Origin of the sequence: Paenibacillus sinensis, from assembly GCF_019904155.1 — a bacterium.
Taxonomy (GTDB): Bacteria; Bacillota; Bacilli; order Paenibacillales; family Paenibacillaceae; genus Paenibacillus_AQ; species Paenibacillus_AQ sinensis.
Map to the genome: position 1 here is coordinate 371 of NZ_JAHCMB010000168.1, position 56,691 is coordinate 57,061.

Consider the following 56,691-nt stretch of genomic DNA (forward strand, 5'->3'; position numbering starts at 1 on the left):
TTATTTTCAGAAGATGGGTTATTCTTCTATTAAAACAATGGATTTTGCAGGGCTCTCCGAGGATGGGCATCATTTCAATAATTGCAGTATTGATTCTGGAGTCTCCAGATAACCCCCCAATAACAGCTCCTACACCGCCGAATAAAGCGCCTCCAATTATAGCACCACCTATTATTGAGAACTCATTTAATATAACTTCCGATTGCATTATGTCTTTATAAGAATATATCTTGTTTATTGTAGTGTTTGTAAAACTAATCTGATGTGAGTCTTCATATAAAAGCCCCCCATAATGGGGGCGGCTCTATGTCTACTCTGTTGTATATTCGCTTACTTCAAGCGGGTACATGCCATATCCATATTCTCAAACGCTTGGGATTTTAAAAGGGGCGCCAATGCAGCGGCTTTTTTTCAGTGAAGAGATGATAGCAAAACCGGAAATAAAATGGTCCTTACCTTTGGACTCTGCTAACTGCCGGTAACCACTTTGCTGTACACCTGAGTACGAGAACCTCGCAGAGTGACAGGCTCCCGTACTCAGCGTCCTTGAAGCCTAGAACGTTCTTAAGACAATAACCAAGAGAATGTAGAGTACCAGAATGACGGTAGTGGAAGTAAATCCTGCACATTCGCCCATTCGTATTCCTCCTTTGCAAACTTTCTACACTAATGTATGTGTACATCTGTGGATGGAAACTGCAAACGCCTATGGTGTTGCTCAGAAATTTATACAGAATGTCCTGTAATTATTGAGTCACTTCCGAGCGGCTCTTTTTTATTTTCTAGGAGAATGTTTCCTTAGTGTTTAATGGTAATTCAAACAAAGATGATCTGGAGAGGGAGATTAATTCATTCTGGATCTGTACATCGGGGAGATCGTTGCGTACAGTATAGCGGACAAGCAAGACACGTCCTTGGTTTTGGATACGGTGAACCAGCTTCCAGCGCGGACAAGCATGCTACTCCATAGCGACCATGGCAGCGTGTATAAGTCTCAGGCGTACCAGGCTATAGTGAAGTGAAGGGAAAGGGTATTATCATAAGTGTGTCCCGTAGGTGTTGTTCCCTGTCTCATCAGCAGGGGTCAGTCCCCCCACCGAGAGACTCCTTGCAATTTTTATATAGAAAAAATTCCGTCCCCAATCCGTTCCCAATAGCTCTTATTTTTACTGAGTTACTAAAAACGTAATTGGACACAAAAAGAAAAAACCCTTATAGAATAAGGGTTTTTTCGAGGTACATCATATAGGACGGATGGGGATCGAACCCATGACCCCTACCCTGTCAAGATAGTGCTCTCCCGCTGAGCTACCGTCCTGCAACAAAAAATATCTTATCATATATTCAGCGGGTAATGCAACAGTTTTTTTATTCTTTGTGAAATGGTGAAAATTTCGCTTCCTGATATTTTCAAAACCCTTGCAATCTGATACATTAGGGTCTGTTGAAACGATGCTTGTTCGGATGAGCAGGCACAGTTAGCGGGCAAGCTATGTAAGCTGAGAGTGAATTTTCCAACTAACCGGGAAAGCGTGATGAATCACGAAATTTTCCTTGAATTGAAGGGCTTTTTTGAACGGGAAATGTGACACATGTGGCAGTAAGGAGCCCTGCAATATGTTTGAATTAATAAATGCAGAATCCTGAATAAATATCAGTCCCGGGTGATGATTCATCCGAACTGGAATAGATGGACAAGACCTGACAGGCGGGCCAATTAACGGGAGGGAATTAAATGAGTAATCTGGAAGAAATCATGCGGCTTCATCAGGGCGGGAAATTGGAGACCACGCTGAAGCGCCCGATCGAAACGATGGAGGATTTGGCCAAGGTCTACACGCCTGGGGTGGCCAAAGTCTGTCAAGCGATTGCTTCCGATGAAGAGAAGGCTTACGAGCTCACGATTAAAAAGAACACAGTGGCGGTAATCAGCGACGGCACGGCAGTGCTGGGACTCGGGGACATCGGTCCGCGGGCAGCCATGCCAGTCATGGAGGGGAAAGCGGCGCTGTTTAAGCAGTTCGCTGATGTGGATGCCGTGCCGATCTGTCTCGATACGAAGAATACGGAAGAGATTATCGCGGTCGTCAAGGCACTGGCGCCGACGTTTGGCGGCATTAACCTCGAGGATATTTCGTCACCGCGCTGCTTCGAGATTGAACGCAGACTGCAGGAGGAGCTCGACATCCCGGTCTTCCATGATGACCAGCACGGAACGGCTATTGTGGTGCTGGCGGGCATGCTGAATGCGCTGAAGGTTGTGAACAAGGACATCCGTGATGTCAAAATCGTCGTCAACGGCTGCGGAGCGGCGGGCATTTCGGTGGCTAAAATGCTGCTGAACGCCGGCGCCGTCAATCTGATCGGCGTAGACCGGGATGGAGCGATCAACCGGCAGAATGTCTACGAGAAGCCGCATTGGGCCGAGTTCGCACAGCTCAGCAATCCTAATCAGGAAGAAGGCTCACTGTCGGATTGCATTAAGGGAGCGGATGTCTTTATCGGCGTATCGGCGCCGAATGTGCTGAAGGTGGAGGACGTGCGGAATATGGCCAAGGACGCGATCGTGTTCGCTATGGCCAATCCGACGCCGGAGATCGATCCGGAGCTTGCTGCGCCTTATGTTAAGGTTATGGCGACAGGACGCTCCGATTACCCGAACCAGATTAACAATGTGCTCTGCTTCCCGGGGATTTTCCGGGGAGCGCTGGACTGCGGAGCGCGAGAAATCAACGATGCGATGAAGCTCGCGGTTGCCGAGGCGATTGCAGCGGCTGTAGATCCGGCGGAACTGACCGAGCGTTACATTATTCCGAATCCCTTCGACAAGCGAGTGGTGGAAAATATCCGGGTTGCGGTTGCCGAAGCGGCAATCCGTACCGGGGTGGCCCGGACCAGTACATTGATTGGGGCGCATTAAGAATTAGTAGAAGTAGCTGTCATGTGAAACAACAGATACAATAAAGAACGGACCTGATCTCCGCATCCATACCGGAGATCAGGTCCGTTGTTGTGTCCGGCTGGCTTAAGCCGGACACGAGCCGCCGCCCAGCGAAGATCCGCTCATCAGGCGCTCGCCGCGACGGAGCTTCTCGCGGATCGCCATCAGGGCGGCGTCCGTGCGCTGCAGCTCCTGAAGCAGCGCGGCTTCCTCGGCATCGCCTTGCAGCACGCTGGCGATGCCGCCGCCCTTCAGGACGATGCGGCTGTGTGCGAGCAGCGCGAGAATGGGATCATGCGTTGCCATGAGCACGATCTTCTGGTTCTGCACGAGCACATCCAGCGCCTGACGGCGGTCGATGCCCGCGTTCTCGATCTCGTCGATCAGCACGATCGGGCTGTCGGACAGAACGGCCGTGTCGGCGATCATCAGGGCGCGCGACTGGCCGCCGCTGAGCGCAGTCAGCGGCGAATCCGGCATGATCGGCTCTCCGGTGAGCCGGTTTGCCTGCGCGATAACCTCATGAATCAGCTTCTCGGTGTAGGCGTCGTCCAGGTTGCCGTCTCCACGGCACTCAGCGTGCATGGTGATAAACTCGGCAACGGTGGCGTCCATAACGAAGTTCATGTTCTGCGACAGCTGGGCGATCAGCCTGCGGCCCCAGGAGAACCGCAGCTCGGGCTCAGGCGTACGGTCATTAATGAGAATCTGGCGCCCGCTCGGGGTGTCCCGCTGGGCGATGTATTCGATGTCGGCCAGCAGTCGGCTCTTGCCGGAGCCGGTAGGTCCAACAACAGCGACCAGATCGCCGGGAACGAGCCGAAGGTTCACCTCTTCGGGCTCCCCGGATTTGGAGCGTCCGCCGAGCAGGGTCACCGACGTGATGACGTCGCTCAGTAAGGTCATGCCGACTCACCTCCGGAGGCTTCGGTCTCGGGAATGGCGATGCTGCGCACATTCCCCATCTGATAATCCTTCCCGATCTTGGTCTCGCCCAGGCAATAGGAGCAGACAGCCGCCGGCATGGAGAACCGGAGCTTGCGGCCCTCCAGATCCCCGGTATCAGGAGCCTGGGCGAGAAGGACGCCGAGCCGCTCACGTCCCTGGCCGGTCAGGCCGTTCATGTGCAGCACCTCGGCTCTGGCGTTGACCTTGCGAACTTGATATTGAAAGACCTCGCGCTCGGCTTGGGAGACGATATCGCCCTTGGTAATAACGACGATATCGGCCTGCTTGAGCAGGGGGCCCATCTTTGTTGGCGTGTTCGCCCCCGCCAGATTGTCGATAACGCAGACTCCCAGCGCCTGACGGATGAAAGGCGAACAGCGGTTGCACAGCCCTGCGCTCTCGCTAATGAGCAGGTCGAGACCGAGCGATTGCCCCCAGTTGGCGCAGGCTTCGATATTCGTCACAAAATAATGGTCCGGACACAGATTGCCGGCAAGACCGAGCAGCACCGGCACATCTTTTGCCCGATAGCGCTCATCGTCCCGGGAGGCGACACAGTCGAATTTGACGACCCCCGCTTTCAATCCCTGCTCCTTCAGCCATTCAATCACGCGCAGAAGCATGGAGGTCTTGCCGCTCGACGGCGGTCCCGCCACGGTTATGAGCTTCATGATCAGCCCTCCTGCTTGTAGCCCCGCAGAAACGCGGCGTTCGACTCATCTGTCAGCTTCTGGATGTCCCGGTTCCACACCAGGTCCCATCCCATCCACAGCAGTTTGCGGTCCGGCACGGAGGTCTTCACCGAAGGATGCGGTGAGGGGAAGAAGGCGTCCTCGTAGAGCTGCGCCGTCTCGGCGCCAGTGAAGAAGTCGGCCAGACGCCGGCCGGCTTCCGTGGATTGCCGTTTGGCCAGCAGGAAGACAGGACTGGCGATTGCGCCTTCCTCGGGCCAGATGATGCTCACCTTTTCTTTTTTGCGAATGTTGTTGGCGTAGAAATACGGCATGACATACAGCGCCGTTGCGTCTGCGCTGTCGGTTCCGGCGAGCTTCGCCATCTGGCCTGGATGCAAGCCCTGCCGGACCGACCGGCCAAGCCCGGTCAGAATCTCCTGGCCGAAGCACTGGCCTAATGTCAGGAGAACCGTCTCGCAGAAGCTCCCCTTATGCCCCCGCATAGTTACCTGCTTCCGGTACTCCGGATTCAGCAGATCGCTCCAGGAGCGGGGCTCCGGCAGTCCGCCGAGACGGGCTTTGTCAGCCACGATGACGAGCGGGTTGACGCACAGCAGAGTAACGCGTCCAAGCGGGTCCTTCATGCCGATTTCGGCGAATCTGGCGTTAGGGGCATAATCTGCAGCGTCGGCGAAAACGTCATGGTCTAGGAACCGGGTACGGAAGCTCTGATGAAAGAAGCTGCTGATCCCGGGAGTGATGACAGCATCCGGCAGTTCCTCTTCGGACTCGAAGCCGTCCACCGTTGTATAGAAGTCACTCTGGTTCGCATTTCCCTCGAAGGCGACCTCCTGCGGGTCCAGATCGGACCACAAGCCATCATTTTGCTGGCGCACGAAGGTTTCTTCAAGCGGCACTTTCAGCGGGCACGGAAGCATGGCCAGCAAATGTCTGGGCAACTGTTCTTGAATTTCAGCCGTTCCGGAATTCATGGAATCTCCATCCTCTCGCAGCCTAATGCTGGATACACAGGCGCTTTAAAGTTACGTTTAATTATAATTAGCAGTGAATGATTTCACAATTTATACAGGACTCAAAGATTTGACAATCCTACAAACATTCCCGAAATGGGTGCCTTTTAAACCGGTGGAGGGGAATAAATCAAGGGAGGAAGAAGTTGGAGAGGGAATGATGCGCAGCTTACCAATGATTATCCATATGGAAAAAGAGGGGGCTAGAACCCCTCCGGATAGACAAATCGCTCGATGGTGTCGAAGGCAAGCTTCGGGTCTGTCCCCGAATTGTCAAAATGCAAGACTGCGGAAGCGGGAAGAGGCCAACTGACCCCCCGCTTTCCGAGAGCTGAACGAAATTCATTCCAGTGATGGAGCTTCCAGTCGTCCAGCCTGGAATTTCTCGCCGTAATTCTTTGTTTATAAAGAGCTTCATCAGAGAGGCTGACAAGGATCACCTTGACCTCTACATTCTCCAGCGACCGGCCGATCCGGGCCAGTTCTTCTGAAATCCAGCTCTCATCAGCGGCCTCTTTGGTAAAAGGCCCGACGACGAGACAGTCGACATTCAGGCTAATGTTATCAAGAGCAGCATCCATGGTAATACGGTAGCCGAGATCGCGGCACAGCTTCTTGTAGGCGTCCGAATCCCTGTCATCCGGGTCCAACCCGTTCTGCTCCATTAAAATGTCCGCTGCCGGCCGCAGCAGCACGTCCATATCGAAGAATGCAGCCTTGCGTCTTTTGGCCAATGCCTTGGCCAGCGTCGTCTTGCCCGCTCCTGCGGCGCCGAGAAAGAATACGAGTTTGCTCATCTGACGTCAACCTCCACATTCTGTTTTAAGCAAGCTGGTGAAGCATTATGTTTGAACCTATGAATTACCATTTCAAATTGGGAATAACGTGAGCAAAATCCTTCGGTGCTATGCGAAGTTCTTTAGAGTGCTAAGTCCCTTATCGCAATAAGCCTAATAAGTTTACTAAGTCCTTCAATATGCTAAATCCCACTATGTACTAAGTCCCTCATTGTGCAATATCCCTCTGTGAGCTAAATCCTTCAGGTTCTTCACCCCAAACAGCCAGTTGCTTGGCTCCATGGATTCAGACACGCCTTGAATTCACCAAGCCAATCCCAAACGGGCCGGCCACTCCTCACCCATCAGTTATCAACCGATCCAGCGCACCAGCGCAATCAGTCCTGTGATCGTCAGTACGTTGACGAGTGTGGAAATCAGCACCGTCTGAGCGGCGAAATCGGGCTCGTTGTTGTATTCTTCGGCGAGCAGGGAGGCGTTCACTCCCGTCGGCATGCCGGAGGCGATCATAAGCGCTTGCGCCGGAATTCCTTTTATACCGAGGGCCAGCACGATCAGCACCCCGATCATCGGCGCGGCCAACAGCCGAAGCACGAGGCTCAAGTATATCTCGGCCCGGTCAAGGCGGATCGGGTACTTCATAATCTGGGCACCCAGTGTAAACAGCGCAAGGGCGACCATCGACTGCTGGGCGTAAGTTAACGGCTGTAAGAGAAACGCCGGCAGCGGCACAGACCAGGCATGCAGCAGAAGCCCGAAGACGAGCGCATAAGGAACGGGCATTTTGAGAAAACCGATGATGACGACCCGGTAATTGCCCTTTAGCTTCGCGCGCTGGATCGACATGACGCCGTAAGTGAAGGTCAGCAGGGCCTGGAGCGTCATAATCAGCGATTGCAGGGAAGCGGCCAGCGGGTTGCCATGAAAAGCGAGGCTGTTGACGGGCATGCCGTAATTCCCCGAGTTGTCCAGCATCACGCTGTTGGTGAAGGCGGCCCTCATGCCGGGTTTGTATTTCAACACCCGGGTGAGCACGAATGACAGCGCGTACAGAATACCGATGTAGATTGCATAGAAGCCGACGACTGTTCCAAGCAGAGAGTATGACATCTCCGATTGGTACATGCTCATAAACACGGCAGCGGGCGTTATGTAATAGAAATTGATTTTGGCCAGCGTATACAGATCCAGCCGGAACAGGCGCTGAAGCAGCGAGCCGGCTCCGATGAGAACAAAGACCGGCAGGACAACCTGCAGCAGAATCTCTCCGATCATTTAATCTGCTTCCTTCCTATAAATAAGCACATGGAGTATAAAGCATGGCGTACGGTGCTGGCATGAAGCGCAGCAACTCTACTATAGCATAGTTTTTGCGCATATTTCTTCAGCATTTTCCGCGTTAGTTCCCTCACTGGTTATAAAACAGACGGCCCTGGCCCAAACTGTGGGAAAGCCTTCCAATCGCTGCGAGAGGAGAGTTATCACCTATGAGTTTCAAGCCATTGGCTGCAGCAGCTGCTGCGGCACTAATGCTTCTGCTTCCCCAAGGATGCCGACCTTCCGAAGCGGACCGGGACAGCCAAGTCTTCCTTCCAATGGACGTTGACGGTTCCGGGTTAATCGGGACCAACGACCAACTGCCCTCCATCATGCAGGATGTCTATACGAAGTCCATACCGGAAGATGTGTACGGTGGAGAACGATAAGCCGCGCCAATCCTCTCGCCTATACACGGAATGACATTTTCAGTATAATGATTCAATTCCGACTAGAGTTGATATAGAAGAGAGGGGGCAGCATTATGGCGGCGGAAATTGTTCGCGTGACGACGGATGACCAGCTTCAGCAGGGACTGGATATTCGGAAAAAGGTGTTCGTAGAAGAGCAGAAGGTGCCGGTTGAAGAAGAGATCGACCAGTATGACTGCATCGGACCGGATGCGCATCATTTGCTGGTAATGGACGGAGAGACCGCAGCCGCAACGGGACGGCTCACCTATTACCGCGAGGGGACCGCGAAGATGCAGCGGATTGCGGTGCTGAAGGAATACCGGGACAAAGGCTACGGCAGAGTTCTGCTGCTGGCGTTGGAAGAGCTGGCCCGCGAGCTGGGGCTTGAGACTTCCATTCTGGACGGGCAGTGCCAGGCGGAGAAATTCTATACCAAGCTCGGATACCGGGTCATATCGGAGCAGCCTTTTTATGATGCAGGGATTCTGCATGTCCGGATGCAAAAAGATTTGCAGTAATCTAGACGTAATCCGGGAATAGTCCGGCCTTCCTTTGGGAAATCTAGGAATTAGCCCCAAGGGCAAATTTCGATCAAAGGAGCAAGGACTCATGATCAATGGAGGACGCGAACGTTTTGTAGCTGTGCAGAAGAATGGAGACGGGGACATCACCTCGTTCCAGACCTCAACCGGCCGGACTCTGGACTATCAGCAGGCCATTCGGGAAGTGCAGGCCGGCGCGATTGCCGGGGTGAATGTGTTCAAGGGCCGGGATGGAGCTCCCCATATCCGGGGGGACGCCGACGGCGATCCGACCAACAATCTCGATCAATTGCCGCTGTTCTAAGAGCCAGCAGGCGCATCAGACGCCGTCCGGAAGCCGACTGGGCCTCCGGGCGGCTTTTTTAGCATATTCATTTCTGGAGAGGGTAGACCACATGCTGCTCGAGGAAGGGCATTCCTTCCGTCTTCCCGACATAGTCCGGCTTCTCGTCTCCGTAATGCATGAGGGAGATGAGGCGACGGACGTCTTCGGGAAGCCTCTTAAGCTCCTCCAGCGTCGTATGGACAACGCCCGGACCTTCAAGCTGGCAGTCGTGAAAAATTTGACGGCAGCCTTGACTTCGCACAAGATTCGTCAACAGCTCCGGCTCGAAGGTCATATCGGCGCTATAAAAGATATCGTTGTTCAGAAACAGCGAATAGCTGAGCTTGCCCGGTATATGGGGAGTTTGAAGTAATTTGACCGTGAGATCCCGTGACAGCCTGTAGGGCGTGCCCGGAACGAGAGGCCGCACATCGAAGATATCCTCAAGACCGGTAACTTTGCCTTCCTGGTACATACTTCCCATCAGTGTATGCTCCCAGAGGGGATCGATCAGCATCTCTGCCAGCAGCAAGGTCATCTTGCGGCTGCTGCGCTGACGAAGCGAGTAAGCCAGCTCCTCCAGGCCTCCGATATGATCGGCGTGAATGTGGGTGACCAACACCGCGTCAACCTCAGTGAAAGAGCGGCCGAGATCGTGCATCGATAGCGGTGCAGTGAATCCGCAGTCCACAAGAAGCGTGTAATCCGGGCCTAGCAGCAGGGCGTTGTTGTTGTAGTAGTTCTTGGCAAAAGCACTGCCTGTTCCCAGCATTTGAAGCTGAAGCGTCATCTTCTTATCCCTCCAAGGTTAGCCGTTGTACCCACTGTACATAGTATCAGCATATTGTTAAGCGGCGATAAAGAATCTTTTTTCCAGCTGTACCTGTATTTCCTCCAATGTGAAGAAAAAATTCCCTCGTCTGCCGCAACTTGCTTCTGAAGACGAAGTATATATTAACAGCATGAATTAGTGTGGAGGTCAGGGGCATGATGAACAATCGATGGAGAAAGGTTGCTGTGTGTGTGATCGCCTTTTCCTTAATGGGCGGCTCAATGCTGTTTGCCGATTCCGTCTATCAAAAGGTCCGCGTATGGAGCAACGGAAAGGAGATCGCCGACGGGGGATATCTGATTGATGGAAAAACCTACGTTCCCGCCCGCGAAATGGACGCGCTGGTGGTATGGGATGACTCGGGCAAGGTGAAGATTATCAAGCCGAATGTCCATATTACGCTGTTCGACTCAAATGACCGGGTATTCGGCAATGTGAAGACAGGGAAGCTCAAGTTCAGAGCGCTTACCCAGGTGGACAGCCTCTCCGACAATGTCGCCGGCGTCAAGCTGTCCATTACAGACCCGTCCGGCAACACCAAAGATTTGGACTCCCGGGATCTCGACAGCGGACAGGATGATAACTTCTGGTATTCGACCAAAGAGATCACTTACGATTTCAAATCGTCTGGCAAATATAAAATCGGCATCTACATGAAGGCCACCAAGAACGGTGATTACTCCCTGGTTTCGGAGAAAGTCATAACCGCACTGAATTGACAAAAGCTGGCCTCACCGCAAATTGACCTGGGGTTGTCTTACGTGTTACCATACCAAATGTAGGATAATTCAACTTAAAGTGAGGTATTTCAATGAGCGAACACAAACATGAGCATGGCGAAGCATGTGGATGCGGGCACGACCATGACCATGAACATAATCATGAACATGGCGACGGCTGCGGTTGCGGACACGACCATGAACACGAAGAATTTGTTCTGACCTTGACCAACGAGCAGGGCGAGGATGTAGAGATGGTGCTCGTCGAAACATTCGACGTGAACGAGAAGCTCTATGCACTGCTGCTGGAACGCGAAAATCCGGAAGCGGACGGCATCATCCTTCGTATGGAAGAAGAAGACGAGGAAATGGTGCTCTACAATATCGAAGACGAAGCGGAGTGGAAGGCTGTCGAAGAAGCCTACAACGAGCTGCTTGCCCGTCAAGGATAACTTCCGAAGCAAAATATGGAATCAAGGATAACGCCTTCTGGCATCCTTTGACGCCGAGCGTTTACCGGAGAAAGGTCAGAAAGGGCACCGGACAATTATATACTTTCTGATCTTGAAGAAAACCCGATACCTTTGGCAGGTATCGGGTTTTTGTATGAGATGCCGGGACGAGAGCGGCTGATCAGAAGATCGGATCAGCCTCGACGATAACTTTGACATGGGTGAGGGTCTTGTCTTCCGGTCCTTTGACCGGCAGGCCGATCTCCACATGATCTCGAATATAGTCGATATTGTCCTGGGTGATGACTTCGCCCGGTAGAAGAATCGGTATTCCCGGTGGGTACACATAGATAAATTCGGCGATAATCCGGTCGGCTGATTCCTTGAAAGGAACAAGCTCGGTATCGGCGTAGAAGGCGTCCCGCGGAGTGAGCGCGAGCTGCGGAATCTCGGGAACCTGCACCTTAAGCTCGTAGATGTCGCCCTTGCCGAAATGGATGGCGGACAGCACACGCAGCGCCGAGAGCAGCTTGTCGACAGACTGCCGGGTATCTCCTGGAGTAATTAGGCAAAGAATGTTATACATGTCGCTCATTTCGACTTCAATGTTGTACTTCTCGCGCAGCCAGTTCTCCGCTTCCCATCCTGTGATGCCGAGATGGCGTACATGGATGCTGAGCTTGGTTGGATCATGGTCGTAGGTTGCTTCCGTACCGAGAATCTCGTTGCCGAAGCTGTACAAGCCGTCGATCTCGTTGACAGCTTCTCTTGCGTACTTCGCCAGCGCGATGGCGTGGGAGGCCATATCATGTCCGTGCAGGGCCAGCTGGCGTCTTGAGGTGTCCAGAGAGGCCATTAGGACATAGGATGTCGATGTCGTCGTCAGCATGCTCATCATGGTCTGAACGCGCTGAGGATTAATAAAGCCTGTGTCCGCGTTGACGTTGAGCACCGAGCTCTGGGTCATGGAACCGCCGAGCTTGTGTACGCTGGTAGCAGCCATATCGGCGCCTGCTTGCATCGCAGACATCGGCAGCTCCTCGTGGAAATGGATCAATACCCCGTGAGCTTCATCCACAAGCACCGGTACTCCGTAGCTGTGGGCAAGCTCTACAATGGAACGCAGATCGGCGCATACCCCGAAATAGGTCGGATTGATGACAAGCACGCCTTTGGCGTCCGGATGACGCTGGAGAGCGCGGCTAAGCGAACTTGTCGTGATGCCGTGGTCGATCCCCAAGTTCTCGTCCTGTACAGGAGAGACGAAGATGGGCTTGGCTCCCGAAAGAATGATGGCGGACATGATCGACTTATGGACATTGCGGGGAACGATGAGTTTATCCCCGGGCGAGACTACCGACATGATCATCGTAATGATGGCTCCGCTGGTGCCCTGGACGCTGAAATACGTATAGTCCGCTCCAAACGCTTCCGCCGCCAGGTTCTGGGCTTGAGCAATTACGCCTTTGGGCTGATGCAAGTCGTCAAGCGGTGCAATATTGATCAGATCTATGGAAAGGACATTGTCGCCGATGAATTCCCTGAATTCGGGATCGGTTCCAGCTCCTTTTTTATGACCGGGAATGTGAAATTGCACCGGGTTTCCGGCAACGTGCTTTCTTAGAGCCGTGAAGAGAGGGGTAAGCGATTGATCCATTAATACTCCCACAACCTTTCTTTAAGTGAAATCACAAACAAATGAAGTATAACAAAACCATGATCATAATACTAGGATGTGATGTAATGCCAGCCAATTCGAAGCCGCGCACCCATATCAACCTTGCGTCTCCGTTTATTATCGAGATGTGGATCATCATTTTTCTGGTCGAATTCATCAAGGGATCGCTGCTCGTCGCGCTTCTGCCCGTCTATATGGAGCATGTTCTGGATCTGTCCGTAACCGTTGTGGGCGTGGCCTTCGCGCTTCAATATCTGGGCGACAATCTGTTCCGCGGCCCGTCGGGCTGGATCATGGAGCGGATCGGCTACCGCTGGACGATGGCCGGGGCACTGCTGCTGATCGCGGTCGCCGTCTCCCTCATCATCTATGCGAAGGACGCGGTCTCGCTGTCCCTGGCCTGCCTGATCCTCGGCGTAGGAACCTCGCCGCTCTGGCCTTGCGTCATGACCGGCGTGACGGAGCTGGCTGGCTCCACGACGAGCGGCGGAAGCGGAGCGGCGATGGGCGCGGTGGAGATGGCGTCGCTGGCCGGCACCGGCATCGGCCCGATCACGGTCAACTTCCTGATGGACCACGGTCATTACAGCTATCATGCCGTATTCCTGGTGCTTCTAGTCTTCGCTGCGCTGGTGATCGCCGTTGCCCTGTTCCTGCCCAGGAAGCTCGCGCATGGCGTTCATGCGGTCAGCCGGTCCGGAGAACCGGCGGAAGGGGAGGGAGCGAAGCTGAACCCGCTGCGAAGCCTTCGGAGGACGATGCACAACGTGCGGCAATCGCTGAAGGTAAGCCGTCTGCTGTACCCGGCCTTGTTCTTGCAGGCGTTCGCTATCGGCCTGATGACTCCGGTCGTGACGCTGTTCACCCGGACGGAGCTTCATCTGTCGCCGATGCAGTTCAATCTGCTCCTGATCGCAGGCGGGGGATTCACTGTCCTGGCGCTCATTCCGGCTGGCAAGCTGGTTGACCGGATCGGCACATCCGGCTTCCTGAGCACGGGCTTTCTTCTGGCCGCCGTCTCGCTGTCGATATTTTCGCATGTGCGTATGCTGTCTCTCGTCTTTATTATGGTTGCGCTGGTCGGAGTCAGCTATGCGATGATTCTTCCGGCCTGGAACGCTTTCCTGGCGTCACAGGTGCCCAAGGAGGAGCGGGGGACGGTCTGGGGTATATTCCTTACCCTGCAGGGCTCTGGCATGGTGTTCGGTCCCATCGTGTCGGGCAAGCTATGGGATTCCGTAAGCCATAGCGCGCCGTTTGTCGCCAGCGCGGCCGTCATGCTGCTGCTCTTTGTTCTTCATCGGGTGATCGTGCTGCGGACGAAGCGGAAGGCTAGCGCGTCATCCGTGCGCGCCCTGCGGACCCGTGAGGCCGAGAAATAATCCGGCTCCGGTTGAGCGAATAGAGACGTGCGGGGGATTTGCTGAAGAAGATTCACGATAAGAAGAATCCGAAAAAAGAAACCCGCACAAAGAAGAACCCGGACATAGAAGAACCCACACTAAGAAGAGCTCGCACAAAGAAGAACCTTCAGACCCGCCATGCCGGGGGTTGAAGGTTCTTTTCTTTTCGGTTCCGACTCCTATCGGTCCCAGATCATATCAGCCCAAGATAGTATCGGACCCGGATCATACCGGCCTGGATGGCTTCATCCGCTCTTAGAAAGACATCCGGTACAGCGGCAGCAGCTTCTCGAAAGTGCTCTCCACCAGCTGCAGAAGAGCCGTTCCGTCCCCGAGTACGGGGTCATTCCGCTCGATCCGCAGGCCGCAGGTCACCTCGGCTTTCTTGACCTCCTTCAGGCGGCGGATGAGCTCGGCGAACTGGACACTGCCCATATCGCGATGCATCGTTCCGCGCGGGTCCAGATGATCCGTGGACCAGAAGTAATCGCCGGGCAGCTCCTTCCGGATATTATCCAGATTGTCTGCAAGGGCATCGGCAAATGTAATCTTGTTCGGGCTTTCGTAGATGATGGCAAAAACAGCGAACAGATGGGTGCTGAACATTCCGGTCTGAAAATGGGGCAGCGCCTTGTAGCCCCTCTTCGAAGGACCCCATGCAACCCAGGTATCGGTTGGCGGATGCACCGTACGGCGGGCATGCTTGGCCACATGCGGGAACATCTCCTCACCACATAGAGCGGACAGGAAAGGCGCGGCCTCTTCTCCCAGAGCGTTCAGCTTGGGCCGGACCGTGGCGATCAGGGCCTCCATGCGCGGCTCAAGCCCTTCAATGGTCATGGTTTCGAAATCCTGCGCGGCAAAACCTTCAAACGGCATCTCTTGTCACCTCTATACAGATTGTCCCATTTCTACCAAACAGCTTCATCTATCACTGAAAAAGCGTTTGGAATCATGGGGAAGCGGGTAAAAATAGTCAATAAACCAAGTTACCGCTACATAAGCTGAAGTATAAAATAAGTGTAGGAGGAACGCAAAATCCCTTTAGGTGCGCAGCCCGGATTCCGGTCCGGCCGGGAGCCGCGCGTCAAGTCATGATTAGGCAGACGGACCGGAGCTACCGCCGGTTAAACGATCGTCAACTTTCTAAGGGGGAGTGGGCCGTGAACAAGAACGACGAAGTGGAATACTGCAACCTGGAGCTGCGGTTTGACCGGCTGCATATTCAGAACCTGATCAAGGACTTGATTCAGGAAGGCTACTCGCTCTACTGGAGCGAGAGCGACAATCTGTTTATCATTTCGGTACGTACAGGCCGCAAGCTGGTGAAGCTGCGCTTTCAGCGGATCAAGGAAGGCTATAAGCTGGTCGGCGATTATATGATCAAGGATGCGCGGCTTGCCGAGTGGATGGAGAAGCTGATCGGCGACATGCGGGGGCATGCGGTTGTCAAACGCTTCCGCGACCGGCAGATTCTCATCGAGAACATCCTCTTCGGCGAGGTGATCCGGCTGGTGGAGATTTCCGGCTATCAGCAGAGGGTGCTGTACCAGAAGGGGCCGCTGCTCTCCGACCAGGAGCTGACCAAGATGTTCTACTCCAAGCTGGGCGAGGAGCGCATAGAAGAGCGCAAGAAGGAGCTTGATGCCGAGCTCGACCGGTTAAGCGATGCACTGGCACGTAAGGATGATATTCAGGCTGCTGTCTCCAAGGAGAAGCTGCAGGAGCTTGCTCTTGAATTATTCAGGCTGGAGTGGTAAATATAGTTGAAAGAATCAGAAATTAGGCACCTCTTGCCAAAGGGGTGTCTTCGATTTGCAGAGCAATTGCCTGTGGGGGTTCACTTCTGGCGAAAAAAAAGTTAAAATGGTTACATTGCGAGTCAAATTCTATAAACGCACGTTTGTCAATGAATTTGATCTCTTTAGGTTTCACACAAAAAACAAAGTGTGCAAAGGGTGGAGGACCAGAATGGCAAAACAACAAATCGGCGTTATCGGCCTGGCTGTTATGGGCAAAAACTTGGCTCTCAACATCGAGAGCAGAGGCTTTACCGTTTCGGTATTCAACCGTTCTCCTGAGAAGACGCATGATCTTCTGGAAGAGGCGAAAGGCAAGAATTTGTTCGGCACGTTCACCGTTGAGGAGTTTGTGAATTCGCTTGAAACTCCCCGCAAAATCCTGATCATGGTTCAGGCGGGCAAAGCAACCGACGCAACGATCGAGCAGCTGATTCCTTACCTGGATCAGGGCGACATCATCATCGACGGCGGCAACGCCTACTTCCCTGATACGGTTAGACGCAACAAGGAGCTTGAGGAAAAAGGCTTCCGCTTCATCGGCACCGGCGTATCCGGCGGCGAAGAAGGCGCTCTGAAGGGGCCTTCCATCATGCCGGGCGGACAGGAAAGCGCCTATAAGCTGGTTGAGCCGATTCTGACGGCCATTTCCGCCAAGGTTGACGGAGAACCCTGCTGTACATATATCGGACCTGACGGAGCGGGCCACTATGTGAAGATGGTCCACAACGGCATCGAGTACGGCGATATGCAGCTGATCTGCGAAGCCTACCAGCTTCTTAAGGATGTTGTCGGTCTGGATGAAAAAGAACTGCATGCAACGTTCGCGGAATGGAACAAGGGTGAGCTGGACAGCTACCTGATCGAAATTACGCGTGACATCTTCGCGCAGTACGACAAAGAAACCGGCAAGCCGATGGTGGACGTCATTCTGGACGCTGCCGGCCAGAAAGGCACCGGCAAGTGGACAAGCCAGAGCTCCCTGGATCTCGGCGTACCGCTGTCCATGATCACCGAGTCCGTATTCTCCCGCTTCCTCTCCGCATTGAAGGAAGAACGCGTGGAAGCAAGCAAGGTGCTGAACGGTCCGGCTGCTCCGGCATTTGAAGGCGACAAAGCTCAATTTGTGGAGAATGTCCGCAGAGCGCTGTTCGCCAGCAAAATTGTCTCTTACGCTCAAGGCTTCGCGCAGCTGCGCGTCGCTTCTGAAGAATACGGCTGGAACCTGAAGTACGGCAGCCTCGCCAAGATCTGGCGCGGAGGCTGCATCATCCGTTCCCAGTTCCTGCAGAAGATCACGGACGCTTACGATCAGAATCCGGATCTCAAGAACCTGATGCTCGATCCGTACTTCAAGGACGTAATGACGAACTATCAGGACGCATGGCGCAAGGTTGTCGCCGAAGCCGTTACGCGCGGCATCCCGGTTCCGGGCTTCGCAAGCGCGCTGGCTTACTACGACAGCTACCGTACCGAGCGTCTGCCTGCCAACCTGCTTCAGGCGCAGCGCGACTACTTCGGCGCCCATACCTTCAAGCGTGTGGACAAGGAAGGCGTCTTCCACCACGACTGGATCGCCGAGGCACAGGGCGAATAATACGCTCCATCCCTGCACGTTCTTACGAGGCCCGGAATGTCCCGCAGTCAAGCGGGGCTTCCGGGTTTTTTCAAAAAAATGAGGGTAACAGCATCAAACATAACGGAGCTTAACCGGGTAAAAAGCAAGGATTGTGCCGGGTTTTACCCATGTGTTATGATAGATCCAAAGAATTTTGGTGGTGATAATATGACTTCAGGGGAAGAGCGGCTTCAAGGCGATCGCGGCCTTTCGGGGAATCTGATTCTGATCGGAATGATGGCAACGGGCAAATCGGCGGTAGGCACGCTGCTGGCGGAAGAGCTGGGGTACGAGATGGTCGATCTCGATGCCGAGATTGTCCGTCATGAAGGACGGAGCATTCCCGAGATTTTTGCGGAGAGCGGAGAAGCGTATTTCCGGGCGTCCGAGAGCGAGAGGCTTCGCGAGGTGCTGGAGCGGGATCGGGTGATCGTCGCTACCGGCGGTGGCGCCGTGCTGGCTGCGGACAACGCTATGATGATGAAAGAGAAAGGCATTGTGGTAGCGCTCAGCGCGACGGCAGAGCAGATTATTGCCAGAGTTGCGGGAGACCGGAACAGACCCCTCCTGGCCGGCAATGCGGAAGAGAATGTGAGACGAATCCTGGAAGAACGCAAGGATGCCTACAGCTTCGCGCACTGCTCGGTGGATACGACGGGGCTGACGGAGGCGGAAGTGTGTCAACTGATTTTAATGCACTACCGCGTTTTAGCTTTTAAGCATGTGTGAATCTGTGCGGATCAGGCTTACTCGAGCTCATTCCATTCGATCATGCCGCCGCTCAGGTTGACGACGCCCTTATGTCCTTGAGTCTCAAGGTACTGGCAGACGCGCTGGCTGCGGGAGCCGGAACGGCAGATGAAGATCACTTCATTCTCTTCCGGTATATCGGAGGTGCGGTATGGGATTTCGCCCATGGGAATATGGAGGGCGCCGGGAATCATGCCCAAGGCGACTTCTTCATCCTCTCTGACGTCGATCAGAATCAAATCTTCACCGGCCTGGATGCGCTGCCGCAGATCCTCCGCCGAAATTTGCGGGATTTCACTCATTGTTATGACCTCTTTCCTTGACAGAATGGAAATGAGTTAATAATACCATACAAGCGGAACAACCTGTCAAACGTGGCAGAGCGAACAGCCGCTTGAGTAAGTGATATAAGTAAATGATAGAGGAGACAACAATCATGGACGTTATCGTTAGGCCAACACCGGTGCTGAACGGGGAAATCGGAGCCTTGTCCTCCAAGAACTATACGACCCGCTACCTGCTGGTAGCCGCCCTGTCTGAAGGCACCAGCACGATCTACCATCCCGCCCACAGCGAGGACAGTGACGCGATTCGCCGCTGCATCGCGGATTTGGGCGCAGAGCTTGCCGAGGACGATGAGAAGATTGTCATCAAGGGCTTCGGCCGGCGTCCGAAGGATATTAAGGAACTGAATGTGGGCAACGCGGGGGCGGTTCTGCGCTTTCTGATGGCGATCGCGACTTTCTGCCCGGACGTTACCTTCGTCAATACATATCCCGATTCGCTCGGCAAGCGTCCGCATGACGATCTCATTGACGCGCTCGGCCAGCTCGGCGTGGAGGTTCAGCATAACAATGGCCGTCTGCCGATTACAATCCGGGGCGGTCATCCGAAAGGCGGACGCATTACCGTATCGGGTTCGGTCAGTTCCCAGTATTTGAGCGCCCTGCTGTTCCTGACGCCGCTGCTGGAAGAAGACAGCGAGATCATCGTGCTGAACGACCTTAAATCGAAGGTGGTCGTGGGCCAGACGCTGGAGGTGCTGGAGCAAGCCGGGATTGCGATCCACGCTGCGGACGACTATATGTCCTTCAAGGTGCCAGGCGGACAATCCTACGAGGCCAAGACCTATACGGTGCAGGGGGATTACCCGGGCTCCGCAGCTGTCCTCGCCGCTGCGGCGGTGACGGAATCCGACGTGAAGATTCACCGGCTCGCCGAGAAGAGCCGCCAGGGAGAGCGCGCCATAATCGACGTGCTGCGTATGATGGAGGTGCCGCTCACGCACGAGAACGGCACGGTTCACGTCAAAGGCAACAAGAAGCTGAAGGCCGTTACCTTCGACGGAGACGCCGCCACCGATGCGGTACTGGCCATGGTTGCGGCAGCTGTCTTTGCAGAAGGCACATCGCGCTTCTACAATGTCGAGAATTTGCGCTATAAGGAATGCGACCGCATTACGGATTATCTGGCCGAGCTTGCGAAGGCAGGCGCGAGAGTGGAAGAGAAGCGGGACGAGATCATCGTGCATGGCCTGCCGGAAGGCGTGCCTGGAGGCGTGACGATCAATGCCCATTATGACCACCGCGTGATCATGGCGCTTACGGTAGTCGGTCTCCGCGCCGCCGAGCCGCTGCTGATCAAGGATGCGCATCATGTCGCCAAATCATATCCGCAGTACTTCGACCATTTGCGGGCGCTTGGCGCCGATGTTGAATGGGTAAAATAGTGCGCACGAGCCGATTAACGGCGGCAGAAAACTAAAGGAGTGATAACAATGGCATTCGAGAATCCGACACGTGAAGAAATCGGCGATATCCTGGCTTCGGCGGGCAACATCGCCGTTGTGGGCCTGTCCGACAAATCCGACCGCACCTCCTACATGGTCGCTTATGCCATGCAGCTGAAGGGATACCGGATTATTCCGGTCAATCCGCTGGTGGACGACGACATTCTCGGCGAGAAGTGCTACCACTCGCTGGCCGAGATTCCGGAGCCGGTGGACATCGTGGACGTGTTCCGCCGGAGCGAATTCTGCCCCGAGGTGGCGCGTGAGGCGGCTGGCATCGGCGCTAAAGTGCTGTGGCTGCAGCAGGGTGTCATCAGTCAGGAAGCGGCCGAAATCGCTCAAGAGGCCGGAATGACGGTTATTATGGACCGCTGCATCAAGGTCGAGGAAGCCATTACGATGCGGGACCGCACCCGGAACCCGAAGAATTAGCCAATCCCGAGGGAGTGGGGAGTAGGCGATGGACAGAGACGTTCTGCCGGGATGGCAGAACGTCTCTTCATGTCAGCCGGGCGGTACGGCAAGTGAGGATGCAAGGGGCATTGCAAGGGCAGACAGCTGCGGGACATGCGGAGTGAGCACTCCGGGGAGCCTGTATGCCCCTTGCCTTGGTATCTCTGCAAGAAGACGCCTTCCATTTGCTTTGACAAAACGGACGGCAGGCCGTACCATTCAATATAGTATGAAAGGAGAGATATGTCTTGAACTGGCTTGGATCACTGCAGCAGCTGGGCAGAGCCATTATGCTCCCTACCATGGTTCTCCCGGCGGCCGCCATTCTTCTCAGCCTGGGAAGCCTCCCCTGGTCCTCGTGGGGTATGGCCCCGGTCGCGGAAGTGGCGACTTATGCGGGACAGGGGATTTTTTACTACATGCCCTATCTGTTCGCAGTCGGCGTAGCATGGGGCCTGTCCAACCAGGCCGGACCCGCAGGACTTGCGGCGCTGGCCGGAATGTTCACCTATGACCGGATTGTGATGAAGCTGGGCGACGGATCTCTCCAGCCGGCAACCTTAATCGGCGTTCTGCTCGGAATTGTCGCGGGCATCGCGCATAACCGCTTTAAGCATATCAAGCTTCCCGAGGCGATCCAGTTTTTTGGAGGATCGCGTTTTGTGCTGCTGTTCATGGGTCTCTTCTCCGCGGTCTTCGCGAGCGTCATGCTCGGCATCTCGCCGCATATCCAGAGCGGCCTCGACAGCCTGCTGAACTTCGTGGATACGACCGGCGGCTTCGGCCTTTTTCTGTACGGGGTGCTGAACCGTGTGCTGACCGCCTTTGGGCTGCACCATATTTTAAATAATGTGTTCTGGTTTCAATTGGGAAGCTACAGGACGCCGGATGGCTCCATTATCCAGGGCGATTTGCCCCGGTTCTTTGCCGGAGACCCGACGGCCGGGAGCTTCATGGCCGGACTATTCCCGATCATGATGTTCGCTCTTCCTGCTATCGCTTTTGCCATTATTCATGAGGCGCGGGAGGACCTGAAGCCGCAGATCAAAAAAACGTTCATGCGCGCTGCTCTTGTCTGCTTCCTGACCGGCGTGTCGGAGCAGATCGAGTTCGCTTTTCTGTTCGCTTCGCCTTACTTGTTCGCCGTGCATACCGTGATGTCGGGTCTGGCGATGACGCTGACCTACGAGCTCGGCATTTACCACGGCTTCTCCTATTCGGCCGGCTTTATCGACTTCATCCTGAACCTGCATCTGTCCCGGCGCGCCTGGCTGCTGATTCCGATCGGCATCGTCTATGGGCTGGTCTACTACAATCTCTTCCGCTGGGCCATCCGGCGGTTCCAGATTCCGACACCGGGCCGCGAGGAGGGCTCCGAGCTCGGAGACTGGGCGGGCAATATCCCGTACCAGGCTCCCCTTATTCTTCAGGCTCTCGGCGGCAAGGAGAACATTGTGCAGGTACAGGCATGCATCACCCGCCTGCGGCTGACCGTCAGGAACGACCGCAAGGTGGACACCGGCGCGCTCAAAAGCCTGGGCTCGGCCGGCATCATCAAGCTTGGCGGCGGCAATGTGCAGGTAGTCTTCGGCACTTACTCGGAGCTGATCCGGGAAGAGATCGACAAACTCATGCTGCGCGATCTGCCGCAGGTACTGTTCAGCGCGCCCATGCAGGGGCGCATGCTGCCCATCGAAGAAGTGCCGGATCATATTTTTGCCCAGAAGCTGGTCGGTGACGGCGTTGCGTTCATTCCGGAGAAAGGCGAGCTGGTCTCGCCCGTATTCGGCAAGGTTATGCACATCTATCCGACGATGCATGCCATCGGCATCTCCACGCCCGAAGGCCTTGAAGTTCTGATGCATATCGGCATCGACACCTCGCAATTGAAGGGGCCCTTTGAGGCGGAGGTCAAGGAGGGAGACAGCGTTGAGCCCGGGCAGCTACTGATACGGTTCGATCTGGAGTATCTGCGGGAGCATGCGGCTTCGCTGGCAACTCCGATGGTCATAACGAATCCCGAGCGGGTCAAATCCTGGAGCTACGCTCCGTTCAAGTCGGTCAAAAAAGGGCAGTCGTCGGTCATGTCCGTTGTGCTGCATGAAAGCAATGTTGGGGGAGTGGAATCATGATACAAGGTATAGGCGCCTCAGCGGGTGTGGCCATCGGAAAAGCCTTCGTTCTGCCGAACTGGGAATGGAGCATGCCGGAGACGCAGGTTAATCCGGTTGATCTGGCTAAAGAATTCGAGCGTTTATATGAAGGCATCAAGACCTCCAAGGATGAGATTGAGTACATCAAGCGCGAATTCCGCGAGGTGGTGGGCCCCGAGGAATCCAGCATTTTTGACGCTCATCTTGCAATTCTGGACGATCCGGTGTTCATGAGCGAGATCCGCGGCATTATCGAACGCCAGTACAAGGCGGCGGAGGTGGCCGTTAAGGAAGCGATCGATCACTTCGTCGCGATGTTCGACCTCCTTGACGACGAATACATGAAGGAGCGGGCGGTCGATATCAAGGATGTCGGCAACCGTCTGCTGAAGCATCTGCTCGGGGCGCCAGAGGTTACGCTGCCCTCCGACACGCAGCCTTATATTCTGGTAGCCAAGGAGCTGTCTCCTTCCCAGCTTGCGCATCTGAATCCGGCCTATGTGCTCGGAATCGTCACCATGATGGGCGGCAAGACGTCGCATTCCTCCATCATGGCCCGCGCTCTCGGGATTCCGCTCATCGCCGGGCTTGAGAACAAGATTCAGACTCCGGTCCAGACAGGGGATTTCCTGATTATCGACGGAGACAACGGCTATCTCTTCATCAGTCCGGATGAGGCGACCGCCGAGCATTACCGGGTGGTTCGCGACAGACAGCGGGAGAAGCGCGAGCAGCTGGAGCTGCTGGCTTCTGTGGACGCCATGACCCGGGACGGTGTGAGAATGAGGCTGGCGGGCAATATCAGCTCCGTGAAGGAGCTTGATATGGCGCTCAAGTACGGGGCCGAGGGAGTCGGTCTCTTCCGGACGGAATTCCTGTATATGGACCGGCAGACCTTCCCCACAGAGGATGAGCAGTATGAGGTCTATAAGCTTGTGGCGGAAAAAGTGGGAGAGCATCCCGTCGTCATCCGGACACTCGATATCGGCGGCGACAAGCATCTCGATTATTTTCAGCTTCCGGAGGAGCAGAATCCGTTCCTGGGCTACCGGGCCATCCGGATCTGCCTGGACCGCAAGGATATGTTCCAGACGCAGCTGGCGGCTATTCTGCGGGCCAGCGCGCATGGCAGCATCAAAATGATGCTGCCCATGATCTCCTCGGTCGAGGAGGTTAAGGAAGCCAAGCTGGTGCTCGAGGAAGTGATGACAGACCTTGACCGCCGCGGCATTTCCTATGACCGGAACATGCAGGTTGGCATCATGATCGAGGTCCCTGCGGCGGTGATGATCGCCGATCTGCTGGCGGAGGAGGTCGACTTCTTCAGTATCGGCACGAATGATCTCGTGCAGTACGTGCTGGCGGTCGACCGGATGAACGAGCAGATCGCCCATATGTATCATCCGTATCATCCGGCTGTGCTGCGGATGATACGGATGACCGTCGAGGCCGCGCATGCGGCGGGCATCGGTGTCAGCGTCTGCGGGGAGCTCGCCGGCGATGAGCGGTCGCTCCCGATTTGGCTGGAGCTCGGCGTCAGCGACCTCAGCATGTCGCCTCAGGCGCTGCTGCGCATGAAGCACCGGACGCTCAATACCGAGGCGTCCAAGGCTAGAGAAGTTGCCCGGCTCTGCTTCACCAGCCGTGAAAGTGCGGATAACGAGCAGCGTCTCATCCATTTTCTCGAACAAGCCGTAATGGAGAAGGTATACAAGCAGGACGGAGAAGAACCAGCTTGAGGCTTCGAGTGAATAGGGGCTTGAGTATTGAGGCTTGATATTAAGCATCGGGTATCGTTCCTGTCTCCCTGTGCAGACTTGGACAGGCATTATCGTTATAATAATATCATCATATTATCTCATCTGAAGAGAAGGCCGCCCATGCTGGAGCGGTCTTTTCCGGTATTTGGGCAGATATTTCGGCAATGAAACTCAAAAAAGTAAAACCGTTTGGCCCTTAAGGAAGTCATATTAGGTAGAAGGCTTGGGAGAGCCTGTCATCCGGATATATAGAAGGGGGAGGAGGATGGGGCTGGATATGAAGCTCGAACAAAGAGATCTCTCCACAGCCGACGCCGGTACGGAGGAAGAGCGATTCTTCCGGCAGGTCGCGGAGCAGAAACGGACACTGTACGGAATAGCCTACAGCTATCTCCGGAACGAGGGAGATGCACTGGAAATGCTGCAGGAGGCTACCTGCAGAGCCTGGATCAAACGCAGCAGCCTGAAGGACAGCAGCCGGTTCGTCCCTTGGATCATCCGCATCCTGATCAACTGCTGCAACGATGAATTGAAGCGCCGGAGCCGGGTGGTGCCTTCAGGCCAGGAGACTGATGATTCGGTTTCAACCGTCATGACCAGCGACCGGAAGCTGGATATGGAGCGGGCGCTGGACGCCGTCAAGCCCAAATACCGTCAGGTGCTTGTCCTGAAATATTACCGGGATTTAACGATTGCCGAAATCGCGGAGATTCTGGAAAGGCCGGAGGGGACGGTTAAAACCTGGATGAACAAAGGGCTGAAGCAGCTAAGGGAGCAAATGAGGAGAAAGGGGGATTTTAGATGACGCCGGAACGCGAGGAAGAGCGGGCGCTTCGCGCTTATTTTGCCGAGGCAGAGAGAGATTCTGAGGAGCTGGCGGTTCAGGACCGGAAGCTGGATGAAGCCATACGAATGGGAATCGAGCGGGGAAGAAATCGCAGACTACCGTATTCTAGGTGGCGGGTAGGCGCCGCCCTGGCAGCCGCTGCTCTGCTAGTGCTGGTCCTGCTTCCGTGGCTTACCGGACTTACGAACCAGACCATGTCTGCAAGAAAGCCGCTGACGAACTGGGGCGAACTTGAGCCCTTCCGCGAGATCCTCAAGGATCAGATTACTCCCAGAACGGCATTGGATTACGGAGAGGTGCACCGGACCCTCGGCGCCGCGAGCGGGGAGAAGAACGGATACCGGTTCACGGTGGATGCCGTCATTGCGGATCGTCGGGGCATGTTCGTGCTGTATACCACTGAGAATCATAGCGACAAGAAAGCGCAAATCGCCGGTTTTATGCTTAAGGATCAAGATACAGGAAAGAGCATCTACGCGGGTTATTCAAGCTGGGGAGATATGGAGAGCGGCAAGGGAACGGCTCATCACATCATCCAGGTCACCTGGGACCAAGCGGTGCAGAAGATTCCGGCAAGCGTGACTGCGACGCTGACAATGACTGAAGACAGCCCGGAGGCACTGACTTCAAGCAGCATGAAGTACCGGACCGAGCTTATGACGAGCTTCCGGCTCGACGAATCCGGAGCTGTCCATGAAGGCAGGGACATCCCGATTAATAGCTCAATGATTATCGACGGTCAGGAAATTTTGTTGTCCAAGGCGTACATCGGCCCGACCGGCATCTATGTGGATTATGATTACAAGGACAGCAACTCCATGAAGATTTTTGGACTGATCTCGCCGACGATTCTTTCCGGTGCGGAGGGGAAGACGAGCAAGCTTACCTCTTTCATGTCATACAAGGGAGATCTTGGTATCGGAACGATGGTGTTCAGCAATGACAACGAAAATGAGCGCGGCCCGCTTACACTGACCGTAGAGGGCATCCAGGCGCTGGATAAGGGACGTCTAACGCTCGTGGTTGATACAGAGAAGAAGGAAATCCTGAAGGCGCCCGACAGCAAGCTCAAGTTCTCGGACGTCCCTGCCGCGAAGGGGCAGATGGTTCTGCGCTATTCGGAGCCGGGTATACTCAGGGGCAATGACAACAGCATCAATACCTGGTATGGTGTCAGCCTTGATATTGACTATACCGACGGCATAGGAAAGGGGCACAAGCTGGATACCTCGCATATGGAATCGTCGCAGCGGGAAGGGGCAGAAGGTCGGACAGTCGACTATTATATCAATCTGGGAGAGCCGTCCGAATACCTGCCGCAGCCCTTGACCTTTACGTTATACAGCTATCCGAACCCGATCCTGGAGCATAAGTCGCTGCGTATCCGCTAGAATTCCCTCTTAATGGACATGTCGCCGCTGAAAAAGAAAACCTCCGCCTTGCCCGCGTCCGGCTGACGCAGCAAAGCGGAGGTTTTCATCTTTTATCATTCTCCGGCAAGTGCGTCGCAGAACGCTTTGCCGTAAGGAGGAAGATCGGGCGGGCGCCGGGCCGAGATGATGTGACCGTCAGTAACGACCGGCTCATCTTTCCAGATCGCTCCCGCATTCTCCATATCGTCACGGATACCCGGCGTGGAGGTCACCGTGACGCCGTCCAGAATTTTGGCGGAAATCAGAACCCAGCCGGCGTGGCAAATCTGTCCGATTGGCTTCTTGGCTTCGTTAAATTCCCGGATCAGCTCCAGCACCTTGGGATACCGGCGGATCTTGTCCGGGGCCCAGCCTCCCGGAACGAGGATGCCGTCATAATGAGACGTTTCCAGTTCATTCCAGGAGTAATCCGAGACGGCAGGTACACCGTATTTGCCGACATAGGTTTTATTCTTCTCCAGCCCGGCCAAGTGGACCTCGGCTCCTTCTTCTCTCACCCGGTACACCGGATACCAGAGCTCCAAATCCTCAAATTCATCGTCTACCAATGCAATTACTTTTTTGCCTGCGAGTCTCAAATCAACAGCAGCTCCCTTCGTAAACTTATCCCGGTTATTTTATCAAATTTAAAATTTAAAGTCACATTAGAGGTGAAAAAGTTATACATAACTGGTAAATAAAACACAATGTGCAAATCGAAAGGATTTTTAGGGGGGACGGCGAATATATAAAACTGATTGTGAAAAAACCCTACTGAGGTGCTATCCATGACTCGAATTGTTCAACTTCAACAAACCTGCCGCTGCGGCGGCGAGATGATCATACATATGCATACCCTGATTTATAAAGCCCGTGTCAAAATCGAGAAAGTCCCTGTCTTTATGTGCCAATCCTGCTTCACCTATGAGCCTCACCCGGCGGTCAAGGCGGATCTTGCTTCACTCCTGGCTGAGCTGGGCGAAGCTCCGGGCAGATTAACCATTTCCTTTGTAGAACGCAACGAGTGGGCCTTTGTGCTGAATTCCACGTTCAATGGTTATACTGGGGAGGACCGTGATCTGGAGTCTGCGGTACGGCAGGCGGTCGCGGAGCGGATTGATCTACTTCTCGATATACTCCGCGTAGCAACGGAATTATCGGACAAACAATGGATGAACGAGATCGAGAACAGGCTGCTTGTATTGGTTCCGCACTATAAAACCGGTGTACGTTGAAATTTTTTTCTGTAACTCAATGAAAATCTTTCAGAAATGTTGGATTTTTTCGCCGTTTTTTGATACCATAAAGTAAGAGGTTACATTTCTCGCACAAGGGGATGGGAACTTAAATGGCACAACTAATCCAAGTTGGCTCCACCCTGGAACTGGAGGAAGCTCTTGCACGTTCGGAAGAGCAACCCCTGCTGATCTTCAAGCACAGCACACGCTGTCCGATCAGCGCCGGAGCTTATGAGCAGATGCAGTCTTACCTTCGCGGCGAGCCTGAAGAATCGGTAACGTATGCGCTAATCGACGTCATCGAGTCCCGGGACGTATCAGGCGAAGCGGCAGCAAAATTGGGGATTGAGCACCAGTCGCCCCAAGCGATCCTTGTCAAAAACGGTAAAGCGGTATGGAACACGTCCCATTCCCGGATAACGGAATCGGCTTTGAAAGAAGTTCTGAAAGGAAATTGAAGCGTTATCATTGCACAAAAGTACAAATTATCGTATCATGATTTTAATTCGATCGAACGATAAAATTTATCGCAATGGAGAGAGTAATTTGACTGTAACCATTTACGATGTAGCGCGTGAAGCAGGCGTATCCATGGCAACGGTATCACGGGTGGTTAACAACAACCCCAATGTGAAGCCGCAGACTCGAAAGAAGGTTTATGAGGCGATTGAGCGTTTGGGTTATCGTCCCAACGCGGTGGCAAGAGGTCTTGCCAGCAAGAAGACGACGACAGTCGGTGTGGTTATTCCCGACATTTCGAATTCGATCTTCGCCGAAATCGCCCGCGGTATCGAAGATATCGCGAATATGTATCATTATAATATTATTTTGTGTAACGCCGATAAGCGCAAGGAGAAGGAAATCCGTGTTATTAACACTCTGCTCGAGAAGCAGGTGGACGGGCTCCTCTTCATGGGCGGAACCGTTACGGAAGAGCATATTCTGGCCTTCCAGACATCGGCTGTTCCGATCGTGCTCTGCGCGACCAGTGACGAGAAGGGAACCTATCCTTCGGTTGACATCGATCACGAAGCTGCGGCATTTGATGCCGTCAACACGCTGATTCGTCACGGACATCGCGAAATCGCCATGATCAGCGGCACGTTGCAGGACCCGGCCAACGGCTTCTCCCGGTTCCAGGGCTATAAGCGGGCGCTGGAAACGGCTGGTATCGAGTATCAGGAGGATCTGGTCCGTATCGGCAACTATCGCTATGAATCCGGTGTTGAAGCCATGAAGTACTTCCTCGGCCTCAAGAAGAAGCCGACGGCTATCTTCGCGGCAACCGACGAAATGGCGATCGGCGCGATCCACAGCATTCAGGACGAAGGTCTGAAGGTGCCGGATGATTTCTCGATCATCAGCGTCGATAACATCCGTATGGCATCCATGGTTCGGCCGCTGCTGACCACGGTCGCCCAGCCGATGTATGACCTTGGCGCTGTCGCCATGCGGCTTCTGACGAAGCTGATGAAGAAGGAGACCGTGGAGAATCCGCGGGTCATTCTTCCGCATGAGACGATTCTGCGTCTCTCCGTCAGCCATGTGAATGAGTAATTAAACGAACGAATAATTGGATGAACGAATAATTCGGACCTCATCCCTGTGGGACCGGTCGGCGCTCCGCCGGCCGGAATGACTGAAGCCGACGTAAAGAGCCCCGTCCTGGGGCTTTTTGTGTTTGTGCATCTAGTCCAGGTTCTGCTATACATCTGCTATACATAGGTAACTTACGAGAAGGAGGCAGCTTATGAATCCGGTTATCGGAATTGTGGGGGCCATGGATGAAGAGATCAGACGGCTGCTGGAGGATATGGAGCACAGCGAAGCCGAGGTTTACGCGGGAATCACGTACTATAAAGGGACGATTCGAGGACATTCGGTCGTCGTTACCAAATGCGGCGTCGGCAAAGTCAATGCGGCGGTTGCCACGCAGATTTTGATTCAGCAGTGCGGAGCGGCCAAGGTCGTATTCACCGGAGTGGCGGGCGCGCTGCATCCGGATCTTGATGTCGGCGATATCGTCATATCGTCGGAATGCATGCAGCATGATATGGATGCAACGGCTCTTGGCTATGCTCCGGGCGTCATTCCCTATCAGGACATATCCGTATTTCCAGCTGACCCGGAGCTGGTCCGTATCGCCGGCAAGGTATGCATGGACCGGAAGGCCCGTTATGTGACAGGCCGAGTCCTGTCAGGCGACCGGTTCGTGGCGAATCACGAGCTTGTCGTTAAGCTCAGAGAAGAAATGAACGGTGCTTGTGCGGAGATGGAGGGAGCGGCGCTGGCTCAAGTATGCCATATGAACGGTGTTCCATTTGTCGTTATCCGCGCCATGTCCGACAAAGCGGACGGATCGGCGGATGTCAGCTACAGTGAATTCACTGAAACGGCTTCTCGGTTGTCCCATGAAATCGTCATCGGCATACTGGAGGAACTGAAGAAGTAGAGATTGTAGACTAGGAACACCCACAAAAAAGACGGCTGACTCATCGCCCGGCAGGGCGACGGTCAGCCGTCTTTGCTTATGTGATGATGTTGAACTTAATGATCCTAGTCGTCTGAGTTCCAACAGCTGTTACAGCTGGTTTGCGGCTTAATTGCCGGTTCCCGTATGCGTTCCGCCTTGAGCGGGGGTTCCAGCGCCAGCTCCAGCTCCTGCGTCGGTTCCACCGGTTCCGTCGGTTCCACTGGTTTCGCCGGTGCCGCCTGTAGTGGTGCCAGTAGGGGTAGGCGATACAATGATCGTTCCGGGATTGTCTGTGCTCTGCGGATCGACCGGAAGACCGGGAAAGACGCCTGGCAGCTGCTCTCCGCCCTCGCTAGGGTTCGGGGTCTGTACTGGCCCCTCCGAAGCGGATGGAGACGGCGAAGGCTCAGGAGTCGAATAGCTGCCGCCCACAGAGGCGGAAGATGTCTCTCTCCCCGCGACATCGACCGCTGTCACATAGAACACGGCCGATTCGCTCTCCGGCGTTCCTGGCGTGAACGATGTGCCTTCGCCGGACGTCAGCACGCCGACCTTCTGGAATGCTCCGCCGCGAAGCGACCGGTATAGCCGGTAGCCTACCACATCGGCGGATGGACTTTTGCCGAAGGAGATGACCGCTTTGCCGTTCTTGTAAATCAAGGCCACATTTTGTGGCGAAGCCGGGGCAGCGCCGTCGTCCTGACGCGGATCGATTTCGGTCGGCACGTCGGATTTGGCGTCTGCAGGCAAATAGTATTCCAGCGGCTCATGATCTCTCATCGACGGGAACGCCGCTTCCAGCTCCTTGATCAGTTGGTCGATCGGCTTCTCTCTGGCAACGACGATTTTCGAGTTCAGGAAGTCATCTGGCGTACCTTCACGCGGGATGTAGTTAACTCCGCCGTACGTAATATACTTGGCCCGGGTGATTCCGTCATCACTGTCTTTGGGTACATATTTGGCATTAAAAATATCGGTCGTGAACTTGTCTGTCAGCGAGGTCGGCTGCTTGCCGCTGTAAGCGGAAACCGTATCCTTGACAATGCCGTCCGGCTGGTCGAATTTCTTGGTTGTGAACAGCTCGGGCTCCTTCTCGACAACAGCGTTCATAACCTTCGCCCATAACGTCTGGGCCTGCTTGCGCTGAGTCTTGCCTTCAAGCGTGTTGATCTGCTCCTTGTAGCCGACCCACATGCCAAGCGTGACGTCCGGGGAATAACCCATAAACCACACATCGGCATAGTTCTGGGTCGTTCCGGTCTTGCCGACAATAGGAACGTCTTTAAAGTGCTTGTAATTGCTCTTGACCGTGCTTCCCGTTCCGTCGGATACGACGGTGCGCAGCATGTCGGTCATCAAATAGGCGGTCTGCACAGAGAAGACCTGCTGCGGACTGGCCTTGTGCTGATAGACGATTTTGCCCTGTGCGTCTACAATCTTCTCGATCATATACGCGTCGTTGAATTCGCCCTTGTTTCCGATAGCTGAATACGCATTGGTAAGATCCTCGACGGTTACGCCGTATTTCAGGCCGCCGAGAACGCCCGTCTGCGCGCTGTAATCCTCGTCCTGGATCGTCGTGATGCCGAGTTTCTTGGCGAAAGCCCATGCATCCTTGATGCCCACCTTCTCGTCGAACAGCTTGAGGGCGGGGAGGTTCAGCGAGTTGTTGAGCGCGTATCTTGCCGTTACCAGTCCCTGATAACGGTTATTCGAGTTCTTCGGAATATGGAAGCCTTTGGAGCCGTCCTTCAAAATGATCGGGGCGTCGTCCAGAATGCTTGCGGGCTGAATGATACCGGTATCCAGAGCCGGCAAATACGCGGCAATAGGCTTCATCGTGGAGCCGGGCTGGCGCACCATCTGAGTGGCATAGTTCATGCTCTCGATGTTGTAGTCACGGCCTTCGATCATCCCCAGAATCGCGCCGGTCTTATTCTCGATCATGATGCCGGCGGTCTGCTCCAGACCTTTCTTCTTGCTCTCTTTCGTAAAATTGCTGCTGTCGTCCGAGATGCTGTGCATGGCGCTGTATACTTTTTTGTCAATCGTGGTATACACACGGTATCCGCCTGTCAGCAGCTGCTGACGCGCACTCTCCAGCTGGGCGGCGCTGCTCTCGCCATCCTGTCCCTTGTTCAGCTTAAGCAGGATGCCGGCTGCCTGCCGCTCCGTCTCCATCATAAGATAGGGATAAGTGACATAAGCCTTCTTCGAATGCGGAGCAAGCGACTTCTTGATGTCAAAGGCCAATGCCTGCTGATACTGGGAAGAGTTGATTTTGTTCTCCTCCAGCATGCGGCGCAGCACCAGATGCTGCCGGTCGATTGCGCGGCCGAATGCGGCCTCGTTAAATTCCCCGTATCCGTTGAATGCGGAGTAGCTGGACGGAAGCTGGGGGAGACCCGCCAGATAAGCCGCCTGTGCGATATTCAGCTTGTTGAGATCATTAATGCCGAAGATACCTTTGGCGGCGGCCTTGATCCCATACACATTGTATCCGTTTGAACCGTTGCCAAAAGGAACTTTGTTGAGATAGGCCGTTAATATTTCGTTCTTGCTTAAAAATCGTTCCAGCCGCAGCGACAGTAAAATTTCCTTGACCTTGCGGTCGTCCGTCTTATCCAGACTCAGGAAGACGCGTCTTGCAAGCTGCTGGGTGAGGGTACTGCCTCCGGTCTGAACGGACTCGTTCAGCAATTTCTGCTTAATGGCCCGCACTGTGCCGCTGATGTCAACACCATGATGCTCATAGAACCGATTATCTTCAATGGCGAGAACGGCATCTATGACCGATTGGGGGATATCCTTGAAGGCGACGAGCCTTCGATCCTCGTCTGTTCGAAGCTGGCCGATCGGCGTGCCGTCCCGGAAGTAGGCGAAGCCGGTTACATCGTTCTGGCTGATCTCTTCCTGAATCGTCTGCTCGGACCGGACGGGCTCATCCTTCACTATGGACGCAATGAAACCGCCCACGGCGCCGCCGGCGAAGAGCGCGGCCATAAAGCCCAGGATGAACATCCATTTGATGACGGAGCCGATTCGGCGAAGCCAGGATCTGCGCGGCCGAATATCCTCCGCCACTTTCTTCATATTATCTTGAGCCATCGACATCCTCCTTTTACCGGAATTATTATAGCACAAAATGGCGGTTTTGAATGCGCGTGTAGGATAGAGGGGAAGAGGGACGAAATTTGACATATTGAACGGGCCTATGCTATAAATGAAATCAATTGGATAATTCACAAAGGCGTGGAAGGACAGAAGTAGCAGGGAATCCCGTTTCATCAGAGAGCCGGTGGAAGGTGCGAACCGGTGGCGGAGCTCTAGCGAATTACGGTCCGGAGCCGTCCGGGGGAACAATGGGGAGCGCTGCTTCTCCAACTAGTAGTCCGGCACCGGGATGAACATTCCCGTTATGGCAATGAAGTGAAAACTGTGCAGGCTGACTATACATAGTTGGGCCGATGGTTTTAATTAGGGTGGTACCGCGAGTCTCTTTCTCGTCCCTTGGGATGCGAAAGAGGCTTTTTTGCGTGAATTTGCATGTATGATGTAGATCCAGAGATGCAAGAAACAGAAGAGAAGGGGTTGCCGAAGATGAAATGGGAAGAATTGTTGCCGGAGCAGCAGCATGAAGTCGAACGCCAACTGGAGATTATCTCACGCGGTGTCGTGGAGATTGTGCCGGAAGAGGAATTGAAACGTAAAATTATGAAATCGGTCGTGACGGGGACGCCGCTGAACGTGAAGCTTGGTCTCGATCCTTCCGCTCCCGACATTCATGTGGGACATACGGTTGTCATGCACAAGCTGCGCCAGTTCCAGGAGCTGGGCCATCAGGTTCAGCTTATTATCGGGGACTTCACGGGCCGGATTGGCGATCCGACGGGCAAATCGGAGACGCGCAAGCAGCTGACTGAAGAAGATGTGAAACGCAATGCGGAGACATACAAGAAGCAGCTTCATAAAATTCTGGACCCGGAGAAGACAAAGGTCTTCTACAATTCCGAGTGGCTCGGTCCGATGAACTTTGCCGATGTGGTGGGTCTGGCTGCCAAGGTGACGGTGGCCCGCATGCTCGAACGCGACGATTTCACCAAGCGCTACCAGAACGGCCTGCCGATCAGCATTCATGAATTCTTCTACCCGCTGATGCAGGGCATGGACTCCGTGGCGCTTAAGACAGACGTGGAGCTCGGCGGTACAGACCAGAAGTTCAATCTACTGATGGGACGGACCCTTCAGAAGGAATACGGTGTCGATACGCAGGCCGCCATCATGACCCCGCTGCTTGAAGGTCTGGACGGCGTTCAGAAGATGAGCAAGAGCCTGGGCAATTACATCGGTATCGATGAGGAGCCGAACGAAATCTACGGTAAGGCGATGTCGGTTCCCGACGAGCTTATGCTGAAATACTACTCGCTGGCCACCGATATTACCAACGAAGGCTTGAAGGAGCTTGAGGAAGGCCTGGCTTCCGGTGCGGTTCACCCGCGTGACGCCAAAATGCGGCTGGCGCATACCTTCGTCAGAATGTATCATGGCCAGGAAGCTGCGGATGCCGCAGAGCAGCATTTCATTACGGTATTCCAGCAGCGGGCGCTGCCGGAGGATGTGGAAACGATCGCGATTCCGGCCGGGGAGCTGACGGACGGAGCCATCCGCCTGACCAGGCTGCTGCAGGTCATCGGATTTGCGGCTTCGGGCGGTGAAGCCAAGCGCAGCATCCAGCAGGGAGCGGTCAAGCTGAACGAGGAGAAGCTGACCGATCCCAACGCGGATATCACGCCGCAGGATGGGGATATCATCCAGGTCGGCAAGCGGAAATTCGCGAAGCTCACACTGAGCTGAGAACCTTGGCTTGATATGAGATTGATGCATACAAATCATAACGGCAGGCCTTTTATCGAGGGCCTGCCGTTCTTGTCATTTGGAGCTGTAAGTATAATAGAGAGGACTGCACCATGTGATCCCCGTTTAACGAACAAGAAGCCTCCGGAATGAACCGGAGGCTTCTGTATAAGCAATGGTAACGTAAGATTAACGGTTGTAGAATTCGACGATTTGCTTCTCGTCGATGTCCTGGGAGAGCTCGGCGCGTTCCGGCAGACGGATGAACTTGCCTTCCACTGCGGAATCGGAGTATTCCAGGTATGCCGGCAGATGTGTACGGTTAGCCAAAGCTTCCTTGATGGAAGTCAGGGCACGGCTTCTTTCGCGAAGGCCGATTACATCGCCTGTGCTTACACGATAGGAAGCGATGTCGACTTTCTTGCCGTTAACGGTAACATGTCCGTGGGAAACCAATTGACGAGCGCCAGCGCGGGAGTTAGCGAATCCCAGACGGTATACAAGGTTGTCCAGACGGCTTTCAAGCAGGAACATGAAGTTCTCGCCCGCGATACCTTGCATGCCATGCGCTTTGTGGAACAGAGTGCGGAACTGTTTCTCGCCCAAACCGTACATATGACGAAGCTTCTGCTTCTCGAGCAGCTGCATGCCATAGTTGCTAACCTTTCTGCGTTGGTTAGCGCCGTGTTGTCCAGGAGGGAAAGGGCGCTTCAGGTCTTTGCCTGTTCCGCTCAGGGAGATGCCCAGACGGCGGCTGAGTTTGAATTTAGGTCCGGTGTAACGTGCCATGTTATAGTAGACTCCTTTTTAATTGTAATTTCAGCAGGGCTCTATTTGCGCCGCTGTTCGTTAGAAGCGGTTCGCCTTATGGCTCCGCACTGCAAGGGAAAGTTCAGCCGCTGCCCCTTGCAGACGAAAAGCGTGAGGGTGACACAATGTTACGCCCAATTGGAAGACTTGTTACAGTCTTGTTCAACAATAAATTTTATATGAAATAGCCTATCCAAGTCAAGCCTGCTTTCAGAACTTTATGATTTATTTAACTTTTAGTTCTTTTGACCTAAAAAATATCTGTTTACAGCCGAAAAAATGATGCAATGGAAACGGAAAGAGAGTAAAATAGTGTTAATTGCTGGAGCAGCGGATTACATTCAGGATGAAAAGGAGACCCGTCTTTATGTCAGAGCAGGAAGCTAACGGCACTAAAGATAGCCATGCGCTGATACGCAATATCAAGATGCCGGGCAGGAACTCCAAGGATCCTGCGGCATGGCTCAAACAACTGGATATCAACAGGCATGACTTTCCTTATATCTCCGCCATGATTACGGACAGTTTTCACGAATGGACGGAGAAAGGAGCGGGTCTTGCTTTTGCGGGAGCCTGGGACTGGTGTGTCTTTAACTTTGAAGGCAAATGGCTCGCGGGAAAGAAAGAAACTGACGAGCTGAAATCTCCGCTGTGGGAGCAGGTCGTCAACGTCAGTCTGACATCTTCGAGGGACTGCATGCTCCAGATCGAAGAGAACGGCAGAGAGACAGCTTATTTGGCTGTGCCGCTGAAGACCCGTTCAGACGGGGAAGTATACGCGCTGTTAGGCTGCAAAATGCCGGCGGGCGACATGCTTAAGGGAGGACGCTATGCGGCCGAGGCCATGGCCCTTCACTACATCACCTGCTTCTACAGGCAGATGGAGCATCTCTTCGTTGAGGACCTGACCGCGGTCCATCACCATGCCGAGCGGGAGAGCGGACGGCGTTCCCTGCTCTTCCAGATCGTGCAGCGCATGCACGACAATATCGATGTGGATGCCGTTCTCACCGAGGTAATCGAGAGCATCGCAGCTATGTATCCCGGTGCCAAACTTACGCTGTATATGTCGCAGGATCACCACAGTTCCCTTCCACAGGTGATGCCAGTGCCGCAGAAATGGGACAGGGAAGATGTCCGGGAGAAGGCGTTCAAGGACGGTTCCGTAGCGATGAAGACTCATGATGACCAGCCTCTCGTCGAAATCGGTTTGCCGCTTGGCGGCAAGCAAGGTGTATACGGAGTGTTTCATCTTGTCATGCATAACCCGGAAGATCCGGACACGGACCTGTCCTTTCTGTCCATGGTGGCCGGGACGGCGGGCACGGCGTTCGAGAACGCGAAGCTGTACGATAGATCCAATCAGCTGATCCGGGAGCTGAGAATGAGCAACGAGCTGACCCAGCGTCTGAACCAGAGCCTGCAGCTCGGCGAGACGTTCGAAGCCGCCTTTGAAGAGCTTCTGGGGATGTTCGAAGCGGATTACTGCTGCATACTCCACTACAACGAGGAGAAGCAGGGACTTGAAGCAGTGGCCTGCAATCATCCGTCGCTGATCGGCGAGATCATCGAAGTGGGACGCGGGGTAGGCGGAAGAGTGTTCTCCTCCGGCGAACCCGTCATTATGTCCGATTATCCGGATCAGGGCGGAATCCGGTCGAAGCTGATGGATTTCACCGAGTCGCAATCCCTTATTGCAACGCCGATTAGCGTCGGCGGCGAAGCACGGGGCGTTATCATGCTGACCCACCGGGAGCCGCGTTTTTTCTCGTACGATCATTTCAAGCTGCTGCAGTCGCTGGCCGGACACATCGGCCTTGCCGTTGGCAATGCCCTTCTTCACGCCGAAGTCCACAGGCTGGCTAACCGGGATTCCCTGACAGGACTGTACGCCAGACATTTTCTGGACCAGTCCATCAAGGAGAAGCAGACCGGCGATTATTGCGGTACGCTTGTCGTCGTGGACATTGACTACTTCAAGCAGGTCAATGATACATATGGTCATCAGAAGGGCGATCTCATTCTGCGGCAGGTCAGCGACATCGTCCGGCTATCCATCCGTCAGGGCGATCTGGCGGCGAGATGGGGCGGAGAGGAGCTGGCGATCTATCTGCCGCAGCTCTCGTCGGAGCAGGCGTTCCATGTAGCGGAACGGATTCGGGTTCGGGTCCAGAAGGAGACAGATCCGGAAGTAACCGTGTCCTGCGGAATCGCGGAATGGAATTGGAACGACCAGCACCTCGCCAGCGTCGACTCCCTGTTCTACAGAGCGGATATGGCGCTCTATGAGGCCAAGAACAACGGCCGCAACCAGGTGGTTGTGGACAAGGGAACCGAGGAGAAGGCCGGGAAGCAGGGGTAAAGCCGTTAATGCTTCGCATAGACGGGGATGTAGGCTGAGCTAGCCCGAAATTCATTCGGTTATAACAATGATCAAGCCCTTCGCCGGGATCGCGGCGGAGGGCTATTTTGACTGCAAACATTACGCCGTATAAGGCTCTCAAAACGCTCTTGGTATAAGCCTGCGGAACGGGGACACGATATCAAGTATGATAAGCGAGGAAGAAAGAGGCGCTGATGACGATGGGATATGCACTCGCAAGAAAAGGGTTGACGGGACTGATAGCCCTGGGCTGCTTCATGACTGCGGGCTGCACGGGAGCGGGTGAAAGACCGGCTCCAGAGCAGCTGGGACTTGCACTGTCCGGGATAACTGGGACTGATGGGGTGAATTTTGAAGGAGAGGCCGCCCTTACGGTTAACGGGGCTCAAAAGAAGGATGCTACACTCTATTATGGAGGGGAGCTGAAAGACCATAATTCGCTCTCGCTGTACACGCTGCCTTCAGGCGCTGTCCGGTCGCCGAAACCGGAGACGTTAAGCGCCGGAGAAGCCGCCACTGCTTTTTACAGCAAAATGGTCAAAGAGAAAGGGGGCTGGATTGGAGCAGAGAGCATGGAATCGCAGGAGCCGCTCCCGCTTCCCGGCATGAATCCCCTCTCTCAGCTTGAAGATTTGGACAGTCTGGACAAGACTGTGACGCGGGAGGAAGGCGCGGCCCGGGGAACGGTCCTGCTGCGGGTTGAGCTCACTCCAGAGGCAGGGCTTCGCCAGCTCTCCCGGGAACTGGAAGAGAATATGACACCGCTTCGCAATGTTTCCGAGGAAGCAAAGGGAGCGGCGTACCATGCCGAGTCCGTAACCGCCCGCCTGGCAGAGCTCTGGGACCACGAGAACGGCGAGCTGCAGCGCAGGCTGAAAAAGGCGGAGGTGAAGACTGTCTATTATCTGAAGGTGGATACGAGGCGCAATCTTCCTAAAACGCTTACCCGTCAGCGGACGGTCCGTTATTTAACGCCGGAGGGGAAATCACGCCAGGAGATGACGGTCATGCGCGTCGATTTTTACGGATATCGGTAGATAATGGGACTGCGCCTTGCGTATCCCTGCCGGAATGCTACAATATATAGGCATGTGGAAATATTTGCGTGCAGGATAATGCTTAAGCACAAGGAAGGAAGTTGTAGGTATGAGAGATCCCCGAATTCAGAAACTGGCCCAAAATCTGGTGGGCTACTCCGTCGATGTTCAGCCCGGCGAGAATGTGCTGGTTGAGATGATCGGCAGCGAGCGGGATTTGCTGAAGGCCGTTGTGGAAGAGATCGGCAAGGCAGGAGGGAATGCGTTCGTTCAGCTCACCGATCGTACAGTGCTGCGAAGCATGCTGCTGAGCGCTACAGAAGAGAGCCTGAGAACCTGGGCCGAGATCGATTTGAACCGGATGAAGCAGATGCAGGGCTATATCGGCATCCGCTCTAGCGATAATGTTAACGATTTGTCAGACGTGCCGGAAGAGAAAATGCGGCTGTACAACTCGCTGTATTCCCACCCCGTACATAGCGAACAGCGCGTCAAGCATACGAAATGGGTCATTCTGCGTTACCCGAACCCGAGCATGGCCCAACTCGCCAATACGAGCACGGAAGCTTTTGAGGATTTCTACTTCGAAGTATGCAATCTGGATTATGCGAAAATGGACAAAGCGCAGGACCCGCTTGCGGATCTTATGAAGAAGACCGACAGAGTGCGGATCACGGGACCGGGAACGGACCTCACCTTCTCCATCAAGGGGATCGGCGCCGAGAAATGCTCCGGCCAGGCGAATATTCCGGACGGCGAGGTATACAGCGCGCCTGTGCGCGATTCTGTTAACGGCACTATCAGCTATAATGCGGCCACGCTCTATAACGGCATTACGTTTGAAAATATTAAATTCCGCTTCGAGAACGGCAAAATTGTTGAAGCAACCAGCAACGACACCGCACGCCTCAACGAAATTCTCGATTCCGATGAAGGCGCGCGCTATATCGGAGAATTCGCAATTGGCTTTAATCCCTATATTCTGCATCCGATGAAGGATATTCTGTTTGACGAGAAGATCGCGGGAAGCCTGCATTTCACGCCAGGTCAGGCCTATGATGTAACGGATAACGGCAATCGTTCCTCTATCCATTGGGACCTTGTGCTGATCCAGCGTCCTGAGTATGGCGGCGGCGAAATCTATTTTGACGACAGACTGATTCGCAAGGACGGAATCTTTGTAATTCCGGAGCTGGAAGCTCTCAATCCCGAGAATTTGAAATAGTTGGAATGCTGTCAGATAAATCCTTGCACCGGTAAGCGGATTCAATTATCATGGAAATGATCATACAACATATACTTGAACCTAAAATCAGTTGCGGAGGGATCCCCTATGTCCACCAACAGTAACAATGCAGCAATCGTGGAAATCGCTCAAACAGCCAGCAAATTCGCTTCCTCAATCGTACTTCAGGCAGACAATAAGTACATTGATGTCAAGAGCATTCTCGGTCTGTTCACTACGCTTGTGTCGAGTCAAACGTATGAACTGCATGTTCATGGCAGCGACGCTGAAGAAGCCAAGAAAGCGATGAGTGAAGTGTTCGGCAAGTACAACCTTAAATTCACCGTGATTCCAAAGTAACCCAATCTTCACACCGGACGCTCTGCCTTCAGGCAGGGCGTTTCTTCATAGGGTCTGGATCTAGCAATCCGCCAATGCTCCATGCATGAACTGTATTCTTGTATTGGCGGGAAATTTCGACTAATATAAAACTAACAGCCTTTTTGGAATGATATTTTGGACATGGGGGGGAAGATGCATGACTTCGTCTGAATTGCAGGACCGGATGAATATCTTGGCCGTTACTCTTTTGCAGGAAGATGCCGATAAAATTCAAAAGCTCATCGAAGTGCAGATGGAGAATCTGGCGACACGCTACTGCCCTCTCTATGAGGAAGTGCTGGATACACAAATGTATGGCTTCTCCAGGGAAGTCGATTTTGCCGTCCGGGCCGGGTTGTTGTCCGAGCTTGCAGGCAAGGAGATTGTAAGCAAGCTTGAGCGCGAGCTGGCTATTCTATATGAAGCACTGAACGAGAAGGCGAAGCAATAGAGCAAGCGGTATGAAGGACAGGCGCTAAGTCTATCGCCGGATCGTGTTCTGCACGACCTGACGGCTACAGAAGATCTGCTTCATACCGACAGCAAAACCCCGTGCAGACCGGCTGCGCGGGGTTTTGCTGTGTTAGTGCGCGATTTGTTTTTGAAAGAAAGACTGGATCACACAAGAAAGAACGAGACGCCCAGGATAACATAAACGGCGAGCAGCAGCAGTCCCTCGTACCAGTTGGTCGCGCCGTCCTGTGTAATCGACTTGGCGATAAAGACGGCAACGCCGATCGCAACCAGCTCAATTGTGGTGAAGACGATGTCCATGGTGCTTCCCATAAAATAGCTGGCGAAGATCAGCACGGGAGCTACAAACAGGGCGATCTGCAGACTGCTGCCGACAGCGATTTCCACAGCCGCGCCGATTTTGTTCTTCATGGCCAGCATGATGGCGGCACTGTGCTCCGCGGCATTGCCGATAATGGCGACAAGGAAGGCGCCGACGAATAGCTCGCTGAGACCGAAGCGCTCGGTCAAACTCTCCAGCGTTCCGACCAGCCATTCACTGACGAACGCGACCATAACGGTGGCAAGCACCAAATACAAGATCGACTGGCCTTTGGACCAAGATGGCGCATGCTCGTTCGGGAGCTCCTCCTCGCCGTCTGAGGTGACGTCATCCAGATATTTTTTATGCGTAATCATGGAGAAGGCCAGCCAGGCTATGTACGATACGATCAGGACGCCTGCCACAACCAGACTGAGCGTCGCAGTCTCGTTCTTCGTGATAGAGTGGGTATTCAGGAACATGGCCGGCACGAACAGGGCGATGACGCCAACAATCATCAGAGAGCCGTTCAGCCCCGCAAGCGTGATGTTGAAATTCTGCACCTTGTACTTCATGCCGCCGGCAAAAATGCTCAGGCCGAGTACGAGCAGCAGGTTGCCGATGATGGAGCCGGTCAAGCTCGCTTTAACCATGTCATAGAGTCCTTCCTTAACGAGAAAGAAGGCGATAATGAGTTCCGCTGCATTGCCGAAGGTCGCATTCAGGAAGCCGCCGAGTCGCTGACCGGCATAATGCGCTACGCTTTCGGTCGCTCTGCCGAGGAAACCGGCGACAAAGACCACCGATATTGCCGAGATCACGAATTGGAGGGTGTGGTCCCAGTTGGCGTAATGTCCGATTGCGCTAAGTACGAAGAAAATAAAAAGCAGTGAAGTTGAAATCCACTTCTTCAAATCATGCACACCCCGATCTTGTATATGTATAGTAACTTCTTTCTCAATATACCCAAATTGTTCCTTAGTGTAAACGAAAGTGCGGAACTCATTTGCTTTTTGGCCTGTTTAGGATTTACAATAATTGATAATGAGTGTAAGGGGGAAAGGGCATGGCGGAACAACTTCAACTGGAAATGGGCAATATACGTATCTCAAACGATGTAGTCTCGAAAATTGCTGGAATGGCTACCTTGGAGACTCCGGGAATCGCAGCCATGTCGGGAGGCCTGTCGGAAGGCTGGGCGAAGCGTCTCAGCGGCAAGAACGTGCAGAAAGGCGTCACAGTCGAGGTCGGTCAGCTTGAAGCGGCAATCGACCTGCGGATTATCGTTCTATACGAGACGCCGATCCACGAGGTATGCCGGATGCTGCAGCAGAACGTGCGTGAGGCGGTTGAGAGCATGACGGGCCTGCGCGTCGTTGAAGTGAACGTCAAAGTCGAAGGCGTGGCCTTTAAGAACGACGAAATTTCATAATCGGTTACCGCCGGATACGCGCGATGCCGGATAACAAAAAGGATGTCCTTCCGATTGGGAGGGCATCCTTTTTTGGGGATTACCACGTTAGACGATCACGGCATGCTATCCTCTCAGAGAACCCGCACTTCGCGCTTCCGGGCCTGTAATCCGGACTGACTTCACATGCTCTTCCTTGACAGGCCGTGCGCTTCCGCGGGAGATATTCAGCAGGATACCCATCGACAGCATGGAGACGAGCAGGGACGAGCCGCCGTAGCTGATGAAAGGAAGGGTAACTCCTGTCAGTGGAATCGTTTTGGTTACACCGCCGATGTTGACGAACGCCTGGATGGCGATCATTCCCATAATGCCGATGCCGACGAGTGTTCCGAACGAATCCTTGCACCTTAGAGCCACAAGAATACCCCGCCATATAAAGTATAAATACACCAGAAGGAATAACAGTGTTCCGACAAATCCGAGTTCTTCGCCGATGACTGAAAAGATAAAGTCCGTATACGGGTAAGGCAGGTAGTAGAGCTTCTGTATCCCTTTGCCGATGCCGGCTCCGCCTACCCCTCCTTCTCCAAGCGCGGTCAGGGATTGAATAATGTTATACCCCGCCCCCTCAGCATCCTGAAAAGGGTTGATAAACGCCTGGATGCGTCCCTGGCGGTAGTCCTGTTCCACTTGAGCCTGCTGCGGATGAGAGGAAAGAGAATCAATCGCCATTTTGCCGCCGAATACAAGTCCGAACCCGAGAATCACCAGGCCGACGGATGCCAGAATATGCTTGAGGCTGGCTCCCCCGGCGAAAATGACCAGCCCGCTCGTCGCCACCAGAATGAGGCAGGAACCGAGGTCAGGCTGCAGCATGATCAGACCGGCGACGACGCCAACGATCACCATGACGGGAATGTAGCCGGACCGCAAATCTCGAAGACGCTCCCCCTTCTTGCTGATGAGGGCCGACAAGTACAGGATGATCGATATTTTGGCAAGCTCTGTAGGCTGAATGCCGAGGCCGCCGATGTTCATCCAGCTGCTCGCGCCGTTAACACGTTCGGCCGTAGCGACAAACAGCAGCAGGGCGAGCGTAATCAGAAACAGCGGGGCGTACCACTTCTTGAATCTGCTGTAAGGGATATTCATCACTGTGAACATAACGAAGCAGCCGAGGCCTGCCCATATGAGCTGTCTTTTTAAGAAATACAAGGCATCATTCTTGAAGAATAGACTTGAACTGGAGCTGAATACCATAATCAGTCCAAAACCGACAAGCAGCAGTGTTAGGATTAACAGTTGAAAATCGGGCGCGCCTTTGGAAGGCGGGCTTTCATTATTTGACTTCATCATATGTAGATTCACACGCCTCCAGAAGCTGTTTCAGCTCAAAAATAAATCCGCCCGTCTCATTTTGTAACGATAGCCGGTACGGAAGATTCTAATGCCTTTTCTTCCTCATGATAGTATGTTTGGAAAGGCTGTGCAAGGCTTAAGGCAGGCCGGCATACCTCTTTCTCCTCATTTCTGCTACAATACAAGGAAGAAACTGCCGCGAATAGGAGAGTTGCGGCGGCACTAGCGAAGGGAATGGATATGTATGGAACGGAAACCGATCGAATCGCTGCAGACCGATATGGTGGAATGGCGCCGCCATCTGCACCGGAATCCGGAGTTGTCCTATCAGGAGCGGGAGACGGCTGATTTTGTAGCCGGCAAGCTGGAGAGCTTCGGGATCGAAGTCAGACGAAGCACAGGGGGCTTCGGGCTCACCGGAATTTTGAAAGGGAACCGGCCGGGCGGTACGGTCGTATTACGCGCCGATATGGACGCACTGCCGATCCAGGACGAGAAAGAATGCGAATACCGCTCAGCCCGTAGCGGCGTGATGCATGCCTGCGGTCATGACGGGCATACGTCGATCCTGCTCGCAGCCGCGAAGTACTACAGCAGCCGGAGGGAAGAACTGGCGGGCGAGATCCGCTTCCTGTTCCAGCCGGCTGAAGAGGTTTGCCCGGGAGGAGCACTCGGCATGATCGATGAGGGGGTCCTGGACGGCGCAGACGCCGTATACGGACTCCATCTATGGACGCCTCTGCCATTCGGAACAGTGGCAAGCGCTCCGGGGCCGCTGATGGCTTCAGCCGATGAATTCTTCATCGACATTATCGGGCGCGGCGGGCATGCCGGAACGCCACACCGGACGATCGACAGCATCGCGGCCGGAGCGGCCCTGGTGACGCAGCTTCACAGCATCGTCAGCCGCTCGGTTGACCCGCTTCAGCCGGCGGTCCTCAATGTAGGCACGATACAGGGCGGATATGCCCAGAACGTCGTTGCCGAGAAATGCCGGATCACCGGCACGGTACGCACTTTTGATGACAGCACCCGTCAGATGCTCAGAAGCCGGATTGAGACGATGACCGCCTCGGTTACGGCGGCTTACGGGGCGGAGTACAAAATCGACTACATGATGGGCTACCCTCCGCTGGAGAACCACGAGGGCGAGACCGCCCGGTTCTTCCGGGAGGCTCCGGCTGCGCTTGGCGGCGAGGTCAAGGTCGAGATGATGGAGAAGCTGATGCCGGCGGAGGATTTCGCTTATTATGTCCGGCAAATTCCCGGCTGCTTCATGTTCGTGGGAGCGGGCAACCCGGCGAAGAATGCGATCTATCCGCATCACCATGCGAAATTCGATTTTGACGAGGACGCCTTGATATACGGACTGAAGCTTTTGGTTGCGATGACGGATTCGCGGCTGAAGGAAGAGCTAGGCGAATAATTAAGCTTCAACAGGAGAACCCTACTTATCGTACGAAAGAGCGCCGTCTGCCTCTGCGCAGGCCGTTCCTTAATGCGAAAAGGAGGGTTTTTCTCTTGAAGAAGACAGTTCAGGAAGTAATGACGACCCAGCCGGCAACCGTTACGCTGCAGGACAATATTTATGAAGCAGCCGTGAAGATGCGTGATCATGATACCGGCTTTATTCCGGTTGTGGACTTCTCCGACGGGCATACGCTTATCGGTGTTGTAACGGACCGCGACCTCGTAGTTCGCGGATATGCAGAGAAGCATTCGGGCTCGACTTCGATCGAGAATGTCATGACAACCGGCATCCGCTGCGCTACCCAGTACATGGAGGTCGATGAAGCGGCCGAGCTCATGGCCGAGCAGCAAATCCGCCGCCTGCCCGTAACCGACGGAGACAAGCTCATCGGCGTCGTATCGCTTGGCGACTTGGCCGTACGCAACATTTATGCCGATAATGCCGGAGATGCCTTGAGCGATATTTCCGAGCAGCACCGGCTGCATTAAGCCGCTATTATCCCCATCAGCTCATTCCCGCTTGCGGGATGAGCTTTTTCCATATGTGCATCTTCAGCATTCACAACACTCACAAATTTGAGAGCCGGAAGGAATGAGAGAAATGCTGCAAGGGCCCTGCCTCGTCCGCTCCGATCGGACGGTTCTGCTGGAATGCGGTCACCCGAATGCCGAGGCAGCCCGGGAATTGCTGCTTCAGATTGCGGAGCTGGTCAAAACTCCGCCCATGTATCATACCTACCGCATCACGCCGCTGACGCTGTGGAACGCGGCCTCGCTCGGAATGGATGCGGGAACAGCCGTGAATCGGCTTGAAGATCTGTGCGGCGGCTCAATGCCGGCCGGAATGTCCCGGTGGATGAAGGAGACGATGTTAAAGTTCGGCACGCTTACCCTTCAGGCTGCCGTGGGCGACGGGCGGCTTGTTCTCACGGCAGGGACAACCGCGCTTCTGGATAAGCTGGAAGCGGAGGAGATTACCTCCACTTGCGGCTTTACACGTTCCGGCTCCCTGGAGATGACGGGACCGGCAGAAGAGCGGGGACGCCTGAAGCAGGGACTGGCCGCCGCAGGCTATCCCGTCCGGGATCAGGCCGGCTGTCAGGAGGGACAGCCGCTCGATGTCCGCTGGAGGGGGGAGGATGTCTCCTTCCGCCTGCGGGACTACCAGCGTGAAGCTGCGGAAGCGCTCAGCGCTTCCGGCGAGAGCGGTGTAATCGTGCTTCCCTGCGGCTCCGGAAAGACGGTTGTCGGCATAGCGGTGATGGAGGGACTGAAGTGCGAGACTTTGATCCTGACTTCCAACACCACTTCGGTTATGCAGTGGACGGAGGAGCTGCGCAGCCGGACAACCCTGGCGTCCGAGGATATCGGTGAATATACGGGAGAGCGCCGGAGTGTAAGACCGGTGACTGTGGCCACTTATCAAATGCTGACGCACCGCTCGACCAAAGAGGGCGGCTTTCAGCATATGAAGCTGTTCAAGGAGCGGAATTGGGGATTGATTGTGTACGATGAGGTGCATCTGCTTCCGGCGCCGGTCTTCCGTGCTACTGCCGGGATTCAGGCTACGCGGAGAGTGGGGCTGACTGCGACGCTGGTCAGGGAGGATGGGCGGGAAGAGGATGTGTTCTCGCTGATCGGACCGAAACGTTATGACTGTGCCTGGCGGATGCTGGAGGAGGAAGGCTGGATTGCAAAGGTACGTTGCTTTGAGGTTGCGGTGCCCTTGCAGCGGAAGTTGAGGGAGACTTACCTGTACACGGGAATCAGGGAGAAGTTCCGGCTCGCTTCAACCAATCCCGTCAAGACGGAAGCTGTGGCCGCTATCCTGAAACGCCATTCCGGGGCGCCGGTCCTGATCATCGGCCAATACCTGGATCAGTTGGAGGTGCTGGCCGATGCCGTCTCGGCTCCGCTGCTTACTGGCCGGACACCCCAGAAAGAGCGTATGAAGCTATATCAGGAATTTAACGAGGGGAAAATCCGGGTGCTCGTTCTGTCCAAAGTCGCCAATTTCGCGGTCAATCTTCCCGACGCATCCGTGCTGATTGAGGTGTCTGGCGCCTTTGGCTCGAGACAGGAGGAAGCGCAGCGGCTGGGCCGCATTCTGCGGCCCAAATCCGGAGATAATACGGCCTTCTTCTACACGGTCGTGACGGATGACAGCAGGGAGAAGGAATTTGCGCTCCGCCGCAGACTATTCCTGCTGGAACAGGGCTATGCGTATTCGGAGATCCGGTACGAGACGGGCGGGCTAATGAATCCATTCCCGGTTGAAGACGAGGGCTTCGATGAAGATAAAGACGGAGACTTTAATGTAGATGGAGTTATGATACAAAGGGAGGCTATGGAGCGAAATGAGACCCTTTAACCTTTCGCTTTCCTTAAATGGCGAAGAAACCACGGGACACATGGCGTCAACTTGCGGACTCCCCATGGTATCCGGCCCGGCCCGCGACGTGCTGGCGCGCATCTGTGCAGTGCAGGCGGACAGACCGTTTCAGGAAGGCGGACGGGACAAACTGCGCCCTCGATGGATGCCAGCCACCGAATTCCGGCTGGCATTTGACGAACTGTGGCGGGCCGGATATGTTACGGCGTCAAGCCAGGTCGGCGGAGCGCGGAAATTCCGGCTGCCGCCAGAGATTTATGAGAGTCTGTTGCCGCACTTGTTCCCAATGGGAGCAGGCATCGGTGATTCGTCACTAAATGAACACTTTGAACCGATGTTTGATCTTCAGACAAGCGGCGGGGGAGCTGCGGCGGCAGTCTTCTGCGCTCTGCGGCTTGTGGCTGATGAGGCTCTGCCGGTTACCGGCAAGGGGTTGATACATAGAAGAGCGGCGCTCCGCCTTGCGGACGGGATCAAATGGAGCGATGAGCCGTTGCGGGAGCTTGGGATCTTCTCTCCTTACCCGGCCGATTATCCGTTAACAGCCGTGTTTATGGTGGACCTTCTGCTTCATCTTGAACTTCTGGTTCGCGGCGATGCCGCACTTGTTCCTGATCCGTCCAGGGTGGATGACTGGCTTGGACTGGATGAACGGTCCATGTCGGCCGTGCTTTACCGCGCGATATCCCGGCGGTACGGCGATTTGTCGCCTGCCAGCAGGCATTTCCGGCGCCTGATTCTGTCGCCTGGCTATCGTCCCGGAACCTGGTACAGTGTGCAGGAAATCATCGGCGGAATGAGAGAAATAGGGCTTATGAAGACGGATGATTCCGCCGCGCTTGAGATTTCCGCCTCCGCGTGGCTGCGCGCCCTTGCCGGGTATGGCTTGTGCGAACTGGACGATGTGTCGGGGGAGCTTGTCTTTCGCTGGACAAATGCCAAACCGTCGGATATCAATCCGGCGAATAGGGAATCCGTGATATCCCGGGACAGGGGGACCGGACCTCTTCAGGGGGACGCCCGTTTGTCCCCAGGTCCCAGCCTGATTGTCCAGCCGGATCTTGAGGTTCTTGTCCAGGAGGAGGCATCCTTCCGAATCCGCTGGAGTCTTGCTTGCTTCGCCGAGCTGGTGCTGGCGGAAGGAATGTGGAGCTTCCGGCTCACCCGGGAGCAGCTGGAGCAGGCGGCGAAGAGGGGGATGGAGCCCGGGAGAATTGCCGGATGGCTGGAGCGCATGTCGGGAGGCAAGCTGCCGTCATCGGTGAGTGCTGCGCTAAGGCAGTGGAGCCTTGGCATCGGGCGTACCTCACTTGGCGAGGCGCTTCTACTCGCCTGCCGGACGGAGCAGGATGCCGATGCGGTCGACGGACATCCCCGGCTGAAGGAGGGTCTTGAGCGGCTGGGCTCCCGCCATTTCGCAGTACGACCCGGCTGGGCGGCGAAGGTCCGCAAGGAGCTTGCCACGGCGGGCATGGCGCCGATTGAAGGCCTGGAAAGTGGAGCGACAGGCGATTCATCAGATGTGGAAGGAAGTCTGCACATCCTGTATGAGCCCTTTGAGCCTGCTGCTCCGGCGCCAGAGGAAGCGGAGGATTATGCTCTTGCGAAAGGTGATAGTGACCTTGCGATTTGTTTGCCGGAACCAGAACTTCTCTACGGCGAGGCTATTTTATCCGGTGAAGAACCGTTTCGATCTCCGTCCGGCGCAGGCCTGTGGTACAGCGAGGATGATCTGTTCGGACTCCAGCCAACGCCGCCGCCTGCTCTGGCTGCGCCAGCGGTATTGTGGCCCGATTATGAGCGTGTGCCCTCCTCGTGGTTCCATAAGGGACAGAAATACCATATCTCCACCGCCCGCAAGGTAATGGAACAGGCGCTTGAATGGGGGACCAAAGTCAGTCTGACCGTAAACGGCCTTCAGCGGGAATTCATCCCCGAGTCCCTGCAGCGGGGCGCATGGGAGGTAACCGGTTATTGGTTAGACGCTCCCGGCGATATGCCGAGTGAAGGGATGCTTACCGGCGAGGAATGGGAGGAGATCGCGCTGATTGTTCCGTCTTTTCCCGGAATGACCTCTTCTTCTTCGGGCGGGGCTTGTGGTATGATAGAATAGTCCACTTCAAAAAAGCGGAACATTTCGGACGAAAGTTGAGATGACATTCATGAGCGTAGCGGAATATAATACGGTCGATATGGCCGAAGTGCTGACATACGCCTATGAATTGGGCGATATGATTAACCAGTCCGCCGAAGTGGCGGATTATCTATACTGGAAGGAGCGGGTCGCCGCTCATTCCGAGATTCAAAGACTGGTCGCCAAGCTTCAGCGGAAGAAGGACTTGTTCGAGGAGACGCAGCGCTTCGGGCATTTTCACCCGAATTATCATGCGGCCAAGGATGAGGTTGCCGCAGTTGAGGCGGAGATCGACGCCTATGACGAGGTCAAGAGATTCAAACTGGCGGAGAAAGCGCTGGACGATATGCTTCATTCCATGTCGGAGACGATCGCATTCGCGGTATCCGACACCATTAAGGTTCCGGGCAATGATCCCCTGCCGAAGAGCGGCTGCGGCAGCGGCGGGAAGTGCTCCTGCGGCTGATGCGCCAATAAGGAAACTCACGAGAGAGAAAGGCGGAGAAGGACATGTTTGCAGAACGCACCGGATATATCATCTGGGTCAGCGATGTAAAGGCTGCGCGCAATTTGGAGAAATACGGGACGCTGCACTACATCTCGCGTAAAATGCACTATGCGGTGATTTACGTCAACGCAGACCGTGCCGAGGAAGTTATGAAGAATGTTCGCAGACTGTCTTACGTCCGCAAGATCGAGCGTTCCTACCGGAATGAGCTCAAAACGGAATATTCGAGCAATGGGCCGGACAAGACCCGGTATTACGGATTATAGCTCCGGCAGCTCCTGCTGGACGCGGCTTAGAAGGCATCAGGGAAGGGATTCTTTTGAGGAATCCCTTCCTTTTTTTGTGACCCTGTGTCATCTATCAAAGGTGGATTTTCATAGAGTACGGCTCATGTGTCCGGGGAAGCCGCAAAGACCGGAAAGCCATGAGCAGCAGGGTCCGAAGGCTTGTATAATATGCGCTGCTGGTGGTAAGATGGCATCAATACATGCGCGCCAAGACCCTTTTACGGTGGAGTGTGATGACTATGCGCGATAAGGAGACCCATAAATGGGATCTGCAAGAGCCCTTCTATGTGATGCTGGACGGGTACCGCATCGCCGATGTGGTGATTACGTCCCACGCAAGTGGAAGGTATGATGACCGAGGCGCGGGAACAGGACAGTCCGGCAAGGACATTGCGTTCTGGCTGTGGCAGTGCCTCAAGCAGAAGCGGGTCCGCCTGTATTCGCCGGAAGAGCCGGAAATGTATCTGGTGGACAATGACCTCGTCATGGCGGCCCGGATCGTGGCGCTGCAAGGGGAGGCCGATCTGTACGGAAATCCGCTGTACCGGCTGATTGTCGTAACATTTCTGGGCAGAATGTCGGAGAACATTGAGCTGCGTGACCTGAGCAGTTATTATGCAAGGCAGCGCAGCACAAGGCGGGTTACCCTCATGCAGACCGGCAGAAAGCGGAGATAGCTTCTGTCCGGTTTGAACGAACGAAGGAGGCATGCGGCCATAGCTGCATGTCTTTTTACCAAATCCGTCATGAATAACAGGAGTGTACACATTGAATTTTCATCAACTGCATATTTTCTATACGGTATCCGAGAAGGGCAGCTTCTCCGCCGCGGCGCAGGCGCTGCATATGACCCAGCCCGCCGTGACCATGCAGGTGCAGGCGCTGGAGGATTACTTCGGTGCCAAGCTGTTTAACCGGTCCACCAAGAAAATCGTATTATCCGACGCAGGCCGTACACTGCTGCCCTTTGCGGTGCGGAGCCTTGAGCTGATGCGGCAGACCGACCAGGCGATGGCGGCGTATACCCATATGCTGGAGGGCCGTCTGCTGCTCGGTTCCAGTCTTACGATCGGCGAATATGTGCTGCCAAGACTTCTGGCGCCTTTCGGCAAAGCCTATCCGAATATCTCGGTTATGCTGAAGATCATGAACACGACTCAGATTATGGAAGAGATTACGAAGCATCAGCTTACTTTCGGCTTGATTGAAGCCGAGGTCAGCCATCCCGACATGGAAATCGAATCCGTTATGGAGGATGAGCTGAAGCTGATCGTGCCGGACAGTCACCCGCTTGCCGACAGAAGCCAGGTTACGCTCGCAGAGGCGCTGGAATATCCCTTTGTACTCAGGGAGCAGGGCTCGGGGACGCGGCGTGTGATGGAGGAACAGGTGCTTGACCGGGGGATCGATCTTGGAGGACTTCAAGTAGTGATGGAGCTGGGCAGCACGGGCGCAGTCAAGTCGGCGGTGGAGGCGGGCCTCGGCATCACAATGCTGTCTCCGTCCACAGTGCGGCATGAGGCTGCGCTGGGTCTGCTGAAAATTATCAATATCTCCGATGCGTCTTTCAAAAGACAGTTCTATGCCATCCGGCTGAAATCCACGCTGCTGCCCATTCATGCGGTCACGTTTCTGAACTTTCTACGGCAGCATGCCGGTGAATAATCAAGAAAGCGAAGGTGATCGGGAAGTGGCAGTTCATTTGCGGGGAGAACGGGTTATTCTGCGGGATATCACGGAAGCTGATATTCCGGAGCTATATTACCATTACCATGAATCTCCGGACCGGGAGCATCTTAACTGGAACGGGCCATATCAGGAGCTGAGCTGGGTCAGTCTGAAGGATTTTGCCAAAGATTACGAGCATCTGCTGTTTACCACCCGGACGAATCAGCCCCGAAGCAGGCTAATAATCGAAATCGACGGCAAGGTTAAAGGGACAGTCGGTCGATACTGGGTTTCGGAGGTTACGAACTGGTTCGAAATCGGCATCGTGATCTATGATTCAGCCTATTGGTCCGGAGGATACGGAACGGAAGCGTTCCGGATGTGGATGCACTATTTGTTCACGGAGCTGGACACTGTCCGGCTTGGCATCGGAACCTGGTCTGGCAACGAGCGCATGATGCGTCTGGCTGCCAGATGCGGCATGAAGGAAGAGGCCCGCGTGCGCATGGCCCGGATCGTCCGGGGAGAATATTACGATGCGATCAAGATGGGCATTCTCCGGGAAGAGTGGGAATCCTTGTCCTTGACGCGAAATGGAGTTGAACAATTGTGACGGAACAAGCTGGAAGCAGCATACAGCCGCAAGCTCCGGGACGCTGTGATCTGCATAGTCATACCTTCGCCTCGGACGGCATGCAGACTCCGGCGGAGAATGTGCGGATTGCCAAAGAACGGAACTTGAGCGCAGTCGCCATCACGGACCACGATACGGTTGCCGGGCTGAGCGAAGCACTGGCTGCCGGGAAGCAATACGGCATTACGGTAGTCCCCGGCGTCGAAATCAGCACCCGTGCTGGCGAAAAAGATATTCATGTGCTCGGCTATTACATCGACTACGAGAACGGACTGCTGCTGGAACGGCTTGCTTCGCTTCGCGACACCCGTACGGCGCGCAATGAAGCGATTATCGCCAAATTGCAAAGCTTCGGCATCGGTATCACGATGGAATCGGTCGTGAAGGGGATCGGCCGGGAGATGAAGCAGGGGGAGAGCGTCGGCAGACCGCATATCGCCGACGAGCTCGTCCGGCTTGGAGCGGCACATGACATGCGGGATGCGTTCGACAAATTTTTGGCCGAAGGCGCGCCGGCCTTCGTGTCGCCTCCGCGTATTACTCCGGAAGAGGCATGCCGCTGGATCGGCGAAGCGAAGGGACGGGCGGTGCTGGCGCATCCGGGACTGTACGGTGACGATGACCTTGTCCGGCAAATTTTGTCGTCCGGCGGGTTCGCAGGCATCGAGGCCTACCATTCGGACCACAGCTCTGCCGATGTTGAACGGTATCTGAGGCTTGCCGAAGAGTTCGGCCTGCTGGTCACCGGCGGCTCGGACTTCCACGGAGCGCGGAACGGCGTGATCTTTCACGGCGATCTTGGCAGCGTGACGGTTGACGCCGGGGTACTGGACAAGCTGAAGCCTTGATGTGGGGCTTATCTGATGGCAGAATGCAGTCATTGGATTGATGCGGACAGCGGATGAAAAAAGAAATAGATCATACAAGAACCTCCGGCTCGGAACGAGAGCCGGAGGTTCTTGTGATACACGGGACAGCAGGACGGAGTGAACCCTGCTTGATGTACAATCGGGAGGATAGGAGTACGCTAATCGCTAATACCTCGTTATGCAGCTAATAGACAGCACCCTGTGACTGTCCTGCTCAGTTCTTGAGCGTACTGGACAGACCCTTGACCACCGATTCGTCAGGGGTGATAAACAGCGTCCGCTGATGGTCGTAAATGACGAAGCCGGGCTTCGAGCCGCTCGGCTTGCGGACATGCCGGATCAGTGTCGTATCGACTGGTACACCGCTGGAATGCTTGGCCTGGCTGAAATAAGCAGCCAGTTGAGCGGCTTCATTGAGAGTCGCTTCGCTGAACTTCTCGCTTCGGATCACAACGTGAGAGCCGGGAATATCCTTCGTATGAAGCCAGGTGTCATTGGGACCGGACAACCGGTTCGTCAAATACTCGTTCTGCAGATTGTTTTTGCCGACATAGATTTCCACGCCTTCGGATGAAGTGAAGACCTGAAGCGTGGGACGGGTTGGCTTCTTTTTCTTCTTGCCCTTCTTGCCGCGCTCGCGCAGGTAGCCGCCGGCGACGAGCTCTTCCCGGATCTCCTCGATATCATTAAGGGACGCGTGATCCAGCTGCTGAAGCAGGCTCTCCACGTACGAAATCTCCTCCCGGGTCTTCTCCAGCTGCTCTTCAATAACCGTCAGGCTGTTCTTGTATTTGTTGTACTTCTTGAAATAGCGCTGCGCATTGTCGGACGGAGACAGCAGCGGATCAAGCGAAATGGCGACTACGCTCTGTTCTTCGTCGTAGTAGTTGGTCAGTCTTGCTTCCTTGTCTCCTTTGGACAGCGTGTGCAGTGAAGCAAACAGCAGCTCGCCCTTGATCCGGTATTCCTCGGCATCAGCCGCTTCGTCCAGATCACTGTTCAGATTGTCCAGTTTCTTGACGTTCTTGCTCCGCTCGTTGGTGAGGAAGCGGATGAGGTCGCTCACCTTCTGCTTGACGGTGTCGCGCTCGCCCTTGTCGCCGAAATAATCCTCCATGCAGGTACTGATCGACTCGTAATGCTTCACCGTGCCTTCCAGCATCGTAAGCGGAATCGCCGAGAATATCAGCTTCCCCTTCGCATTCGTGCCGATCACCGGAGCGAAGCGGCCGGAGCGAACCGGCTCCATTATCGATTCGAAGGCGGCTGCCAGCTCCTGGGCCCGGGTTCTTCCAAAACCGGACTCAGCCGGGGATACGACTGATTCAACATCTGCAGCTTCGCTATTCCGTTCAGCATGCGCCCGATGGACGATTTCCTGGGCGATCAGCGGGCTGACGCCGCTGAAGGTCTCGACGATCCAGCCGACAGGGTCCTTGGAAGGACGCTTGGGCTCCGGCTGAGGGGATTCCGTATCGTCCGGAGAGGCCGGTTCGGCCGTATTATTTTCCGCATCAAGACAGATTTCGATGAATTCGCTCGCTGTGATCTCAAGCGGACTGCGCTTGTGCTGCTCCGGCGGCTGGGTGTAGGCGAAGCCGGGCATGACGATCCGATAGCTGCTGATAGCGGGAGTTACATGATGAATGCCGTCTATGATGGTGCCCGCCATGCTGTCCGTCAAGATAATGTTGCTGTGGCGGCCCATGAGTTCGATGATGATTTTTTTGGATGAAAGATCTCCAAGCTCGTCGCGCTGCCGGATATCGATATAAATGATGCGCTCCATCCCGACCTGCGTGACGGCTTCAATGACGCCTCCTTCGCAGTGCTTGCGCATCAGCATGCAGAACATCGGCGCTTCCGGGGGATTCGGGGTGCTCCGATCCGTAAAGTGAACGCGGGGATAGGTCGGATTGGCCGACAAAATCAGTTTGCCGCCTCCGCCCGCCCCTCTAAGTGTAAAAACAAGATCATGATCACCGGGCTGATAAATTTTGCTGATCCGTTGGCCGACGATGGCCTGAAGCTCGGATACGATCGCCCGGGTCACGATGCCGTCAAGTGCCATGATTGCGATTCTCCTGTCAGGTAAGGTTTAGTTCTATCCCCTCTATGATGCCATAC

Annotated in this window: 53 protein-coding genes, 1 tRNA gene, 2 pseudogenes and 1 other annotated feature; of the genes and pseudogenes, 38 read left to right on the forward strand and 18 right to left on the reverse strand. The window is 54.7% G+C overall.

The annotated features are described in order from the left end of the window. A pseudogene (locus KIH86_RS19035) lies at positions 1-208 on the reverse strand (hypothetical protein); the annotation flags it as partial. A 345-nt stretch (positions 209-553) separates the two neighbouring features. Then, on the reverse strand, positions 554-637 hold the full coding sequence (locus tag KIH86_RS30005; protein ID WP_316503382.1) for a YjcZ family sporulation protein: 84 nt from the start codon (positions 635-637) through the stop codon (positions 554-556). Between the two features lie 214 nt (positions 638-851). On the opposite strand from KIH86_RS30005, the pseudogene KIH86_RS19040 reads away from it, so the two are divergent. Continuing rightward, positions 852-1,019: pseudogene (locus KIH86_RS19040) on the forward strand (IS3-like element ISLmo1 family transposase); the annotation flags it as partial. A gap of 227 nt (positions 1,020-1,246) precedes the next feature. Here KIH86_RS19040 and KIH86_RS19045 read toward each other — a convergent pair. Then, positions 1,247-1,318: transfer RNA gene (locus KIH86_RS19045), tRNA-Val, on the reverse strand. Positions 1,319-1,735: 417 nt separating this feature from the next. Here KIH86_RS19045 and KIH86_RS19050 point away from each other — a divergent pair. Beyond that, a complete protein-coding gene (locus KIH86_RS19050) occupies positions 1,736-2,920 on the forward strand; it encodes an NAD(P)-dependent malic enzyme (protein WP_223088374.1) in 1,185 nt (394 codons plus the stop codon). A 105-nt stretch (positions 2,921-3,025) separates the two neighbouring features. On the opposite strand, the gene KIH86_RS19055 is transcribed toward KIH86_RS19050, so the two are convergent. The 5 genes from KIH86_RS19055 to KIH86_RS19075 all read right to left on the reverse strand — a co-directional run bounded on the left by KIH86_RS19055 (position 3,026) and on the right by KIH86_RS19075 (position 7,666). Continuing rightward, entirely contained in the window at positions 3,026-3,847 is an 822-nt protein-coding gene (locus tag KIH86_RS19055; RefSeq protein ID WP_223088372.1) for an ATP-binding cassette domain-containing protein, read from the reverse strand. Next, entirely contained in the window at positions 3,844-4,560 is a 717-nt protein-coding gene (locus tag KIH86_RS19060) for a GTP-binding protein (protein ID WP_223088370.1), read from the reverse strand. The genes KIH86_RS19055 and KIH86_RS19060 overlap by 4 nt, the downstream gene beginning before the upstream one ends. 2 nt (positions 4,561-4,562) lie before the next feature. Beyond that, complete coding sequence (locus KIH86_RS19065) at positions 4,563-5,555, reverse strand: ABC transporter substrate-binding protein (RefSeq protein WP_223088366.1); 993 nt, start codon at positions 5,553-5,555, stop codon at positions 4,563-4,565. 242 nt (positions 5,556-5,797) lie between these two features. Next, positions 5,798-6,391 (reverse strand): AAA family ATPase, encoded by a 594-nt coding sequence (locus KIH86_RS19070; RefSeq protein ID WP_223088362.1) that lies wholly within the window; start codon positions 6,389-6,391, stop codon positions 5,798-5,800. A gap of 351 nt (positions 6,392-6,742) precedes the next feature. After that, a complete protein-coding gene (locus KIH86_RS19075; RefSeq protein WP_223088359.1) occupies positions 6,743-7,666 on the reverse strand; it encodes an AEC family transporter in 924 nt (307 codons plus the stop codon). A gap of 212 nt (positions 7,667-7,878) precedes the next feature. On the opposite strand from KIH86_RS19075, the gene KIH86_RS19080 reads away from it, so the two are divergent. The 3 genes from KIH86_RS19080 (at position 7,879) to KIH86_RS19090 (ending at position 8,967) form a co-directional block, all read left to right on the forward strand. Further along, positions 7,879-8,097, forward strand: a complete 219-nt coding sequence (locus tag KIH86_RS19080; RefSeq protein ID WP_223088357.1) for a hypothetical protein — start codon at positions 7,879-7,881, stop codon at positions 8,095-8,097. A gap of 95 nt (positions 8,098-8,192) precedes the next feature. Further along, a complete protein-coding gene (locus KIH86_RS19085) occupies positions 8,193-8,639 on the forward strand; it encodes a GNAT family N-acetyltransferase (protein ID WP_223088353.1) in 447 nt (148 codons plus the stop codon). A 91-nt stretch (positions 8,640-8,730) separates the two neighbouring features. Next, positions 8,731-8,967, forward strand: coding sequence for a DUF3892 domain-containing protein (locus KIH86_RS19090; protein ID WP_038695458.1), 237 nt, complete (start codon positions 8,731-8,733; stop codon positions 8,965-8,967). A 67-nt stretch (positions 8,968-9,034) separates the two neighbouring features. On the opposite strand, the gene KIH86_RS19095 is transcribed toward KIH86_RS19090, so the two are convergent. Beyond that, on the reverse strand, positions 9,035-9,778 hold the full coding sequence (locus KIH86_RS19095) for an MBL fold metallo-hydrolase (RefSeq protein WP_223088351.1): 744 nt from the start codon (positions 9,776-9,778) through the stop codon (positions 9,035-9,037). 197 nt (positions 9,779-9,975) lie between these two features. Here KIH86_RS19095 and KIH86_RS19100 point away from each other — a divergent pair, with 197 nt between their 5' ends. Both KIH86_RS19100 and KIH86_RS19105 read left to right on the forward strand, forming a co-directional pair. Next, positions 9,976-10,539, forward strand: a complete 564-nt coding sequence (locus KIH86_RS19100) for a copper amine oxidase (RefSeq protein WP_235775490.1) — start codon at positions 9,976-9,978, stop codon at positions 10,537-10,539. A 92-nt stretch (positions 10,540-10,631) separates the two neighbouring features. Further along, the gene (locus tag KIH86_RS19105) at positions 10,632-10,991 is read left to right on the forward strand and encodes a DUF1292 domain-containing protein (RefSeq protein ID WP_223088349.1); all 360 of its coding nucleotides are present in this window, start codon (positions 10,632-10,634) and stop codon (positions 10,989-10,991) included. Between the two features lie 181 nt (positions 10,992-11,172). Here the strand turns inward: KIH86_RS19105 and KIH86_RS19110 are convergent, their stop codons facing one another. Then, positions 11,173-12,648, reverse strand: coding sequence for an aminotransferase class I/II-fold pyridoxal phosphate-dependent enzyme (locus KIH86_RS19110; RefSeq protein ID WP_223088347.1), 1,476 nt, complete (start codon positions 12,646-12,648; stop codon positions 11,173-11,175). Positions 12,649-12,734: 86 nt separating this feature from the next. On the opposite strand from KIH86_RS19110, the gene KIH86_RS19115 reads away from it, so the two are divergent. Continuing rightward, positions 12,735-14,051, forward strand: a complete 1,317-nt coding sequence (locus KIH86_RS19115) for an MFS transporter (protein WP_223088343.1) — start codon at positions 12,735-12,737, stop codon at positions 14,049-14,051. Between the two features lie 276 nt (positions 14,052-14,327). On the opposite strand, the gene KIH86_RS19120 is transcribed toward KIH86_RS19115, so the two are convergent. Continuing rightward, positions 14,328-14,951, reverse strand: a complete 624-nt coding sequence (locus KIH86_RS19120) for a DUF1054 domain-containing protein (RefSeq protein WP_223088341.1) — start codon at positions 14,949-14,951, stop codon at positions 14,328-14,330. 284 nt (positions 14,952-15,235) lie between these two features. On the opposite strand from KIH86_RS19120, the gene KIH86_RS19125 reads away from it, so the two are divergent. The 3 genes from KIH86_RS19125 to KIH86_RS19135 all read left to right on the forward strand — a co-directional run bounded on the left by KIH86_RS19125 (position 15,236) and on the right by KIH86_RS19135 (position 18,218). Beyond that, positions 15,236-15,832, forward strand: a complete 597-nt coding sequence (locus KIH86_RS19125; protein WP_223088338.1) for a hypothetical protein — start codon at positions 15,236-15,238, stop codon at positions 15,830-15,832. Positions 15,833-16,043: 211 nt separating this feature from the next. Then, positions 16,044-17,468: an NADP-dependent phosphogluconate dehydrogenase gene (gndA, locus tag KIH86_RS19130; RefSeq protein WP_223088335.1), complete on the forward strand. Its 1,425-nt coding sequence runs from the start codon at positions 16,044-16,046 to the stop codon at positions 17,466-17,468. A gap of 189 nt (positions 17,469-17,657) precedes the next feature. Next, positions 17,658-18,218 (forward strand): shikimate kinase, encoded by a 561-nt coding sequence (locus KIH86_RS19135; RefSeq protein ID WP_223088332.1) that lies wholly within the window; start codon positions 17,658-17,660, stop codon positions 18,216-18,218. A gap of 17 nt (positions 18,219-18,235) precedes the next feature. Here KIH86_RS19135 and KIH86_RS19140 read toward each other — a convergent pair whose 3' ends face one another. Continuing rightward, complete coding sequence (locus KIH86_RS19140; RefSeq protein WP_223088329.1) at positions 18,236-18,541, reverse strand: rhodanese-like domain-containing protein; 306 nt, start codon at positions 18,539-18,541, stop codon at positions 18,236-18,238. 134 nt (positions 18,542-18,675) lie between these two features. On the opposite strand from KIH86_RS19140, the gene aroA reads away from it, so the two are divergent. The 6 genes from aroA (at position 18,676) to KIH86_RS19170 (ending at position 26,632) form a co-directional block, all read left to right on the forward strand. Continuing rightward, a complete protein-coding gene (gene aroA, locus KIH86_RS19145; protein WP_223088327.1) occupies positions 18,676-19,968 on the forward strand; it encodes a 3-phosphoshikimate 1-carboxyvinyltransferase in 1,293 nt (430 codons plus the stop codon). 48 nt (positions 19,969-20,016) lie between these two features. Further along, on the forward strand, positions 20,017-20,460 hold the full coding sequence (locus KIH86_RS19150) for a CoA-binding protein (protein ID WP_223088325.1): 444 nt from the start codon (positions 20,017-20,019) through the stop codon (positions 20,458-20,460). Between the two features lie 269 nt (positions 20,461-20,729). Continuing rightward, positions 20,730-22,613: a glucose PTS transporter subunit IIA gene (locus tag KIH86_RS19155; RefSeq protein WP_223088323.1), complete on the forward strand. Its 1,884-nt coding sequence runs from the start codon at positions 20,730-20,732 to the stop codon at positions 22,611-22,613. Continuing rightward, positions 22,610-24,373 (forward strand): phosphoenolpyruvate--protein phosphotransferase, encoded by a 1,764-nt coding sequence (gene ptsP, locus KIH86_RS19160; RefSeq protein ID WP_223088319.1) that lies wholly within the window; start codon positions 22,610-22,612, stop codon positions 24,371-24,373. Before KIH86_RS19155 ends, ptsP begins: the two co-directional genes overlap by 4 nt. 298 nt (positions 24,374-24,671) lie before the next feature. Then, a complete protein-coding gene (locus KIH86_RS19165) occupies positions 24,672-25,199 on the forward strand; it encodes a sigma-70 family RNA polymerase sigma factor (RefSeq protein ID WP_223088317.1) in 528 nt (175 codons plus the stop codon). Continuing rightward, the gene (locus tag KIH86_RS19170) at positions 25,196-26,632 is read left to right on the forward strand and encodes a DUF4179 domain-containing protein (RefSeq protein WP_223088314.1); all 1,437 of its coding nucleotides are present in this window, start codon (positions 25,196-25,198) and stop codon (positions 26,630-26,632) included. The genes KIH86_RS19165 and KIH86_RS19170 overlap by 4 nt, the downstream gene beginning before the upstream one ends. Positions 26,633-26,727: 95 nt before the next feature. Here the strand turns inward: KIH86_RS19170 and KIH86_RS19175 are convergent, their stop codons facing one another. Further along, positions 26,728-27,252 (reverse strand): type 1 glutamine amidotransferase domain-containing protein, encoded by a 525-nt coding sequence (locus KIH86_RS19175; RefSeq protein ID WP_223088311.1) that lies wholly within the window; start codon positions 27,250-27,252, stop codon positions 26,728-26,730. Positions 27,253-27,441: 189 nt separating this feature from the next. On the opposite strand from KIH86_RS19175, the gene KIH86_RS19180 reads away from it, so the two are divergent. The 4 genes from KIH86_RS19180 (at position 27,442) to KIH86_RS19195 (ending at position 30,343) form a co-directional block, all read left to right on the forward strand. Beyond that, positions 27,442-27,888 (forward strand): hypothetical protein, encoded by a 447-nt coding sequence (locus tag KIH86_RS19180; protein ID WP_223088309.1) that lies wholly within the window; start codon positions 27,442-27,444, stop codon positions 27,886-27,888. 113 nt (positions 27,889-28,001) lie between these two features. Next, on the forward strand, positions 28,002-28,349 hold the full coding sequence (ytxJ, locus tag KIH86_RS19185; RefSeq protein WP_223088307.1) for a bacillithiol system redox-active protein YtxJ: 348 nt from the start codon (positions 28,002-28,004) through the stop codon (positions 28,347-28,349). A gap of 88 nt (positions 28,350-28,437) precedes the next feature. Continuing rightward, positions 28,438-29,448, forward strand: coding sequence for a catabolite control protein A (gene ccpA, locus KIH86_RS19190; RefSeq protein WP_223088305.1), 1,011 nt, complete (start codon positions 28,438-28,440; stop codon positions 29,446-29,448). Positions 29,449-29,641: 193 nt separating this feature from the next. Further along, a complete protein-coding gene (locus tag KIH86_RS19195) occupies positions 29,642-30,343 on the forward strand; it encodes a 5'-methylthioadenosine/adenosylhomocysteine nucleosidase (protein WP_223088303.1) in 702 nt (233 codons plus the stop codon). A gap of 147 nt (positions 30,344-30,490) precedes the next feature. Here the strand turns inward: KIH86_RS19195 and KIH86_RS19200 are convergent, their stop codons facing one another. Continuing rightward, positions 30,491-33,472: a transglycosylase domain-containing protein gene (locus KIH86_RS19200; RefSeq protein ID WP_223088301.1), complete on the reverse strand. Its 2,982-nt coding sequence runs from the start codon at positions 33,470-33,472 to the stop codon at positions 30,491-30,493. Positions 33,473-33,608: 136 nt separating this feature from the next. Further along, positions 33,609-33,878: a binding site (T-box leader), on the forward strand. Between the two features lie 86 nt (positions 33,879-33,964). Here KIH86_RS19200 and tyrS point away from each other — a divergent pair. Beyond that, complete coding sequence (tyrS, locus tag KIH86_RS19205) at positions 33,965-35,218, forward strand: tyrosine--tRNA ligase (protein WP_223088298.1); 1,254 nt, start codon at positions 33,965-33,967, stop codon at positions 35,216-35,218. 189 nt (positions 35,219-35,407) lie between these two features. Here the strand turns inward: tyrS and rpsD are convergent, their stop codons facing one another. Next, positions 35,408-36,007, reverse strand: coding sequence for a 30S ribosomal protein S4 (gene rpsD / locus KIH86_RS19210; protein WP_223088296.1), 600 nt, complete (start codon positions 36,005-36,007; stop codon positions 35,408-35,410). Positions 36,008-36,395: 388 nt separating this feature from the next. Here rpsD and KIH86_RS19215 point away from each other — a divergent pair, with 388 nt between their 5' ends. From KIH86_RS19215 to KIH86_RS19235, 5 genes are all read left to right on the forward strand, one after another. Next, the gene (locus KIH86_RS19215; RefSeq protein ID WP_223088294.1) at positions 36,396-38,390 is read left to right on the forward strand and encodes a sensor domain-containing diguanylate cyclase; all 1,995 of its coding nucleotides are present in this window, start codon (positions 36,396-36,398) and stop codon (positions 38,388-38,390) included. A gap of 215 nt (positions 38,391-38,605) precedes the next feature. Further along, positions 38,606-39,448: a hypothetical protein gene (locus KIH86_RS19220; protein WP_223088292.1), complete on the forward strand. Its 843-nt coding sequence runs from the start codon at positions 38,606-38,608 to the stop codon at positions 39,446-39,448. Positions 39,449-39,557: 109 nt separating this feature from the next. Continuing rightward, positions 39,558-40,673 carry an aminopeptidase gene (locus KIH86_RS19225; protein ID WP_223088289.1) on the forward strand — a complete coding sequence of 372 codons (1,116 nt, stop codon included), beginning with the start codon at positions 39,558-39,560 and terminating at the stop codon, positions 40,671-40,673. 108 nt (positions 40,674-40,781) lie between these two features. Beyond that, positions 40,782-41,033 (forward strand): HPr family phosphocarrier protein, encoded by a 252-nt coding sequence (locus KIH86_RS19230; RefSeq protein WP_223088287.1) that lies wholly within the window; start codon positions 40,782-40,784, stop codon positions 41,031-41,033. Between the two features lie 178 nt (positions 41,034-41,211). Next, complete coding sequence (locus tag KIH86_RS19235) at positions 41,212-41,505, forward strand: YlaN family protein (protein ID WP_223088284.1); 294 nt, start codon at positions 41,212-41,214, stop codon at positions 41,503-41,505. Positions 41,506-41,672: 167 nt separating this feature from the next. On the opposite strand, the gene cax is transcribed toward KIH86_RS19235, so the two are convergent. After that, entirely contained in the window at positions 41,673-42,743 is a 1,071-nt protein-coding gene (gene cax, locus KIH86_RS19240) for a calcium/proton exchanger (RefSeq protein WP_223088282.1), read from the reverse strand. Between the two features lie 152 nt (positions 42,744-42,895). On the opposite strand from cax, the gene KIH86_RS19245 reads away from it, so the two are divergent. Then, positions 42,896-43,261, forward strand: a complete 366-nt coding sequence (locus tag KIH86_RS19245; protein ID WP_038695507.1) for an Asp23/Gls24 family envelope stress response protein — start codon at positions 42,896-42,898, stop codon at positions 43,259-43,261. A 105-nt stretch (positions 43,262-43,366) separates the two neighbouring features. On the opposite strand, the gene ftsW is transcribed toward KIH86_RS19245, so the two are convergent. Next, on the reverse strand, positions 43,367-44,596 hold the full coding sequence (gene ftsW / locus KIH86_RS19250; protein ID WP_223088408.1) for a putative lipid II flippase FtsW: 1,230 nt from the start codon (positions 44,594-44,596) through the stop codon (positions 43,367-43,369). Positions 44,597-44,846: 250 nt separating this feature from the next. Between ftsW and KIH86_RS19255 the strand changes: the two genes are divergently transcribed. The 10 genes from KIH86_RS19255 to KIH86_RS19300 all read left to right on the forward strand — a co-directional run bounded on the left by KIH86_RS19255 (position 44,847) and on the right by KIH86_RS19300 (position 54,543). Continuing rightward, positions 44,847-46,028 carry an amidohydrolase gene (locus tag KIH86_RS19255; RefSeq protein ID WP_223088279.1) on the forward strand — a complete coding sequence of 394 codons (1,182 nt, stop codon included), beginning with the start codon at positions 44,847-44,849 and terminating at the stop codon, positions 46,026-46,028. A gap of 119 nt (positions 46,029-46,147) precedes the next feature. Continuing rightward, a complete protein-coding gene (locus KIH86_RS19260; RefSeq protein ID WP_223088405.1) occupies positions 46,148-46,561 on the forward strand; it encodes a CBS domain-containing protein in 414 nt (137 codons plus the stop codon). 103 nt (positions 46,562-46,664) lie between these two features. Continuing rightward, positions 46,665-48,443, forward strand: a complete 1,779-nt coding sequence (locus KIH86_RS19265) for a DNA repair helicase XPB (RefSeq protein ID WP_235775491.1) — start codon at positions 46,665-46,667, stop codon at positions 48,441-48,443. Continuing rightward, complete coding sequence (locus KIH86_RS19270) at positions 48,430-50,577, forward strand: helicase-associated domain-containing protein (protein WP_223088277.1); 2,148 nt, start codon at positions 48,430-48,432, stop codon at positions 50,575-50,577. The genes KIH86_RS19265 and KIH86_RS19270 overlap by 14 nt, the downstream gene beginning before the upstream one ends. A gap of 49 nt (positions 50,578-50,626) precedes the next feature. Next, a complete protein-coding gene (locus tag KIH86_RS19275; RefSeq protein WP_223088275.1) occupies positions 50,627-51,064 on the forward strand; it encodes a YlbF family regulator in 438 nt (145 codons plus the stop codon). A gap of 44 nt (positions 51,065-51,108) precedes the next feature. Further along, on the forward strand, positions 51,109-51,372 hold the full coding sequence (locus tag KIH86_RS19280) for a YlbG family protein (RefSeq protein WP_223088274.1): 264 nt from the start codon (positions 51,109-51,111) through the stop codon (positions 51,370-51,372). Positions 51,373-51,632: 260 nt separating this feature from the next. Further along, positions 51,633-52,070: a hypothetical protein gene (locus KIH86_RS19285; RefSeq protein WP_223088271.1), complete on the forward strand. Its 438-nt coding sequence runs from the start codon at positions 51,633-51,635 to the stop codon at positions 52,068-52,070. Positions 52,071-52,161: 91 nt separating this feature from the next. Beyond that, positions 52,162-53,058: a selenium metabolism-associated LysR family transcriptional regulator gene (locus tag KIH86_RS19290; protein WP_223088268.1), complete on the forward strand. Its 897-nt coding sequence runs from the start codon at positions 52,162-52,164 to the stop codon at positions 53,056-53,058. A 25-nt stretch (positions 53,059-53,083) separates the two neighbouring features. Next, complete coding sequence (locus tag KIH86_RS19295; protein ID WP_223088266.1) at positions 53,084-53,674, forward strand: GNAT family N-acetyltransferase; 591 nt, start codon at positions 53,084-53,086, stop codon at positions 53,672-53,674. Further along, positions 53,671-54,543, forward strand: coding sequence for a PHP domain-containing protein (locus KIH86_RS19300; protein ID WP_268964203.1), 873 nt, complete (start codon positions 53,671-53,673; stop codon positions 54,541-54,543). Before KIH86_RS19295 ends, KIH86_RS19300 begins: the two co-directional genes overlap by 4 nt. Before the next feature lie 235 nt (positions 54,544-54,778). On the opposite strand, the gene KIH86_RS19305 is transcribed toward KIH86_RS19300, so the two are convergent. Continuing rightward, positions 54,779-56,635 carry an Rqc2 family fibronectin-binding protein gene (locus KIH86_RS19305; protein ID WP_223088263.1) on the reverse strand — a complete coding sequence of 619 codons (1,857 nt, stop codon included), beginning with the start codon at positions 56,633-56,635 and terminating at the stop codon, positions 54,779-54,781. Between the last annotated feature and the right edge of the window lie 56 nt (positions 56,636-56,691).

What these genes read in the sequence shown, in the direction of transcription:
- ptsP (WP_223088319.1), top strand. Translation starts at nt 22,610, where the DNA reads ATGATACAAGGTATAGGCGCCTCAGCGGGTGTGGCCATCGGAAAAGCC.
- KIH86_RS19050 (WP_223088374.1), top strand. Translation starts at nt 1,736, where the DNA reads ATGAGTAATCTGGAAGAAATCATGCGGCTTCATCAGGGCGGGAAATTG.
- aroA (WP_223088327.1), top strand. Translation starts at nt 18,676, where the DNA reads ATGGACGTTATCGTTAGGCCAACACCGGTGCTGAACGGGGAAATCGGA.
- ftsW (WP_223088408.1), bottom strand. Translation starts at nt 44,596, where the DNA reads ATGAAGTCAAATAATGAAAGCCCGCCTTCCAAAGGCGCGCCCGATTTT.
- KIH86_RS19165 (WP_223088317.1), top strand. Translation starts at nt 24,672, where the DNA reads ATGAAGCTCGAACAAAGAGATCTCTCCACAGCCGACGCCGGTACGGAG.
- KIH86_RS19255 (WP_223088279.1), top strand. Translation starts at nt 44,847, where the DNA reads ATGGAACGGAAACCGATCGAATCGCTGCAGACCGATATGGTGGAATGG.
- KIH86_RS19270 (WP_223088277.1), top strand. Translation starts at nt 48,430, where the DNA reads ATGAGACCCTTTAACCTTTCGCTTTCCTTAAATGGCGAAGAAACCACG.
- KIH86_RS19305 (WP_223088263.1), bottom strand. Translation starts at nt 56,635, where the DNA reads ATGGCACTTGACGGCATCGTGACCCGGGCGATCGTATCCGAGCTTCAG.
- gndA (WP_223088335.1), top strand. Translation starts at nt 16,044, where the DNA reads ATGGCAAAACAACAAATCGGCGTTATCGGCCTGGCTGTTATGGGCAAA.
- KIH86_RS19225 (WP_223088289.1), top strand. Translation starts at nt 39,558, where the DNA reads ATGAGAGATCCCCGAATTCAGAAACTGGCCCAAAATCTGGTGGGCTAC.
- KIH86_RS19055 (WP_223088372.1), bottom strand. Translation starts at nt 3,847, where the DNA reads ATGACCTTACTGAGCGACGTCATCACGTCGGTGACCCTGCTCGGCGGA.
- tyrS (WP_223088298.1), top strand. Translation starts at nt 33,965, where the DNA reads ATGAAATGGGAAGAATTGTTGCCGGAGCAGCAGCATGAAGTCGAACGC.
- KIH86_RS19100 (WP_235775490.1), top strand. Translation starts at nt 9,976, where the DNA reads ATGATGAACAATCGATGGAGAAAGGTTGCTGTGTGTGTGATCGCCTTT.
- KIH86_RS19090 (WP_038695458.1), top strand. Translation starts at nt 8,731, where the DNA reads ATGATCAATGGAGGACGCGAACGTTTTGTAGCTGTGCAGAAGAATGGA.
- KIH86_RS19220 (WP_223088292.1), top strand. Translation starts at nt 38,606, where the DNA reads ATGACGATGGGATATGCACTCGCAAGAAAAGGGTTGACGGGACTGATA.
- KIH86_RS19260 (WP_223088405.1), top strand. Translation starts at nt 46,148, where the DNA reads ATGACGACCCAGCCGGCAACCGTTACGCTGCAGGACAATATTTATGAA.
- KIH86_RS19105 (WP_223088349.1), top strand. Translation starts at nt 10,632, where the DNA reads ATGAGCGAACACAAACATGAGCATGGCGAAGCATGTGGATGCGGGCAC.
- KIH86_RS19085 (WP_223088353.1), top strand. Translation starts at nt 8,193, where the DNA reads ATGGCGGCGGAAATTGTTCGCGTGACGACGGATGACCAGCTTCAGCAG.
- KIH86_RS19065 (WP_223088366.1), bottom strand. Translation starts at nt 5,555, where the DNA reads ATGAATTCCGGAACGGCTGAAATTCAAGAACAGTTGCCCAGACATTTG.
- KIH86_RS19070 (WP_223088362.1), bottom strand. Translation starts at nt 6,391, where the DNA reads ATGAGCAAACTCGTATTCTTTCTCGGCGCCGCAGGAGCGGGCAAGACG.
- KIH86_RS30005 (WP_316503382.1), bottom strand. Translation starts at nt 637, where the DNA reads ATGGGCGAATGTGCAGGATTTACTTCCACTACCGTCATTCTGGTACTC.
- KIH86_RS19095 (WP_223088351.1), bottom strand. Translation starts at nt 9,778, where the DNA reads ATGACGCTTCAGCTTCAAATGCTGGGAACAGGCAGTGCTTTTGCCAAG.
- KIH86_RS19265 (WP_235775491.1), top strand. Translation starts at nt 46,665, where the DNA reads ATGAGAGAAATGCTGCAAGGGCCCTGCCTCGTCCGCTCCGATCGGACG.
- KIH86_RS19195 (WP_223088303.1), top strand. Translation starts at nt 29,642, where the DNA reads ATGAATCCGGTTATCGGAATTGTGGGGGCCATGGATGAAGAGATCAGA.
- KIH86_RS19150 (WP_223088325.1), top strand. Translation starts at nt 20,017, where the DNA reads ATGGCATTCGAGAATCCGACACGTGAAGAAATCGGCGATATCCTGGCT.
- KIH86_RS19230 (WP_223088287.1), top strand. Translation starts at nt 40,782, where the DNA reads ATGTCCACCAACAGTAACAATGCAGCAATCGTGGAAATCGCTCAAACA.
- KIH86_RS19060 (WP_223088370.1), bottom strand. Translation starts at nt 4,560, where the DNA reads ATGAAGCTCATAACCGTGGCGGGACCGCCGTCGAGCGGCAAGACCTCC.
- KIH86_RS19135 (WP_223088332.1), top strand. Translation starts at nt 17,658, where the DNA reads ATGACTTCAGGGGAAGAGCGGCTTCAAGGCGATCGCGGCCTTTCGGGG.
- KIH86_RS19170 (WP_223088314.1), top strand. Translation starts at nt 25,196, where the DNA reads ATGACGCCGGAACGCGAGGAAGAGCGGGCGCTTCGCGCTTATTTTGCC.
- KIH86_RS19200 (WP_223088301.1), bottom strand. Translation starts at nt 33,472, where the DNA reads ATGGCTCAAGATAATATGAAGAAAGTGGCGGAGGATATTCGGCCGCGC.
- KIH86_RS19110 (WP_223088347.1), bottom strand. Translation starts at nt 12,648, where the DNA reads ATGGATCAATCGCTTACCCCTCTCTTCACGGCTCTAAGAAAGCACGTT.
- KIH86_RS19215 (WP_223088294.1), top strand. Translation starts at nt 36,396, where the DNA reads ATGTCAGAGCAGGAAGCTAACGGCACTAAAGATAGCCATGCGCTGATA.
- KIH86_RS19235 (WP_223088284.1), top strand. Translation starts at nt 41,212, where the DNA reads ATGACTTCGTCTGAATTGCAGGACCGGATGAATATCTTGGCCGTTACT.
- KIH86_RS19080 (WP_223088357.1), top strand. Translation starts at nt 7,879, where the DNA reads ATGAGTTTCAAGCCATTGGCTGCAGCAGCTGCTGCGGCACTAATGCTT.
- ytxJ (WP_223088307.1), top strand. Translation starts at nt 28,002, where the DNA reads ATGGCACAACTAATCCAAGTTGGCTCCACCCTGGAACTGGAGGAAGCT.
- KIH86_RS19120 (WP_223088341.1), bottom strand. Translation starts at nt 14,951, where the DNA reads ATGCCGTTTGAAGGTTTTGCCGCGCAGGATTTCGAAACCATGACCATT.
- KIH86_RS19115 (WP_223088343.1), top strand. Translation starts at nt 12,735, where the DNA reads ATGCCAGCCAATTCGAAGCCGCGCACCCATATCAACCTTGCGTCTCCG.
- KIH86_RS19180 (WP_223088309.1), top strand. Translation starts at nt 27,442, where the DNA reads ATGACTCGAATTGTTCAACTTCAACAAACCTGCCGCTGCGGCGGCGAG.
- KIH86_RS19280 (WP_223088274.1), top strand. Translation starts at nt 51,109, where the DNA reads ATGTTTGCAGAACGCACCGGATATATCATCTGGGTCAGCGATGTAAAG.
- rpsD (WP_223088296.1), bottom strand. Translation starts at nt 36,007, where the DNA reads ATGGCACGTTACACCGGACCTAAATTCAAACTCAGCCGCCGTCTGGGC.
- KIH86_RS19075 (WP_223088359.1), bottom strand. Translation starts at nt 7,666, where the DNA reads ATGATCGGAGAGATTCTGCTGCAGGTTGTCCTGCCGGTCTTTGTTCTC.
- KIH86_RS19285 (WP_223088271.1), top strand. Translation starts at nt 51,633, where the DNA reads ATGCGCGATAAGGAGACCCATAAATGGGATCTGCAAGAGCCCTTCTAT.
- KIH86_RS19140 (WP_223088329.1), bottom strand. Translation starts at nt 18,541, where the DNA reads ATGAGTGAAATCCCGCAAATTTCGGCGGAGGATCTGCGGCAGCGCATC.
- KIH86_RS19275 (WP_223088275.1), top strand. Translation starts at nt 50,627, where the DNA reads ATGAGCGTAGCGGAATATAATACGGTCGATATGGCCGAAGTGCTGACA.
- KIH86_RS19245 (WP_038695507.1), top strand. Translation starts at nt 42,896, where the DNA reads ATGGCGGAACAACTTCAACTGGAAATGGGCAATATACGTATCTCAAAC.